The organism is Nocardioides solisilvae (assembly GCF_003194625.1).
Lineage (GTDB): Bacteria > Actinomycetota > Actinomycetes > Propionibacteriales > Nocardioidaceae > Nocardioides > Nocardioides solisilvae.
In genome coordinates this window covers 168,569-223,937 of sequence record NZ_QHKX01000004.1, presented here as the reverse complement: position 1 = coordinate 223,937, position 55,369 = coordinate 168,569, and the positions used below count along the sequence as shown (strand labels likewise).

Annotated in this window: 59 protein-coding genes (2 of these 59 cut by a window edge); 23 read left to right on the top strand and 36 right to left on the bottom strand. The window is 73.5% G+C overall.

Annotated elements, in window-relative coordinates:
- Together DNK53_RS16350 and DNK53_RS16345 are read left to right on the top strand one after the other, a co-directional pair.
- Positions 1-463, top strand: the 3' portion of a protein-coding gene (locus tag DNK53_RS16350) for a YbhB/YbcL family Raf kinase inhibitor-like protein (RefSeq protein WP_110183383.1). The gene continues 59 nt to the left of window position 1, outside the view; 463 of the gene's 522 nt are visible here — the last part of the coding sequence; the start codon falls outside the window, past its left edge; it ends in the stop codon at positions 461-463.
- A 35-nt stretch (positions 464-498) separates the two neighbouring features.
- Positions 499-1,479, top strand: coding sequence for an alpha/beta hydrolase (locus DNK53_RS16345; RefSeq protein WP_110183382.1), 981 nt, complete (start codon positions 499-501; stop codon positions 1,477-1,479).
- A gap of 16 nt (positions 1,480-1,495) precedes the next feature.
- Here DNK53_RS16345 and DNK53_RS16340 read toward each other — a convergent pair whose 3' ends face one another.
- The 3 genes from DNK53_RS16340 to DNK53_RS16330 are packed head-to-tail and all read right to left on the bottom strand — an operon-like array spanning position 1,496 to position 3,891.
- Positions 1,496-2,260 (bottom strand): sulfite exporter TauE/SafE family protein, encoded by a 765-nt coding sequence (locus DNK53_RS16340; protein WP_110183381.1) that lies wholly within the window; start codon positions 2,258-2,260, stop codon positions 1,496-1,498.
- Entirely contained in the window at positions 2,257-3,393 is a 1,137-nt protein-coding gene (locus tag DNK53_RS16335) for an SPFH domain-containing protein (RefSeq protein ID WP_110183380.1), read from the bottom strand. Before DNK53_RS16335 ends, DNK53_RS16340 begins: the two co-directional genes overlap by 4 nt.
- A 36-nt stretch (positions 3,394-3,429) precedes the next feature.
- Positions 3,430-3,891, bottom strand: a complete 462-nt coding sequence (locus DNK53_RS16330; RefSeq protein ID WP_110183379.1) for an NfeD family protein — start codon at positions 3,889-3,891, stop codon at positions 3,430-3,432.
- 90 nt (positions 3,892-3,981) lie between these two features.
- On the opposite strand from DNK53_RS16330, the gene DNK53_RS16325 reads away from it, so the two are divergent.
- Positions 3,982-4,929 carry a Gmad2 immunoglobulin-like domain-containing protein gene (locus DNK53_RS16325; protein ID WP_162599988.1) on the top strand — a complete coding sequence of 316 codons (948 nt, stop codon included), beginning with the start codon at positions 3,982-3,984 and terminating at the stop codon, positions 4,927-4,929.
- A gap of 240 nt (positions 4,930-5,169) precedes the next feature.
- On the opposite strand, the gene DNK53_RS16315 is transcribed toward DNK53_RS16325, so the two are convergent.
- Entirely contained in the window at positions 5,170-5,970 is an 801-nt protein-coding gene (locus DNK53_RS16315; protein WP_110183583.1) for an ABC transporter ATP-binding protein, read from the bottom strand.
- Between the two features lie 53 nt (positions 5,971-6,023).
- Here DNK53_RS16315 and DNK53_RS16310 point away from each other — a divergent pair, with 53 nt between their 5' ends.
- Together DNK53_RS16310 and serB are read left to right on the top strand one after the other, a co-directional pair.
- The gene (locus tag DNK53_RS16310) at positions 6,024-6,800 is read left to right on the top strand and encodes a hypothetical protein (protein ID WP_110183377.1); all 777 of its coding nucleotides are present in this window, start codon (positions 6,024-6,026) and stop codon (positions 6,798-6,800) included.
- Between the two features lie 47 nt (positions 6,801-6,847).
- Positions 6,848-8,062, top strand: coding sequence for a phosphoserine phosphatase SerB (gene serB, locus DNK53_RS16305; protein WP_110183581.1), 1,215 nt, complete (start codon positions 6,848-6,850; stop codon positions 8,060-8,062).
- Here the strand turns inward: serB and DNK53_RS16300 are convergent.
- The 5 genes from DNK53_RS16300 to DNK53_RS16280 all read right to left on the bottom strand — a co-directional run bounded on the left by DNK53_RS16300 (position 8,040) and on the right by DNK53_RS16280 (position 11,194).
- Positions 8,040-8,843 (bottom strand): putative protein N(5)-glutamine methyltransferase, encoded by an 804-nt coding sequence (locus tag DNK53_RS16300; protein WP_204163983.1) that lies wholly within the window; start codon positions 8,841-8,843, stop codon positions 8,040-8,042. The two genes, serB and DNK53_RS16300, sit on opposite strands and share 23 nt — an antisense overlap.
- On the bottom strand, positions 8,827-9,342 hold the full coding sequence (locus tag DNK53_RS16295; RefSeq protein WP_110183376.1) for a SixA phosphatase family protein: 516 nt from the start codon (positions 9,340-9,342) through the stop codon (positions 8,827-8,829). The genes DNK53_RS16300 and DNK53_RS16295 overlap by 17 nt, the downstream gene beginning before the upstream one ends.
- 62 nt (positions 9,343-9,404) lie before the next feature.
- A complete protein-coding gene (fabI, locus tag DNK53_RS16290; protein WP_110183580.1) occupies positions 9,405-10,175 on the bottom strand; it encodes an enoyl-ACP reductase FabI in 771 nt (256 codons plus the stop codon).
- Between the two features lie 40 nt (positions 10,176-10,215).
- Positions 10,216-10,938: a 3-oxoacyl-ACP reductase FabG gene (fabG, locus tag DNK53_RS16285; RefSeq protein WP_204163982.1), complete on the bottom strand. Its 723-nt coding sequence runs from the start codon at positions 10,936-10,938 to the stop codon at positions 10,216-10,218.
- A 43-nt stretch (positions 10,939-10,981) separates the two neighbouring features.
- Entirely contained in the window at positions 10,982-11,194 is a 213-nt protein-coding gene (locus DNK53_RS16280) for a dodecin (RefSeq protein WP_110183374.1), read from the bottom strand.
- Between the two features lie 75 nt (positions 11,195-11,269).
- Between DNK53_RS16280 and DNK53_RS16275 the strand changes: the two genes are divergently transcribed.
- The gene (locus DNK53_RS16275; RefSeq protein WP_110183579.1) at positions 11,270-11,641 is read left to right on the top strand and encodes a DUF3099 domain-containing protein; all 372 of its coding nucleotides are present in this window, start codon (positions 11,270-11,272) and stop codon (positions 11,639-11,641) included.
- The gene (locus tag DNK53_RS16270) at positions 11,638-11,862 is read left to right on the top strand and encodes a hypothetical protein (protein WP_110183373.1); all 225 of its coding nucleotides are present in this window, start codon (positions 11,638-11,640) and stop codon (positions 11,860-11,862) included. Before DNK53_RS16275 ends, DNK53_RS16270 begins: the two co-directional genes overlap by 4 nt.
- 1 nt (position 11,863) lies before the next feature.
- Here the strand turns inward: DNK53_RS16270 and moaA are convergent, their stop codons facing one another.
- Positions 11,864-12,856: a GTP 3',8-cyclase MoaA gene (gene moaA / locus DNK53_RS16265; protein WP_204163981.1), complete on the bottom strand. Its 993-nt coding sequence runs from the start codon at positions 12,854-12,856 to the stop codon at positions 11,864-11,866.
- A 56-nt stretch (positions 12,857-12,912) separates the two neighbouring features.
- Between moaA and DNK53_RS16260 the strand changes: the two genes are divergently transcribed.
- Positions 12,913-13,680, top strand: coding sequence for an SURF1 family cytochrome oxidase biogenesis protein (locus DNK53_RS16260; RefSeq protein WP_110183372.1), 768 nt, complete (start codon positions 12,913-12,915; stop codon positions 13,678-13,680).
- Here DNK53_RS16260 and DNK53_RS16255 read toward each other — a convergent pair.
- Genes DNK53_RS16255 through DNK53_RS16245 form a run of 3 tightly spaced genes read right to left on the bottom strand, consistent with a single transcriptional unit; the run spans position 13,647 to position 17,994 of the window.
- Positions 13,647-15,527 carry an ABC transporter ATP-binding protein gene (locus DNK53_RS16255; protein WP_338041057.1) on the bottom strand — a complete coding sequence of 627 codons (1,881 nt, stop codon included), beginning with the start codon at positions 15,525-15,527 and terminating at the stop codon, positions 13,647-13,649. The two genes, DNK53_RS16260 and DNK53_RS16255, sit on opposite strands and share 34 nt — an antisense overlap.
- Before the next feature lie 40 nt (positions 15,528-15,567).
- Positions 15,568-16,353: an enoyl-CoA hydratase/isomerase family protein gene (locus DNK53_RS16250; protein ID WP_239456601.1), complete on the bottom strand. Its 786-nt coding sequence runs from the start codon at positions 16,351-16,353 to the stop codon at positions 15,568-15,570.
- 42 nt (positions 16,354-16,395) lie between these two features.
- Positions 16,396-17,994, bottom strand: coding sequence for an ABC-F family ATP-binding cassette domain-containing protein (locus DNK53_RS16245; protein ID WP_110183369.1), 1,599 nt, complete (start codon positions 17,992-17,994; stop codon positions 16,396-16,398).
- Positions 17,995-18,040: 46 nt separating this feature from the next.
- Here DNK53_RS16245 and ypfJ point away from each other — a divergent pair, with 46 nt between their 5' ends.
- Positions 18,041-19,024 carry a KPN_02809 family neutral zinc metallopeptidase gene (gene ypfJ / locus DNK53_RS16240; protein ID WP_239456600.1) on the top strand — a complete coding sequence of 328 codons (984 nt, stop codon included), beginning with the start codon at positions 18,041-18,043 and terminating at the stop codon, positions 19,022-19,024.
- Positions 19,025-19,062: 38 nt separating this feature from the next.
- On the opposite strand, the gene DNK53_RS16235 is transcribed toward ypfJ, so the two are convergent.
- Positions 19,063-19,974: a phosphotransferase gene (locus DNK53_RS16235; protein ID WP_110183577.1), complete on the bottom strand. Its 912-nt coding sequence runs from the start codon at positions 19,972-19,974 to the stop codon at positions 19,063-19,065.
- A 32-nt stretch (positions 19,975-20,006) separates the two neighbouring features.
- Positions 20,007-20,609, bottom strand: coding sequence for an acVLRF1 family peptidyl-tRNA hydrolase (locus DNK53_RS16230; RefSeq protein ID WP_110183367.1), 603 nt, complete (start codon positions 20,607-20,609; stop codon positions 20,007-20,009).
- A 100-nt stretch (positions 20,610-20,709) separates the two neighbouring features.
- Here DNK53_RS16230 and DNK53_RS16225 point away from each other — a divergent pair, with 100 nt between their 5' ends.
- Positions 20,710-22,971, top strand: coding sequence for a spermidine synthase (locus tag DNK53_RS16225; protein ID WP_110183366.1), 2,262 nt, complete (start codon positions 20,710-20,712; stop codon positions 22,969-22,971).
- 33 nt (positions 22,972-23,004) lie between these two features.
- Here the strand turns inward: DNK53_RS16225 and DNK53_RS16220 are convergent, their stop codons facing one another.
- From DNK53_RS16220 to DNK53_RS16180, 9 genes are read right to left on the bottom strand one after another with little or no spacing between them, the layout of a single operon-like run.
- Positions 23,005-23,397: an ASCH domain-containing protein gene (locus tag DNK53_RS16220; RefSeq protein WP_110183365.1), complete on the bottom strand. Its 393-nt coding sequence runs from the start codon at positions 23,395-23,397 to the stop codon at positions 23,005-23,007.
- 7 nt (positions 23,398-23,404) lie between these two features.
- Positions 23,405-23,782: a metal-sulfur cluster assembly factor gene (locus tag DNK53_RS16215; protein WP_110183576.1), complete on the bottom strand. Its 378-nt coding sequence runs from the start codon at positions 23,780-23,782 to the stop codon at positions 23,405-23,407.
- Positions 23,783-23,787: 5 nt separating this feature from the next.
- Positions 23,788-24,252, bottom strand: a complete 465-nt coding sequence (gene sufU, locus DNK53_RS16210; RefSeq protein WP_110183364.1) for a Fe-S cluster assembly sulfur transfer protein SufU — start codon at positions 24,250-24,252, stop codon at positions 23,788-23,790.
- A 5-nt stretch (positions 24,253-24,257) separates the two neighbouring features.
- A complete protein-coding gene (locus DNK53_RS16205) occupies positions 24,258-25,520 on the bottom strand; it encodes a cysteine desulfurase (RefSeq protein ID WP_110183363.1) in 1,263 nt (420 codons plus the stop codon).
- Between the two features lie 2 nt (positions 25,521-25,522).
- On the bottom strand, positions 25,523-26,281 hold the full coding sequence (gene sufC, locus DNK53_RS16200) for a Fe-S cluster assembly ATPase SufC (RefSeq protein WP_110183362.1): 759 nt from the start codon (positions 26,279-26,281) through the stop codon (positions 25,523-25,525).
- 36 nt (positions 26,282-26,317) lie between these two features.
- On the bottom strand, positions 26,318-26,653 hold the full coding sequence (locus tag DNK53_RS16195; protein ID WP_110183361.1) for a non-heme iron oxygenase ferredoxin subunit: 336 nt from the start codon (positions 26,651-26,653) through the stop codon (positions 26,318-26,320).
- The gene (gene sufD, locus DNK53_RS16190; RefSeq protein ID WP_239456599.1) at positions 26,653-27,837 is read right to left on the bottom strand and encodes a Fe-S cluster assembly protein SufD; all 1,185 of its coding nucleotides are present in this window, start codon (positions 27,835-27,837) and stop codon (positions 26,653-26,655) included. The genes DNK53_RS16195 and sufD overlap by 1 nt, the downstream gene beginning before the upstream one ends.
- 53 nt (positions 27,838-27,890) lie before the next feature.
- The gene (sufB, locus tag DNK53_RS16185; protein WP_110183360.1) at positions 27,891-29,309 is read right to left on the bottom strand and encodes a Fe-S cluster assembly protein SufB; all 1,419 of its coding nucleotides are present in this window, start codon (positions 29,307-29,309) and stop codon (positions 27,891-27,893) included.
- A gap of 4 nt (positions 29,310-29,313) precedes the next feature.
- Positions 29,314-30,000, bottom strand: a complete 687-nt coding sequence (locus DNK53_RS16180; protein WP_110183359.1) for a helix-turn-helix transcriptional regulator — start codon at positions 29,998-30,000, stop codon at positions 29,314-29,316.
- A gap of 198 nt (positions 30,001-30,198) precedes the next feature.
- On the opposite strand from DNK53_RS16180, the gene DNK53_RS16175 reads away from it, so the two are divergent.
- The 6 genes from DNK53_RS16175 (at position 30,199) to DNK53_RS16150 (ending at position 35,305) form a co-directional block, all read left to right on the top strand.
- Positions 30,199-31,110, top strand: coding sequence for a lysylphosphatidylglycerol synthase domain-containing protein (locus DNK53_RS16175; protein WP_162599987.1), 912 nt, complete (start codon positions 30,199-30,201; stop codon positions 31,108-31,110).
- 139 nt (positions 31,111-31,249) lie between these two features.
- Complete coding sequence (locus DNK53_RS16170; protein WP_239456597.1) at positions 31,250-31,984, top strand: phosphatase PAP2 family protein; 735 nt, start codon at positions 31,250-31,252, stop codon at positions 31,982-31,984.
- The gene (locus DNK53_RS16165) at positions 31,981-32,628 is read left to right on the top strand and encodes a glycerophosphodiester phosphodiesterase (protein WP_110183357.1); all 648 of its coding nucleotides are present in this window, start codon (positions 31,981-31,983) and stop codon (positions 32,626-32,628) included. The genes DNK53_RS16170 and DNK53_RS16165 overlap by 4 nt, the downstream gene beginning before the upstream one ends.
- Positions 32,629-32,671: 43 nt before the next feature.
- Positions 32,672-33,610 (top strand): ABC transporter ATP-binding protein, encoded by a 939-nt coding sequence (locus DNK53_RS16160; RefSeq protein WP_239456596.1) that lies wholly within the window; start codon positions 32,672-32,674, stop codon positions 33,608-33,610.
- The gene (locus DNK53_RS16155) at positions 33,607-34,377 is read left to right on the top strand and encodes an ABC transporter permease (protein WP_110183356.1); all 771 of its coding nucleotides are present in this window, start codon (positions 33,607-33,609) and stop codon (positions 34,375-34,377) included. Before DNK53_RS16160 ends, DNK53_RS16155 begins: the two co-directional genes overlap by 4 nt.
- Before the next feature lie 4 nt (positions 34,378-34,381).
- Positions 34,382-35,305, top strand: a complete 924-nt coding sequence (locus DNK53_RS16150) for a COX15/CtaA family protein (RefSeq protein ID WP_110183355.1) — start codon at positions 34,382-34,384, stop codon at positions 35,303-35,305.
- 12 nt (positions 35,306-35,317) lie between these two features.
- Here DNK53_RS16150 and DNK53_RS16145 read toward each other — a convergent pair whose 3' ends face one another.
- Positions 35,318-36,205: a heme o synthase gene (locus tag DNK53_RS16145; protein ID WP_110183572.1), complete on the bottom strand. Its 888-nt coding sequence runs from the start codon at positions 36,203-36,205 to the stop codon at positions 35,318-35,320.
- A gap of 253 nt (positions 36,206-36,458) precedes the next feature.
- Between DNK53_RS16145 and tkt the strand changes: the two genes are divergently transcribed.
- The 6 genes from tkt to pgl are packed head-to-tail and all read left to right on the top strand — an operon-like array spanning position 36,459 to position 44,523.
- A complete protein-coding gene (gene tkt, locus DNK53_RS16140; protein WP_275425764.1) occupies positions 36,459-38,594 on the top strand; it encodes a transketolase in 2,136 nt (711 codons plus the stop codon).
- A gap of 47 nt (positions 38,595-38,641) precedes the next feature.
- Positions 38,642-39,748 carry a transaldolase gene (gene tal / locus DNK53_RS16135; RefSeq protein ID WP_110183353.1) on the top strand — a complete coding sequence of 369 codons (1,107 nt, stop codon included), beginning with the start codon at positions 38,642-38,644 and terminating at the stop codon, positions 39,746-39,748.
- Positions 39,745-41,373, top strand: a complete 1,629-nt coding sequence (locus tag DNK53_RS16130; RefSeq protein ID WP_239456595.1) for a glucose-6-phosphate isomerase — start codon at positions 39,745-39,747, stop codon at positions 41,371-41,373. The genes tal and DNK53_RS16130 overlap by 4 nt, the downstream gene beginning before the upstream one ends.
- Positions 41,370-42,896, top strand: a complete 1,527-nt coding sequence (gene zwf / locus DNK53_RS16125; RefSeq protein WP_110183352.1) for a glucose-6-phosphate dehydrogenase — start codon at positions 41,370-41,372, stop codon at positions 42,894-42,896. Before DNK53_RS16130 ends, zwf begins: the two co-directional genes overlap by 4 nt.
- Positions 42,893-43,804, top strand: a complete 912-nt coding sequence (locus tag DNK53_RS16120) for a glucose-6-phosphate dehydrogenase assembly protein OpcA (RefSeq protein WP_110183351.1) — start codon at positions 42,893-42,895, stop codon at positions 43,802-43,804. The genes zwf and DNK53_RS16120 overlap by 4 nt, the downstream gene beginning before the upstream one ends.
- Positions 43,801-44,523, top strand: coding sequence for a 6-phosphogluconolactonase (gene pgl, locus DNK53_RS16115; protein ID WP_110183350.1), 723 nt, complete (start codon positions 43,801-43,803; stop codon positions 44,521-44,523). The genes DNK53_RS16120 and pgl overlap by 4 nt, the downstream gene beginning before the upstream one ends.
- Positions 44,524-44,547: 24 nt before the next feature.
- Here the strand turns inward: pgl and DNK53_RS16110 are convergent, their stop codons facing one another.
- The 10 genes from DNK53_RS16110 to DNK53_RS16065 form a co-directional block, all read right to left on the bottom strand.
- The gene (locus DNK53_RS16110) at positions 44,548-44,907 is read right to left on the bottom strand and encodes an RNA polymerase-binding protein RbpA (RefSeq protein WP_110183349.1); all 360 of its coding nucleotides are present in this window, start codon (positions 44,905-44,907) and stop codon (positions 44,548-44,550) included.
- A 40-nt stretch (positions 44,908-44,947) separates the two neighbouring features.
- On the bottom strand, positions 44,948-45,184 hold the full coding sequence (secG, locus tag DNK53_RS16105; protein WP_110183348.1) for a preprotein translocase subunit SecG: 237 nt from the start codon (positions 45,182-45,184) through the stop codon (positions 44,948-44,950).
- Between the two features lie 29 nt (positions 45,185-45,213).
- Entirely contained in the window at positions 45,214-46,008 is a 795-nt protein-coding gene (tpiA, locus tag DNK53_RS16100; RefSeq protein WP_110183347.1) for a triose-phosphate isomerase, read from the bottom strand.
- Positions 46,009-46,048: 40 nt separating this feature from the next.
- Positions 46,049-47,248 carry a phosphoglycerate kinase gene (locus DNK53_RS16095; protein ID WP_110183346.1) on the bottom strand — a complete coding sequence of 400 codons (1,200 nt, stop codon included), beginning with the start codon at positions 47,246-47,248 and terminating at the stop codon, positions 46,049-46,051.
- 1 nt (position 47,249) lies between these two features.
- Positions 47,250-48,245: a type I glyceraldehyde-3-phosphate dehydrogenase gene (gene gap, locus DNK53_RS16090; protein WP_110183345.1), complete on the bottom strand. Its 996-nt coding sequence runs from the start codon at positions 48,243-48,245 to the stop codon at positions 47,250-47,252.
- A 108-nt stretch (positions 48,246-48,353) separates the two neighbouring features.
- A complete protein-coding gene (whiA, locus tag DNK53_RS16085) occupies positions 48,354-49,340 on the bottom strand; it encodes a DNA-binding protein WhiA (RefSeq protein WP_110183344.1) in 987 nt (328 codons plus the stop codon).
- A 22-nt stretch (positions 49,341-49,362) separates the two neighbouring features.
- Entirely contained in the window at positions 49,363-50,322 is a 960-nt protein-coding gene (locus DNK53_RS16080; RefSeq protein WP_110183343.1) for a gluconeogenesis factor YvcK family protein, read from the bottom strand.
- 1 nt (position 50,323) lies between these two features.
- On the bottom strand, positions 50,324-51,187 hold the full coding sequence (gene rapZ / locus DNK53_RS16075; protein WP_110183342.1) for an RNase adapter RapZ: 864 nt from the start codon (positions 51,185-51,187) through the stop codon (positions 50,324-50,326).
- Positions 51,187-53,151 (bottom strand): excinuclease ABC subunit UvrC, encoded by a 1,965-nt coding sequence (uvrC, locus tag DNK53_RS16070; protein WP_110183341.1) that lies wholly within the window; start codon positions 53,149-53,151, stop codon positions 51,187-51,189. Before uvrC ends, rapZ begins: the two co-directional genes overlap by 1 nt.
- A gap of 15 nt (positions 53,152-53,166) precedes the next feature.
- Complete coding sequence (locus DNK53_RS16065; RefSeq protein ID WP_239456594.1) at positions 53,167-53,592, bottom strand: Rieske (2Fe-2S) protein; 426 nt, start codon at positions 53,590-53,592, stop codon at positions 53,167-53,169.
- 133 nt (positions 53,593-53,725) lie between these two features.
- Between DNK53_RS16065 and DNK53_RS16060 the strand changes: the two genes are divergently transcribed.
- Positions 53,726-55,015, top strand: coding sequence for a tetratricopeptide repeat protein (locus tag DNK53_RS16060; RefSeq protein WP_110183340.1), 1,290 nt, complete (start codon positions 53,726-53,728; stop codon positions 55,013-55,015).
- Between the two features lie 15 nt (positions 55,016-55,030).
- On the opposite strand, the gene uvrA is transcribed toward DNK53_RS16060, so the two are convergent.
- On the bottom strand, positions 55,031-55,369 hold the 3' portion of the coding sequence (uvrA, locus tag DNK53_RS16055) for an excinuclease ABC subunit UvrA (RefSeq protein ID WP_110183339.1). Its footprint extends 2,517 nt past the window's final position; 339 of the gene's 2,856 nt are visible here — the last part of the coding sequence; its start codon lies off the right edge, out of view — the gene reads right to left on this strand; its stop codon occupies positions 55,031-55,033.

The following is a 55,369-nucleotide window of genomic DNA, read 5'->3' as shown; positions in this document are numbered from 1 at the left end:
GTTCACGGTGACCAGCGAGGACGTCACCGACGGCCAGCCGCTGCGGGACGACCAGGTGGCCCACCTGGGCAACACCTCCCCCCAGCTGAGCTGGGAGGGCGCCCCCGAGGGGACGCGCTCCTACGTGGTCACCTGCTTCGACCCCGACGCCCCGACGCCCTCGGGCTTCTGGCACTGGGCGCTGGTCGACCTGCCCGCCGACGTCACGTCCCTGGAGGCTGGGGCCGCCGACGGCGAGCTGCCCGGCCAGTCGTTCCAGCTGCGCAACGACGGGGGCCAGGTCGGCTTCATGGGCGCGGCGCCGCCCGAGGGCGACCAGCCGCACCGCTACTTCTACGTGGTGCACGCGGTGGGCGAGGACCAGCTCGGCATCGACGCCGACGCCTCGCCTGCGGTGATGAGCTTCAACCTTGCCTTCAAGACGCTCGGCCGCGCGATCCTGCACGGCACCTACCAGCACTGAGCCCGCGCGCCGGGTCCGGGTGGAAGACTGCCGCCATGCACGCCGTACCGCCCGGTCCCGCCGTCGACGTCCTGGGTGAGCCCTACGAGGTCGAGACCCTCGAGCTCGGCCACGACGAGGAGGGCCCGGTCGTCGCCACCCTGGTGCGGCGGCCGACCCACGGGCCCACCAACTGCGCGGTCCTGCACCTGCACGGCTTCGCCGACTACTTCTTCCAGACCGAGTACGCCGAGTGGTGGACCGACCGCGGGTACACCTTCTACGCCCTCGACCTGCGCAAGTACGGCAGGTCGCTGCGCGGCCACCAGACGCCGAACTACGTCGACGACCTCCGGCAGTACTTCCCCGAGATCGACGAGGCATTCGCCCGGATCACCCAGCGGGACGGCCACGAGGCGGTCGTCGGCTCGGCGCACTCCACCGGCGGCCTGACCCTCCCCCTGTGGGCGGACGCCCGCCGGCCCGGGCTCGCGGGGATGGTCCTCAACTCCCCGTGGCTCGACCTGCAGGGCCCGTGGTGGATGCGCACCGTGGGGACCGAGGTCGTCAAGCGCGTGGGCGAGGTGGCGCCCCGGGTGGTGGTGCCACGCACCGTCAGCGGGCTCTACGCACGCTCGCTGCACCTCGACCACGACGGCGACTGGTCCTTCGACCTGGCCTGGAAGCCGCTGGAGTCCTGGCCGGTGCGGACAGGCTGGCTGCGCGCGATCCGCGAGGGCCACGCCGCGCTGCACCGCGGCCTCGAGGTCGGGTGCCCCGCGCTGGTGCTCTCCTCCGCGCGGACCGGCCGCGCCGTGGAGATGGGCGACGAGGTGCACAGCACCGACATCGTGCTCGACGTCGAGCAGATCCGCCGCTGGGCGCCGCGCCTGGGCGCGCACGTCACGAGCGTCGCGGTCGAGGGGGCCCGGCACGACGTCGTCCTGTCCCGCCCCGGACCCCGGGCCGAGGTCTACGCGACCCTGGACCGGTGGCTGGGCGCCTGGGTCGAGGAGGAGCAGCACCCCGAGGGGTGACCTCGACGGGGTGACCTCAGCGCGTCATGAACACGGCCAGCGCCACCAGACCGACGACGACGATGGTCGCCCGCAGCCACACGTCGGGGAGGCGGCGGCCGATCCCGGCGCCGAGCTGTCCGCCCACCACCGCACCGACGGCGATCAGCCCCACGACCTGCCAGTCGACGTCGGCAACCACCGCGAACAGCAGCCCGGAGATCCCGTTGACCACCGCCCCCAGGATGTTCTTGATCCCGTTGAGCCGCTGGAGCGCCTCGTCCATGCCGATCCCCAGGATCGCCATGAGCAGGATGCCCTGCGCGGCACCGAAGTAGCCGCCGTAGACACCGGCCAGCATGATCGCCGGCCACACCCACCACGCGCCGTGGTGGGGCAGACCCCCTGTCTCCGCGTGCCGCGCCGCGACCCGGCGGGAGATCCGCGGGCCCAGCACCACGAGCACGAGGCCCAGCACCACCAGGACCGGGACGATGGCCTCGAAGGCGCCCTCGGGCAGCACCAGGAGCAGCACGGCGCCGAGGACGCCGCCGATCACGGAGGCCGACGCGAGCCGGAGCACCCGGGACCGCTGCCCGACCAGCTCGCGGCGGTAGCCGACGGCGCCGGAGACCGAGCCCGGCACCAGGCCGATGGTGTTGGAGACGTTCGCCGTGACCGGCGGGACCCCGAACGCCAGGAGGGTCGGGAACGTGATGAGCGTTCCCGACCCCACCAGGGTGTTGATCGTGCCGGCGCAGACGCCGGCGACGGCGACCAGCGCCGCCTCGAGGAGCGTCACCGGACCGGCGGCTCCTGCGACGGACCGGCGCCGCCGGGACCCGTCTCGCCGGAGGCGCCCGGAGCGGCGGGCGGCGGGGTGGCGGACGCCTGCTGGGCAGCCGCGATCGCCTCCTCCACCGCGCGGTTCGAGGCTCCCGAGCCGGACTGCGACGAGCCCACCTGCGGCAGCTGCGGCTCGCTCGGACCCATGTCGACGCGCTTCGTGGGCGTGGCCTCCTTGGGGATGCCCGCCATCTCGCTCATGGTCGACCCCAGGCCCTCCAGCGCCTTGCCGATCTCGGACGGGACGATCCACACCTTGTTGGCGTCCCCCTCGGCGATCTTGGGCATCATCTGGAGGTACTGGTAGGCCAGCAGGGACTGGTCGGGGCGGCCGTCGTGGATCGCCTGGAAGACCGTCTGGATCGCCTGCCCCTCACCCTGGGCACGCAGGATCGCGGCCTCCCGGTCGGCCTGCGCGCGCAGGATCTGCGACTCACGGTCGCCCTCGGCGGAGAGGATGGCCGCCTGCTTGGAACCCTCGGCCGTGAGGATCGCCGACTGGCGCTCGCCCTCGGCGGTGAGGATCGCGGCCCGCTTGTCGCGGTCGGCACGCATCTGCTTCTCCATCGAGTCCTTGATGGACGGCGGGGGGTCGATGCCCTTGATCTCGACGCGGCCCACGCGGATGCCCCAGCGGCCGGTGGCCTCGTCGAGCACCCCGCGCAGCCCGGAGTTGATCTGCTCGCGGCTGGTCAGCGTCTCCTCGAGGTCCATGCCGCCGACGATGTTGCGCAGCGTCGTCATCGTGAGCTGCTCGACCGCCTGGATGTAGTTGGCGATCTCGTAGGTGGCCGCGACCGGGTCGGTGACCTGGAAGTAGATCACCGTGTCGATGGAGACGACCAGGTTGTCCTCGGTGATGACGGGCTGCGGCGGGAAGCTCACGACCTGCTCGCGCAGGTCGATGAGGTAGCGGACCCGGTCGATGAACGGCACCACCACGTTGAGGCCGGCCGGCAGGGTCTGCTTGTACTTGCCGAACCGCTCCACGATGCCGGCGCGTGCCTGCGGGACGATCCGGACCGTCTTGGCCAGCACCACCACCACGAAGACGAGCAGCAGTGCAAGCAGGACGAGGAAGAACTCCATCGGCCCTCCGTTCCGAAGTAGGAGTTGCGGGTTGTGTCAGCTGTTGAGTCGGGGCACCGGGTGGACGTAGGCGGTGGCGCCCCGGATCTCGAGCACCTCCACCGTCTCCCCGGCGGCGATGACGAGCGTCTCGTCGTAGGGCGAGGCGGACCAGATCTCGCCGTCCAGCCGGATCCTGCCGGTCCGCAGGCCGCTGATCTCCTGCGTGACCTCGGCCTGGCGCCCCACGAGCTTGCCGTGGCCCAGCTGGAGCTCTGGACCTCCGTGGACCCGCGCCACCAGCGAGGGACGCAGCAGCAGGATCGCGGCCAGCGACGTCGCGGCGGCGGCGATCACCTGCACCGCGAACGGCAGCCCGAGGACAGCGGCGAGCATGCCGACCAGGGCGCCGCTCGCCAGCATGACCAGGACCAGGTCGAGGCTGAACATCTCGGCCACGCCGAGCAGCACGGCGACGCCCAGCCACGTCTCCCATGCATGGTCGCGCAGCCAGTCCATGCCGTGAGCCTATCGGTAGGAGGGGTGCCGTCGTGGCCGACCGGCGGTCAATGCGGTCCCGGGAGGGTCCCGGGTGGCAGCATCGCTCCCATGACCGCTCCCCTGCGCCGCTCCTCCCGCCCCGTCCCCCGCCACCGCCCGGCGACGCGCGCCACCGGGCTGGCCGTGGCCGCGCTGGCCACCAGCCTCCTCCTGGCCGGCTGCGGGGACGACGACGGCGAGGAGACCGCCCGGGACACGGCGACGTCCTCGAGCCCGGCCGCCACGCCGTCGCCCTCGGCGTCGCCGTCCGACGAGCCCGCGGAACCCACCGGCACCGCCGACGGCAGTCCCGCCGACCAGGCCGCGGTCTACTTCGTCGTCGACACCCGCGCGGGCCTGCGCCTGGCACGCGAGAGCCAGCCGGTCTCCGGCGACCCCGCGGTCGGCGCGCTCGAGGCGATGGTCGCCGGTCCGGTGGACCCCGACCTCACGACGAGCTGGGACCCCGCCACCCGGGTGCTCTCCGCCGAGCTCGGGTCCGACGGCGTCGTCACCGTGGACCTGTCCGCCGAGGCGCGACAGGCCGACGTCGGCTCCCCCGGCGCCGCCGCGATGGTCCAGCAGCTGGTCTGGACCGTCACCGAGGCGCTGGACCCCGACGCCTCCGTGCGGCTCCTGGTCGAGGGCGAGCCCGCCGGCGAGCTCTGGGGCGCGGTGAGCTGGGACGAGCCCGTCACGCGCGCCGCCGCCGAGGAGGTCCGCGCCCCCGTCACCGTCGACATCCCGTCCGAGGGCGCCACGGTCGCCTCCCCCGTCTCGGTGAACGGCGAGGCCAGCGCGTTCGAGGCGAACGTCCCCTGGCGGGTCCTGGACGACCGGGGTCGCGAGGTCGACTCGGGCTTCACCACCGCCGAGGAGGCGATGACCTTCGCCCCCTTCTACTTCGACGTGCGCCTCGAGCCCGGCACCTACGTCATCGAGGTCCTCGAGGACGACCCGTCGGGCGGCGAGGGCGGGGAGCCGTACGTCGAGTCGCGGACCGTCACAGTCGAGTAGGGCCTACCCCCTCAGAGCAGGTCGGCGGTCCGGACCACCTCGGCGAACTCGCCGTGCAGGCTCGTGGCCGTCGCCCGGGCCAGCTCGGCGGCGCGCAGGACGGTCCCGTCGGGGCCGGTCCGGTCGAAGCCCGTCGAGCCCCTCGGCCCGGAGCCAGGCGTCCAGGTCGGGGGTGCCCAGGAACGAGCTGTTCACCGTCGCCCCCCGGGGACCGCCACCACGGACGGGGGCGTGTCGCGCTCACGCGAAGCGGCGGGCCGGACGACGCCGCGCGGCGTACCGCCCGTCCTCCTCGGAGAGCACCAGCGGCATGCCGTAGGTCTCCGAGAGCGCCTCGGCCGTGACCACGCGGTCCAGCGGGCCCTGGGCGACCACGCGACCCGCGCGCAGCATCAGCGCGTGGGTGAAGCCGGGCGGGATCTCCTCGACGTGGTGGGAGACGAGGACGGTGGCCGGGGAGTCCGGGTCCATCGCCAGCGAGGACAGCGTGGAGACGAGGTCCTCCCGGCCCCCCAGGTCGAGCCCGGCCGCGGGCTCGTCGAAGAGCAGCAGCTCGGGGTCCGTCATCAGGGCGCGGGCGACCTGGACCCGCTTGCGCTCCCCCTCGCTCAGCGTCCCGAAGGTCCGCTCGGCGAGGTGCAGGGCGCCGACCTCGTTGAGCAGCATCGCGGCCCGCTCGTGGTCGAGCTCCTCGTAGGCCTCGCGCCAGCGGCCGAGCACGCCGTACGAGGCGGAGACCACGACGTCGCGGACCAGCTCCTGCCGCGGGATCCGGTCGGCCAGGGCGGCGCTCGTCAGCCCGATCCGCGTCCGCAGCTCGAAGACGTCGACGGTGCCGAGCACCTCCTCCAGGATGCCGGCGACGCCGCTGGTCGGGTGCATCTGCGCGGCCGCCACCTGCAGCAGCGTGGTCTTGCCGGCGCCGTTCGGGCCCAGCACGACCCACCGCTCGTCGTCCTCCACGGTCCACGTCACCGCGTCGAGGAGGAGGGTGCCGCCGCGACGCACCGAGACGTCGGCGAACTCGAGGACGGCAACCATGCCGGTCACCCTATCCGTGGCCGGGGCGGTCGCCGGAGGTAGCCTCGTTCCCCGTGACCACCCCGCTTCCCGAGGCTGCTGCGCTCGCGTGGTGGGGCACGGCCTGGCTGCGCGGCGAGGCGGTGACGGACCTGGTCCTCGACGCCCTCGCGGCCGACGGGACGCTGCACGCCGTCGCCCCCGGGGACGGGCGCGACGGGCAGGGCACGCACGACGGCGCAGGGACGCTCCTCGACCTCCTGGTGCAGCTGCGCCGCCGCGGGGCGACGTCGCTGGGGCTGGCTCTCCCCGCCGACGGCGACCCGCTCGGTCTGGGTGGTCCCCCGTCGTTCAACCTCGCGGCCCTGGAGGCCGGGCAGGCCGTCGTGGCCGCCGACGCGGGCCTGGGCGCCGTCCCGCAGGTCGTCGGGGAGTCGGTCACCTGGCAGCTCTTCCCCGCGGCCCGCCGCTCGGTGCCCGACGTCGGGGAGGCGGACCGCGAGCTGCGCGGGACGGTCCTCGCGGTCGCCGACGACCTCGCCGAGCTGGACGTCGCCCGGTGGCGACCCGAGCTCGCCGACGCGGTGATGGAGCTGCGACGCCTCCCCGCCCTCGACCCGCCACCCGGCGTGCCCGAGCGCTGCGTCTCCCTGGCCGCGCGCGCGGTGCAGGCCCTGGCGGTGGTCGAGCTGGCCGGCGAGGACCACGGCAGCCCCGTCTCCGCCTCCGAGATGGCGCGCCGCGAGGGCGCCCTCGCTCCCCTCGACCGGGCCGCCCGCCGCGCGCTGGTGGCCGCCTGCTCCCCCGAGGTGTGGCCCGACCCGCCGCGGGAGCGCCCGACCGCGGGGTGATCCCGGGCGCCCGCGCCGCCGGTGCGCGCAGTAACCTCGGCGGTGCCATGGACTCCGACGCCGCGCAGACCCTGCTGATCACCCTCACCGGCAAGGACCGGCCCGGCGTGACCGCGGCGGTCTTCTCGCGGCTCGCCGCCGCCGGGGTCGAGGTCCTCGACGTGGAGCAGATCGTGCTGCGGCGCCGGTTGGTCCTGGGCATCCTGGTCACCGCGCCGCGGGACTGGCGCCGGGTGGCCGAGCAGGTCCACCGGCTCGGCGACGAGCTCGGCGTCCAGGTCGAGGTCGAGCGCGGCACCGGCGACAACCGGGGCCGGGCCGCCGGGCGCAGCCACGTCACGGTGATCGGGTCGCCCCTGCGGGCCGGCGCGATGGCGGCCATCACCGGCCGGATCGCCGACAGCGGGGCCAACATCGACCGGATCGAGCGCATGGCGCGCTACCCCGTGACGGCGATCGACCTGCACGTCTCCGGCGTCTCGCCGGAGCGGCTCCGGACCCTGCTGGCCCCCGAGGCCGCCGGCCAGGGCGTCGACGTCGCGGTCCAGCCCGCCAACCTGCTGCGCCGCAGCATGCGTCTCATCGTGATGGACGTGGACTCCACGCTCGTGCAGGGCGAGGTGATCGAGATGCTCGCCGCCCACGCCGGCGTCGAGGAGGAGGTCGCCCGCGTCACCGAGGCCGCCATGCGGGGCGAGCTCGACTTCGCCGAGTCGCTCCACCACCGGGTCGCCCTGCTGAAGGGCGTCCCGGCCGGCGCCCTGGACGAGGTCTACCGCGACCTCGTGCTGGCCCCGGGGGCCCGCACGATGGTGCGCACGCTCAAGCGGCTGGGCTACCGCTTCGCGATCGTCTCGGGCGGGTTCAGCCAGGTCACCGACCGGCTGGCCGCCGACCTCGGCATCGACTTCGCCCGGGCCAACGAGCTGGAGGTCGTCGACGGGCACCTCACCGGGCGCATCGTCGGCCCCGTGGTCGACCGGGCGGGCAAGGCGGCCGCCCTGCGGGAGTTCGCCGCCGAGTGCGGGGTCCCCGAGGCGGCCGTGATCGCGATCGGCGACGGCGCCAACGACCTGGACATGCTCAACGCCGCCGGCCTCGGCATCGCCTACAACGCCAAGCCGATGGTCCGGGACGCGGCCGACACGGCGGTCAACGTGCCCTACCTCGACGCCATCGTCTACCTGCTGGGCATCTCCCGGGAGGAGGTCGAGGCGGCCGACGCCGAGGCCGGGATCGTCACGCCTGCTCCTCCCGTGTAGCCCGGCGCCCCACCACGCAGGTGGCGTCGAGGTCGTCGTCGACGACGACCTCCGGGGTGAAGCCGCGCCACAACAGGCGGGCGGCCGTCTGCTCGGCCTCGGCCCGGCTGGCCTCCACCACCACCACCCCGGTCGGGGCGAGCAGCGACACCGCCGCCGCGCCCACCCGGTCCTGCACCCGGGTCCCGTCGGGTCCGCCGTCGAGCGCCCGCAGCGGCTCGTGCAGCCGGGCCTCCGAGGGCATGAGGGCGAGCTGCGCGGTCGGCACGTACGGCGCGTTGGCCGCCACGACGTCGACCTGCCCGAGCAGCTGGTCGGGGACCCCGGTGGCGATGTCGCCCCGCACCACCTGGCCGCCGTAGCGCTCGAGGTTCTCCCGGGCACAGGCGACGGCCAGCGGGTCGACGTCGGAGGCGAGGACCGAGACGTCAGCCCGCCCCGCCGCCACCGCGGTCGAGACCGCGGCCGTCCCGCAGCACAGCTCGACCAGGAGGCCGTGCCGTGGGAGGTGCGCCAGCACCTGCTCGAGCAGCAGCTGGGTGCGCCGCCGGGGCACGAAGACGCCCGGGTGCACCGCGATCCGCAGACCGGCGAAGTCGGCCCACCCGAGGATCTGCTCGAGCGGCTCCCCCGCCATCCGGTCCATGACCGCGGCCTCGAGGTCCTGGCCCGAGAGCTCGCCCACCAGCAGGTCGGCCTCCTCCTCGGCGAAGACCGAGCCGGAGCTGCGGAGCCGGGCCGCGACCTCGTCGCGGCCCGCCAGGTCAGGCGCGTCCGACACGGAAGCCCACCACCCGCGCGGCGGCCACGTCGAGGTCGGCCCAGTCCCCCTCCACGGCCAGGAGCGTCGCCGTGGCCGGCGGGTACCCCCGGGCCATCTCGGCCACGAGGCCCGGCTCCCCCGTGCCGTCCTGCAGGAGCTGGGCGAGGTAGGCGATGGTCGGGTTGTGCCCGAGCACCAGCAGCGTCCGGGTCTCCTCGGGCACCGCCCGGACCAGGTCGAGCGCGGCGTCCGGCCCGGCGGCGTACAGCGCGTCGTCGACCTCGGGCACCAGCGTCCACCCCGCCGCGGCGCCGGCCTCCTCCCAGGTCTGCCTCGTCCGCACCGCGCCCGAGACGAGGGCGTGCTGCGGGTACACCCGCTGCTCGGCGAGCCACCGGCCGGCGGCGGCGGCCTCGGCCCGCCCGCGGGGGGTCAGCGTCCGTGCGGCGTCGGTCGGCGCGGTCGACTCGGCGGAGGCGTGCCGGAGCAGCACCAGCAGCCGGGGATCACTCGTCACCCGCCCACCCTGTCAGGCCGGGCGGGGCGACGCCAGCACCGGCGTGGGGGCCAGCGGGTCGGTCACAGCCCCATCGCGTGGAACCCGCCGTCCACGTGGACGATCTCGCCCGTGGTGGCGGGGAAGAAGTCGGAGAGCAGGGCCACGACCGCACGGGCGGTGGGCGTGTGGTCGGACTCGTCCCAGCCCAGGGGCGCGCGGTCCTTCCAGGCCGACTCGAGGCCCTCGAACCCGGGGATCGCCTTGGCCGCGAGCGTCTTGAGGGGTCCGGCCGCCACGAGGTTGCAGCGGATCCCCTCGGGTCCGAGGTCGCGGGCGAGGTAGCGGGAGGTCGACTCCAGGCCTGCCTTGGCGACGCCCATCCAGTCGTAGGCGGGCCATGCGGTCGTGGCGTCGAAGGTGAGGCCGACCAGGGAGGACCCTGGCCCCATCAACGGGCGGCAGGCGACCGCGAGCGACTTCAACGAGTACGCCGAGACCTGCACCGCCTGCGCGACGTCCTCCCAGGGCCCCTCGAGGAAGCGTCCGCCGAGGAGGGTCTGGGGGTTGCCGTAGGCGATCGAGTGCACGACGCCGTCCAGGCCGTCCACGTGCTCCCGCACCTGGTCGGCGAGGCCGGCGAGGTGGTCGGGGTCGGTGACGTCGAGCTCGAGCACGGGCGGCGTCGTGGGCAGGCGCCCGGCGATCCGCCGGGTGATGCCCAGCGCGCGGCCGAAGTTCGAGATGAGCACCGTGGCGCCCTGCTCCTGCGCCACCCGGGCCGTCGCGAAGCCGATCGAGCTCTCCATGGTCACGCCCGCCACCAGGATGCGCTTGCCGTCCAGGATCCCCATCACTGCTCCCTCGTCCCTCGTCCGTCCATCTCCGTAGCCCTCAGTGGCCCATGCCCAGGCCGCCGTCGACCGGGATCACCGCTCCGGTGACGTAGGCCGCCCCCGGGGAGGCCAGCCACGTCACGGCAGCCGCGACCTCGTCGACCGTGGCGTACCGACCCAGCGGGACCTGGGTGCGGATCGCGTCCTTCTGCTCCTCGCTGAGCACGGCGGTCATGTCGGTCTCGACGAAGCCGGGCGCGACCACGTTGGTGGTGATCCCCCGGCTCCCGAGCTCGCGGGCCAGCGAACGGGCGAGCCCGACCAGGCCGGCCTTGGAGGCGGCGTAGTTCGCCTGCCCGGCGGAGCCGAGCAGCCCCACGACCGAGGAGACGAGCACGATCCGACCGCGTCGCATCCGCAGCATGCCCTTCGCGGCCCGCTTGGCCAGCCGGAAGGAGCCGGTGAGGTTGGTCTCGACCACTGACGACCAGTCGTCCTCGCTCATCCGCAGCAGCAGGGTGTCGGCGGTGATGCCGGCGTTGGCGACCAGCACCTCGACGGGGCCGTGCGCCTCCTCCACGGCGGCGAAGGCGGCCTCGACCGCGGCGGGGTCGGTGACGTCGCAGCGGACGTCGAGGGCACCTTCGGGGGCGCCGCCGCTGCGCGTGGTCACCGCGACCTTGTCGCCCGCGGCGAGGAAGGCCTCCGCGACGGCGCGACCGATGCCGCGGTTGCCGCCGGTCACGAGGACGGAACGGGGTTCGAGGGGCTCGTGGCTCACGTCCCCCGACGCTAGTGATTACCCCGGGGTACGCGAAAAGACGTCACTCGTCCTCGAGGCGGAACCCGATCTTCAGGCCGACCTGGAAGTGCTCGACCTGGCCGTCCTTGGCCTGGCCGCGGACCTGCGTGACCTCGAACCAGTCGATGTGGCGCAGGGTCTTCCCGGCCCGCTCGATGCCGTTGCGGATGGCGGCGTCGATGCCCTCGGGGGAGGTGCCGACGATCTCGGTGACGCGGTAGGTGCGATTCGACATGGCCCGACTGTAGCCCCACCTCCCGACCGTGCTCCCCCGGCGGAGGACGACCTCGTGCGACGTACGATGGAGCCCATGGCCACCCGCAAGGGGTCCGCCGGCCAGGACGCCGTCCGGATCACCACCGCCGCCGCCAGTCGCGAGGCCGACATCGCGGCACGCCAGCGACGCTACGTCGTCTCCATGGCGATCCGGGTGGCCTGCTTCGTGGCCGCTGTCGCCGTGGGCCCGGGGTGGCTCCGCTGGGTCCTCGTGGCAGGCGCGGTCCTTCTCCCCTACGTCGCGGTGGTGCTGGCCAACGCCACCGACACCCGCGAGGACCCGTTCGTCCTCGACGCCAACCGGCCCCGGCACGAGCTGGCTCCCGGCACCGCCGGGGGCGAGCTCGGCGGCACGACCGGCGACGCCGCCGCCCCGCCGCCCACCGGCGAGGAGCGGGCCTCGTGACCGACGTCGACCTCTGCTCGGCCAAGGGCTGCAGCGTCCCCGCGGCCTGGGCACTGCTGTGGAACAACCCCAAGCTGCACACCCCGGAGCGTCGCAAGACCTGGCTGGCGTGCGAGGAGCACCGCGAGCACCTGGCCGGCTTCCTGGGCGCCCGGTCCTTCCTGCGCGACGTGGTGCCGCACACCTCGGGAGGCCCCGGGGCCCCGGACCCGGTCGGCTGAGTCAGCCGCCGATCGCCGACATGGGGCGGTCGGGCTGGAGGAAGGTCGGGTCGTCGATCCCGTGGCCGGCCCGCTTGCCGCGCACCGCCGCCACCCAGCGCGTGGCGATCTCGTGGTCGTCGGCGCCGCCGCGCAGCGCGGCGCGCAGGTCGGACTCCTCCCGGGCGAAGAGGCAGTTGCGGACCTGCCCGTCGGCGGTGAGCCTGACCCGGTCGCAGTCTCCGCAGAACGGCCTCGTCACCGACGCGATCACCCCGACGGTGCCGGGGCCCCCGTCGACCGTGAACAGCTCGGCGGGCGCGCTCCCCCGCGGCTCCTCGGCCGGCCGGAGGGTGAACTCCGCCTCGAGCGCGGCCAGGATCTCGTCGGCGGTCACCATGGCGTCGCGGTGCCAGCCGTGCTGCGCGTCGAGGGGCATCTGCTCGATGAAGCGCAGCGCGTACCCCTGGTCGAGGCACCAGCGCAGCAGCTCGGGTGCCTGGTCGTCGTTGATCCCGCGCAGCAGCACCGCGTTGACCTTGACCGGCTCCAGCCCGGCGACCCGGGCGGCGGTGAGACCGGCGAGGACGTCGTCGAGCCGGTCCCGCCGGGTGATCGCGCGGAACGACTCGGGCCGCACCGTGTCGAGGCTGACGTTGACCCTGTCCAGCCCGGCCTCCGCCAGCGCCCCCGCCACGCGCTGCAGCCCGAGGCCGTTGGTCGTCAGCGAGGTCTCCACGCCCCCCAGCTCGTGGGTGCGTCGGACGATGTCGACCAGGCCGCGCCGGATCAGGGGCTCGCCGCCGGTGAACCGCACCTCGCGGATCCCGAGGTGCCGCACGCCGATGGTGACCAGACGGACGACCTCGTCGTCGGTCAGCGTCTCCTCGGCCGGCATCCAGTCGAGGCCCTCGGCGGGCATGCAGTAGGTGCAGCGCAGGTTGCACCTGTCGGTCAACGAGACGCGCAGGTCTGTCGCCACGCGGCCGAAGCGGTCCTCGAGCATCTGCACCATCACCCCAGCATAGGGGGCGTCCCGGCGGGCAGCCCGGCGCCGGATAGCCTCGGGGGGTGAGTCGTTGGGGTTTCCTGGCCAGCAGGCGCTGGGCCTTCTTCCTCCTGGCCGTGGTGCTCCTGACGTGGCTCGCGTGGCAGCTCGGCCAGTGGCAGTTCCACCGCCTCGACGACCGGCGCGAGCGCAACGAGATCATCCAGCGCAACGAGGCGCTGCCGCCGGCGCCGGTGGCCGAGGTGATGGCGGTGGACCGCCCGCCGGCCGACGACGACCAGTGGCGGGTCGTGGAGGCCTCGGGCCGGTACGCCGTCGAGGAGACCGTCGTGGTCCGCTACCGGACCCGGGACGGCGCGCCCGGCGTCAACGCGGTCGTGCCCCTCGTGCTCGACGACGGCTCGGCCCTCCTGGTGGACCGCGGCTGGTGGCCGACGGCCAACCGCGGCGAGGTCCCCGACGACCTCCCAGCACCCCCCGACGGCGAGGTCACCGTGACCGGCTGGGTGCGCCAGGACGCGACCGGGGACAGCGCGGAGGTCACCGACCAGCGGACCCGGGCGATCAGCAGTGCCGCCATCGGCGAGGCGCTGGACCGGGAGCTCCTCTCGGGCTTCGTCGCCCTCGCCTCGGAGACCCCCGCCCCCGAGGTCCCCCTCGAGCCCGCCGAGCTGCCCGAGCTGGACGAGGGCCCGCACTTCTTCTACGGGCTCCAGTGGTGGTTCTTCGGCGCCATGGCCGTCTTCGGCTTCCTCTACCTGCTGTACGACGAGTGGCGCGACCGGCGACGGGAGGCTCAGGAGGCGGCGGAGCGCTCCGAGAAGTACTGAGTCCGGTAGAGGTCCGCGTACAGGCCCCCCGCCGCCAGCAGCTCCTCGTGGCTCCCCGAGGCGACGACCCGGCCCGCCTCGACCACCAGGATCCGGTCGGCCTCGCGCACGGTGGAAAGGCGGTGGGCGATCACGAGGGAGGTGCGGCCCTCGAGGGCGACCTTGAGCGCGCGCTGGACGGCGGCCTCCGACTCGCTGTCGAGGTGGGCGGTCGCCTCGTCGAGGACCACCACCGACGGCGCCTTGAGCAGCAGCCGGGCGATCGCCAGCCGCTGCCGCTCACCGCCCGACAGGCGGTAGCCACGGTCGCCCACGACCGTGTCGAGACCCTCCGGCAGGTTGCGGACCAGGCCGTCGACCTGGGCCGCCGCCAGGGCGTCCCAGAGCTCCCGGTCGTCGGCGCCCGGCCTGGCGTAGCGCAGGTTGGCCCGGATGGTGTCGTGGAACATGTGGGAGTCCTGGGTGACGTAGCCGACCACGTCCTCCAGCGACTCCAGGGTGACGTCCCGGACGTCGTGGCCGTCCACGCGGACCGCACCCGAGGTCACGTCGTACAGCCGGGCGACCAGGTGGGTGATCGTCGTCTTGCCCGCCCCCGACGGGCCCACGAGGGCGATCATCTGGCCGGGCTCGGCGACGAACGAGACCCCGTCGAGGACCAGCTCGCCCTGCGGACCCTCGGTGCGCGTGACAGCCTCGAGCGACGCCAGTGAGACCTCCTCGGCCCGCGGGTAGCGGAACCGGACGTCGTCGAACTCGACCCGGGCCGCCGTCGCGGGGAGGGCGACCGCGCCGGGCTTCTCCTGGATCGTCGACGGCAGGTCGAGCACCTCCAGCACCCGGTCGAAGGAGACCAGGGCGGTCATCACGTCGACGCGCACGTTGGAGAGGCTCTGGAGGGGGCCGAGGAGCCGGAGCAGCAGGGTGGCCAGCGCCAGCACCGTGCCGATGCTCAGCGTCCCCTCGATCGCGAGCCGGCCGCCGACGCCGTAGACCAGCGCGGTGGCCAGGGCCGGCACGAGCAGCATGACGGCGACGAAGACGCGGGTGACCAGCGAGATCCGCACCCCCAGGTCGCGGACGACCCCCGCCTTGGCGGCGAAGAGCCGGTCCTCCTCGGCGCGCCGGCCGAACAGCTTGAGCAGCATGGCGCCGCCCACGTTGAACCGCTCGGTCATGGCGTTGCCGAGGTCGGCGTTGCCCTCCATCTGCTCCCGGGTCAGCCCCGCGAGCCGGTTGCCGACCCAGCGCGAGGCTCCGAGCAGCAGGGGGAAGAGCAGGAGGCAGAGCAACGTGACCTGCCAGCTCAACGCCAGCATGGCCACGCTCACCACCACCACCGAGACGAGGCTGGAGACCGTCGTGGAGAGGGTGGAGGTGAAGGCGCGCTGGGCGCCGATCACGTCGTTGTTGAGCCGGGAGACGAGGGCACCCGTCTGGGTCCGGGTGAAGAAGGCCAGCGACTGGCGCTGGACGTGCCCGAAGACCTGGGTGCGCAGGTCGTAGATGAGGCCCTCGCCGATGCGCGAGGAGAGGTAGCCGCCGACGACGGAGAGGACGGCGCCGAGCACCGCCACGCCCGCCATCGCCGCGGCCAGCCAGGCCACGAGGCCCGCGTCGCCGGCCGTGATGCCGTCGTCGACCAGCTTCTTGACCAGCAGCGGGGTCGCGACGACGAGCGCCGCGTCCACCGAGGTGACGGCGAGGAAGAGCGCGATCGCGCGGACGTGCGGTCGGGCGAAGCCGAGGATCCGACGGAAGGTCTCCCGCTCGACCCGTTGGCGCGCCATGCTCCGGTCGCTGCGCATGTGGCGCCACGCCGGGCCCATGCCCATCTGCAAGGACACGTGGTTCCCCTCTCTGCCCGGCGCCGTGGCGCCCCCGGGATCAGGCGCCGCCGGCGACCTCGCGGAAGCGCCTGACCTGCGCCTCCCGCTCGAGCCGGCGCTGGTCCTCCAGGGAGCGGCCAGCCGCACCCTGCAGGAGCGCCTTGGTCTCCCGCACGGCCCCGACCATCGGTGCCGTCAGCGCCCCCGCCAGCTGTTCCACGGCGGCGTCCAGCTGGTCACCCGGGACCACGGCCTGGGCCAGGCCGATCCGGGCGGCCTCCTGGGCGCCCACCATCCGTGCCGTGGCGCAGATCTCGAGGGCCCTGGCGTATCCAACCGCCTCGACCAGGGGCTTTGTTCCCGTCAGGTCGGGCACGAGGCCCAGCGCCGACTCCTTCATGCAGAACTGCGCGTCCTCGGCGGCGACCACCAGGTCGCAGGAGAGCGCCAGCTGGAAGCCCGCGCCCACGGCGTACCCCCGGACCTTGGCGACCGAGACGAAGCGCGGGTCGCGCAGGAAGGTGAAGCCCTCCTGGTAGGCGTCGATCGTGTCGGCCACCTCTTGGTCGGACATCGCCAGCAGGCCGGCGACCGTCTCCTGGCCGTCGCCCCCCGAGCGGGGGTCGAGCATCGCCCGGTCCAGGCCGGCGGAGAAGGTCTCCCCCGCACCCGTGACCACCACGACGCGGACGTCGTCGGAGAGCCCGCGGCCCAGCTCGGCGAGGGCGCGCCACATGGCCGGAGTCTGCGCGTTGCGCACCTCCGGCCGGTCCAGCGTGATGGTGGCGACGGGACCCGCCACCTCGAACCTCAGGCCCACGGCGCCCAGCTCTTCAGGAGTCATGGTCGCCATCCTAGGTTACCTGTCGGTAATGAGCGAGCACCCTCAGGCGAGCGCGACGAGGTCGGCGTACTCCTCGTTCCACAGGTCCTCGTCGCCGTCGGGGAGCAGCAGCACCCGGTCGGGCTCCAGCGCGCGGACCGCGCCCTCGTCGTGGGTGACGAGGACGATCGCGCCCTCGTAGGTGCGGATCGCGGCCAGCACCTCCTCGCGGGAGGCCGGGTCGAGGTTGTTGGTCGGCTCGTCGAGCAGCAGCACGTTGGCGCTGGAGACGACGAGGCTGGCCAGGGCGAGACGGGTCTTCTCCCCGCCCGAGAGCACCTTGGCGGGCTTGTGCGCGTCGTCCCCGGAGAAGAGGAACGAGCCCAGCACCGAGCGGGCCTCGACGTCGGTGAGCTGGGGTGCGGCCGACTGCATGTTCTCCAGCACCGTGCGCTCGGTGTCGAGCGTCTCGTGCTCCTGCGCGTAGTAGCCGATCTTGAGACCGTGGCCGGGCAGGATCTCGCCGGTGTCGGACCGGTCGACGCCCGCGAGGATGCGCAGCATCGTCGTCTTGCCCGCGCCGTTGAGGCCGAGGATCACCACGCGGGAGCCCTTGTCGATGGCCAGGTCGACGTCGGTGAAGACCTCGAGCGACCCGTAGGACTTCGACAGCTCGCGCGCCATGAGCGGGGTCTTGCCGCAGGCCGCGGGGGCGGGGAACTTGATCCGCGCCACCTTGTCGCTCTGCCGCTCCCCCTCGAGCCCGGAGACCATCTTCTCGGCCCGCTTGAGCATCGACTGGGCGGCGCTCGCCTTGCTGGCCTTGGCCCGCATCCGGTTGGCCTGGTCGGTGAGCATCTTGGCCTTCGACTCGGCGTTGGCGCGCTCGCGCTTGCGCCGGCGCTCGTCGGTCTCGCGCTGGGTCAGGTAGGCCTTCCAGCCCATGTTGTAGACGTCGATGGTCGCCCGGTTGGCGTCGAGGTGGAGCACCTTGTTGACACACGCCTCGAGCAGGTCGTTGTCGTGGCTGATCACGATCAGCCCGCCCTTGTGCGCCTTGAGGAACTCGCGGAGCCACACGATGGAGTCGGCGTCGAGGTGGTTGGTCGGCTCGTCGAGCAGCAGGGTCTCGGCGCCGGAGAAGAGGATCCGGGCCAGCTCGACGCGGCGACGCTGGCCGCCGCTGAGGGTCTTGAGCGGCTGGGCGAGGATCCGCTCCTCGATCCCGAGGCTGCTGGCGATGGTCGCCGCCTCCGACTCCGCGGCGTACCCCCCGCCGGCGTGGAGCTCGGCGTCGGCGCGCGCGTAGCGGCGCATCGCACGGTCACGCACCGCGTCGTCGTCGCTGCCCATCTGCTCCTCGGCCACCCGCAGCCGCCGGACGACGTCGTCGAGGCCGCGCGCGGAGAGGATCCGGTCGCGGGCCAGCACCTCGGGGTCCCCGATCCGCGGGTCCTGGGGCAGGTAGCCCACCTCGCCGCTGGAGTGGACGGCCCCGGAGGCGGGCAGCGCCTCGCCGGCGAGGATCTTGGTCAGCGTGGTCTTGCCGGCGCCGTTGCGGCCGACGAGTCCCACCTTGTCGCCGGCCGCGACCCGGAAGGTGACGTCCTCCATGAGGAGGCGGGCGCCGGCGCGCACCTCGAGGTGTTGGGCGGTGATCATCAGGGTAGAGAGTGTACGGAGCCCGGCCGGATTCCCGTGAGTCGGCGTGAGCGGGCTGCTCGCAGGAAGGACCACCATGCGCTTCAACCCCAAGGCCGACATCAGCGGCGGCAACGTCCGGGACGCCGGAGGACGCCGCGGCGGCGGCGCCCCGATGCGCTTCCCGGTCCCCGGGGGCGCGAAGGCGGGGGGCGGGATCGGCGGCCTCCTGCTCGTCGTGCTCTTCCTCGTGCTGACCCAGTGCGTCGGCGGCGGCCAGGGCGGCACCGGTGGGGCCGGCTCGATGTTCGACACCGGGACGGGCCAGATGCCGGCAGGGCTGGAGGCCGACGGCGACCGCTACGCCGACTGCCGCACGGGAGCGGACGCCAACGAGGACCCCGACTGCGCCCGCAAGGCGGTGGTCCTGTCGCTGGAGCAGTTCTGGGCGCGGACGCTCCCGGAGCAGGGACGCACCGAGCTCGCCCCGGCACCGGTCAACACCTTCACCGGCGGGGTGCAGACCGCCTGCGGCCAGGCGTCCTCCCAGGTCGGCCCGTTCTACTGCCCCGCCGACCAGCAGATCTACCTCGACACCTCCTTCTTCGCCGACGTCCTCGAGGGCCAGCTGGGCGGCCAGGGCGGCGACTTCGTGGAGCCCTACGTGCTGGCGCACGAGTACGGCCACCACGTCCAGAACCTGCTCGGGACGATGGGCCGGGTGCGGACCCAGCAGGGCCCGCGCAGCGACGCCGTCCGCCTGGAGCTCCAGGCCGACTGCTACGCCGGCATGTGGACCCGGGCGGCCGAGGGCACCGCCGACGACGACGGCGTGGCCATCTTCAGCGAGGTCGACGAGTCCGACATCTCGGAGGCGCTCGACTCCGCCAAGGCGGTCGGCGACGACCGCATCCAGCAGCGCTCCGGTGGCCGGGTCGACCCCGAGGGCTGGACCCACGGCTCGTCGGAACAGCGCCAGGCCTGGTTCCGCACCGGCTACGAGGAGGGCACCCTCGAGGCCTGCGACACCTGGGCGACCGACGCCCTCTGACGTCCTCGGGCGCCCTCGGGCACCGGACCCTGCCCGGCTCAGCCCGCCTGTCCGACGAGCGCCTCGAGCTGGACCAGCTGGCGCTGCATCGCGCGCAGGTAGGGGGCGACGCTGGGGTGACGGAACTTGCCGGCCAGCGCCCCCTCCCCGCCGGCGACCCGGGCCAACGCCCAGTCCGCCCGCGTGAGCACGGTGTAGACCGAGGTCACCCGGGCCCCCAGCAGCACCTGCTCCCGGCTCGCCAGCCCGGTCGGGAGCCCCGCCAGGTAGGCCTCCAGCAGGGGTTCGAACGCCTCGCGGGTCGACAGCGAGAGGTAGCCGAGGTCACCCCCCACGGGACCCAGCCCGAGGGTCGACCAGTCGACGCCCACGACGTGGTCCTCCACGTGGCCGGGGAGGTTGGACGGGACCGGGTCCCCGTGCTGCAGGACGTGGGGCAGGTCGTCGACCCGGGCGAGGAGCACCTCGCGGCGGCGCCACAGGTGGTCGGCGACGTCGGCCACCGGCGTCCTCGCCAGGGTCGTCCAGCCACCCCGCCGGGCGACCTCCGCCAGCCGGGCCGCGAGCTGGCCGCGCACCAGCCACGGCAGCTCGACCGCGGGCGCGGCGGCGAAGCGACCCAGGCTGCGCGCCAGGTAGAGGCCGGAGGTGCCGGCGTCCTCGACCCGGGCGTGGACCAGGGTGACCCCCTCGGCGTCCTCCTCGACCCGCACCACCGCCGGCTCCCGCAGCCCCGGGGTCTCCTGGACGACGCCGGACCGCGCCACCTCGACCGCGCGCCGCCAGTACGCCGGGTGGCCGGGCTCGCGGTAGGCCGAGGGGTCGTGCGGCGTGGGCGCGACGAGTCGCTTCACCACGACGTCCAGCCCACCCTCGCGCGCGGCCCACACCCCCTGGGTCGAGGGGCCGGCCCCCGGCAGGCGGTGCCACCCGGGCTCCGGTTGCCACATGCCCGCCATCCTGACAGAGCGCGGGCTCCCGCTCAGGCGTTCTCGACCACCACGCGCGCCGCGCCCGCGTCGAGGACGGCCTGGTCGAGGACCGACCGGCGGGGGTCGGGCACGGCGAGCCACTCCCCGACGACGCGGCACCCGCCCAGCCGGCGGTCCGCCAGGACCTGGTCGACGGCCTCGCGGTCGCCGCCCACGACGAGCGGGCCCGGCTGCAGGATCCGCGCCGCGTGGTCGGCGGCCGCGGCGTAGGCGACCCTCGCCTGGTTGTCGCGACGGCGGGCGAACCGCTGCTGGCTCTGCCCGCCGGCCTTCGTCCGGCCCTGGACGTGACGCTGGCCCACCTTGTGCTCGACCAGCTGCTCCCCCGCCATCCGCGCGACCGCGAAGCCTCCCTTGCGGACCAGCAGGACGCCCCAGACGGGCGGCGGAGCGGTGCCGCGGACGAAGTCGTCCACGGCGGCCGCACCGACGTGCTCCCGGGAGAACGGCAGGGCGGCCTCGAACGTGGACCCGTCGCCGGCGGTGCCGGCGAGGCGGCCGTCGCGCGTCCGGAGGACGACCCCGTCGTGCCGCTGCGCGAAGTTGTCGACCCACCGCGGCAGTCGCGCGGGCGGGACCGTGACGACAGGCACGGCGCCACCCTAGCCGGGCGAGTTCCGTCGTTCCCGGGACCGGCGGCCGCGACCGCCGCTAGCGTCCGTCCACGACGCCCCGCGACCGGCACGAGGACCCATGAGCCAGCAGACCACGCCCCTGCCCGCCGTGGTGCAGCCCCCCGCGCTCCCGGTCGGAGGCCGGGGGCGGGGGCGGGCCACGACCGTCCTCTTCGCCCTCACCTCGTTCACCGGCGCGGCCCTGCTCTTCGTGGTGCAGCCCATGGTCGCCCGCCTGGTGCTGCCCAGCTTCGGCGGGTCGGCCGCGGTCTGGAGCACGAGCAGCCTCTTCTTCCAGCTGCTGCTCCTCGTGGGCTACCTCTACGTCCACGTCTCGACCCGGCGTCTGGGCCCACGCCGTCAGCCCCTGCTCCACCTGGGCGTCCTCCTGCTCCCGCTCGTGGCGCTCCCGGTCGCCCTCCCTCCCGGTGCGGCGCCGTCCGGGGACGTCACCCCGGCCCTGTGGCTGCTCTGGGTCCTGGCCCTGGTGGTGGGGCTCCCCTTCGCCGTGCTCTCGACCACCGGCCCCCTGCTGCAGCGCTGGTACTCCTGGACGGGCACCGCCCGCGCCGAGGACCCCTACTTCCTCTTCGCCACCAGCAACCTCGGAAGCTTCGGCGGCCTGCTGGCCTACCCCTTCGTGGTGGAGCCGCTGCTCTCCCTCCGCGAGCAGCGGCTGGGGTGGTCCGCAGGCTTCCTCCTGCTCCTGCTGCTCGTGGCGGCCTGCGCCGTGACGGCCAGGCGGGGGCAGGGCCGCACCCGCCACCCGGACGACGGCCCCACGGCGCCGACCGCAGAGGAGCCCGCCGCGGAGCCACCGGCCGGCCCCGACGCCCTGACGCCGCGCCTGGTGCTGGGATGGCTCGCTCTGGCGTTCCTGCCCTCGACCCTCATGCTCGGCGTCACCGCGCACGTCTCGACGGACGTCGCGGCGATCCCGCTCCTGTGGGTGGTCCCGCTGGCGATCTACCTGGCCACCTTCGTGGTCGCGTTCGCCCGGGCGGGGCGACAGGCGCCCGGCACCACGCTGCGCCTGGCCGCGGGCCTGGCCACCGTCGCCCTCCTCGTGCAGCTGGCCGGCGCCACGCGCCTGCCGATGGCGGCGGCGATCGGCCTCGACCTCGCCGTGCTCGCCAGCGCCGCCTACGCCGCACACCGGGCCCTGGCGGTCCGGCGTCCCACCCCGCACCTGCTCACCGCCTTCTACCTGGTCGTGGCCGCCGGGGGCGCGCTGGGCGGGCTGCTCAACGGGCTGCTGGCGCCGCTGGTGCTCACGGACGTCTGGGAGTACCCGCTGGCGCTGCTCGGCGTGGTCCTCCTCGGCACCCTGCTCCCCCAGCCGTTCCCGGCACGCCTGGCGCGCTTCCACCCCGGCGTCCTGCGGGCGGCCGAGGTCGCGCTCGTCCTGGTCGTGCTCCTCGCGGGCGCCGCATGGACCTCCGAGCAGGACGGCGGCGGGCTGCTCGTCGTCGTCGGCGTCGTCGCCGTGCCGGCCGGGCTCGCCGTGCTCGGCTCCCGTCGTCCGACCGCCACGGTGCTGGCGCTCTCCCTCGCCCTGGCCGGATCGGTCGTGCTCACGCCCGACCCCCTGTACCGGGACCGCACCTTCTACGGGACCTACCGCGTGGCTGCCGACGGCGACCAGCACGTCTTCAGCCACGGCACGACGATCCACGGCACCCAGCTCACCGGCGAGCGGCGGCGGGAGCCCACGTCGTACTACGCGCGGCAGGGCCCCGTGGGGGACGTCTTCGCCCTCGGCACCCCGGCCCACACGGGCGTAGTGGGCCTCGGGGTCGGGACGATGGCCGCGCACGTCGGGGCGGGGCAGCGGCTCACCTTCGTCGAGATCGACGAGGAGGTCGTCCGGGTCGCCTCCGACCCGCGCCTGTTCACCTACCTCGCCGACACCGCTGCCGAGGTCGAGGTCGTGGTCGACGACGGCCGGCTCGCGCTGTCGCGGGCGGAGCCCGGCACGTACGACGTCCTGGTGCTCGACGCGTTCTCCTCCGACGCCATCCCCGTCCACCTCCTCACCGAGGAGGCGTTCGCCGTCTACGACCGGGCCCTGGCCGACGACGGCATCCTGCTGGTGCACGTCTCCAACCGGGTCTTCGACCTCGAGCCGGTCGTGGCCCACCACGCCGAGCGGCTGGGCTGGGCGGCCGCCGTGGGGACGGGCCGGACCGACGGCGTCGGCGTCGAGTCGCTCTGGGTGGCCCTCTCGCCGGACCCCGACCACGTGGCCCGGCTGCTCGAGCGGCCGCAGTGGCGGGAGCCGGGGACCGCGCGTGAGGCGTGGACCGACGACTTCTCCTCGGTGCTCTCCGTGCTCAAGTGACGCGTCCCGGCCTCGGCCGGCGCGTTCCCCGCCTCAGGAGTGCAGGACCGTGAGTTCCTCGACGACCTCGTCGTCGACGACCTCGACGGCGGACGTCACCACGAGCACCCGGGGCCGGCCCTGCCCGTCGGTGACGATCGCCAGCGCGCCCGGCTCGGGCAACGGCTCCCCCGCGGACTCGTACTCCGCCGTCGGCGTCCGCAGCGTCGTGCCGGACCCGTCGAGCAGCCCGGCCACCGCGGCGTCGGCCTCCTGGGGCGTCGCACCGAGGCTCCACACGGGCGGCGGCACCGAGGCCAGCACCGTGGGACCGAAGTAGCCCGGGAGCTGGGTCAGCTTGCCGTGGAACCGCGCGACGTTCCAGAAGTCCTCGATGGCGGCGTCCCGCTCCTGGGGCGACCGGTCGTCCCGGTCCTGCTCCGTCACGTCGGTCTCAGACGTTGAAGCCCAGCGCGCGCAGCTGCTCGCGACCGTCGTCGGTGATCTTGTCGGGGCCCCACGGCGGCATCCAGACCCAGTTGATCGCCACGTCGTTGACGAGGCCCTCCAGCGCGGAGCGCGTCTGGTCCTGGATCACGTCGGTCAGGGGGCAGGCCGCGGAGGTCAGCGTCATGTCGAGCACGACGTTGCTGCCCTCGTCGACGTGGACGTCGTAGACGAGGCCGAGGTCGACCACGTTGATCCCCAGCTCGGGGTCGACGACGTCCTTCATCGCCTCGGTGACGTCCTCGACGGTCGCCGTGGTGCTGCCGGACGCCGCAGCCAGGTCGACCTCGGGGAGGTCGGCGTGGGGGGTCGCGGTCTGGTCCATGTCGTTCATGCTGTCTCCTGCGGGTTGTCGTTGCGGAGGACCTGCGAGGTGGCGTCCTTCCAGGCCATCCATCCGAGCAGGGCGCACTTCACGCGCGCGGGGAACTTGGCGACGCCGGCGAAGGCGATGCCGTCCTCGAGGACGTCCTCGTCGGGCTCCACGGTGCCCTTGCCCTGCATGAGGGCGAGGAACTCCTCGTGCACGGCCAGCGCCTCCTCGACCCGGCGGCCGATGACCAGGTCGGTCATCACCGAGGCCGAGGCCTGCGAGATCGAGCAGCCGAGGGCGTCGTAGGACACGTCGACGACGCGGTCGCCGTCCAGGTGCACCCGGAGGGTGACCTCGTCCCCGCACGTGGGGTTCACGTGGTGCACCTCGGCCTCGTAGGGCTCCCGGAGCCCCGCGTGGTGGGGGTTCTTGTAGTGGTCCAGGATGATCTCCTGGTAGAGCGCGTCGAGCTCGGCGGACACGTGGCTCACCCCACCTTGAAGTACGAACGGGTGTAGTGGAGGCCCTCCACCAGGGCGTCGATCTCGGCCGGGGTCGTGTAGAGGTACGACGACATCCGGGTCGAGCTCTGCACCCCGAAGCGGGCGTGCGCCGGCTTGGCGCAGTGGTGGCCGGCGCGCACGGCGATGCCGCGGGTGTCCAGCACCTGCGCCACGTCGTGCGGGTGGACCCCCGCCAGCTCGAACGCGACGGCACCGCCCCGCGAGGCGGCGTCCTGGGGGCCCAGCACCGTGAGGCCCGGGACCGAGAGGAGCCCCTCGAGGGCGTAGCCGGTGATCGCCTGCTCGTGGGCGTGGATCGCCTCCATGCCCACGGCGTCGAGGTAGTCGACCGCCGCGCCGAGGCCGACGGCCTCCACGATCGGCGGCGTCCCGGCCTCGAACTTGTGCGGGATCCCCGCCCAGGTGGAGCGTTCCATGCTGACGGTGGCGATCATCTCGCCGCCCCCGAGGAACGGCGGCAGCGCCTCCAGCACCTCGCGGCGGCCCCAGAGGACCCCGATGCCGGTGGGCCCGACGACCTTGTGGCCGGTGAAGGCGACGAAGTCGGCGCCGGAGGCCACCACGTCGACGGGCAGCTGCGGCGCGGCCTGGGAGGCGTCGACCACCACGAGGGCGCCGACCTCCCTGGCCCGGGCGGCGATGTCGGCCACGGGGTTGATCGTGCCGAGCATGTTGGAGACCCAGGTCAGCGACACGACCTTGGTGCGCTCGGTGATCAGGTCGTCGACTCCCGAGAGGTCGAGCCGGCCGTCGTCGGTCAGCCCGAACCAGCGCAGCGTGGCGCCCGTCCGCTCGGCCAGCAGCTGCCACGGCACGATGTTGGAGTGGTGCTCCATCTCGGTGATGACGATCTCGTCGCCCTCGCCGACGGCCAGCGGGCCCTTCGCCCAGGCCAGCGTGTTGGCGACCAGGTTGAGGGCCTCGGAGGCGTTCTTGGTGAAGACCACCTCGTCCCGCGAGGGCGCCTTCACGAAGGCGGCGACCCGGTCGCGGGCCCCCTCGAACGCCTCCGTGGCCTCGGCGCCCAGCGCGTGCATGGCGCGCGAGATGTTCGCGTTGTGCCGCTCGAGGTGGTCGACCATCGAGTCGATCACGCACTGCGGCTTCTGCGAGGTGTTGGCGCTGTCGAGGTAGACCAGCGGCTGCCCACCCGCGACCGTGCGCTCGAGGATCGGGAAGTCCTTCCTGATCACCTCGAGCTCGGGGAGCAGTCCGGGGATCGTCATGCTCAGACCGCGGCCTTCGTGTACTTGTCGTAGCCCTCGGCCTCGAGCTGGTCGGCCAGCTCGGGGCCGCCCTGCTCGGCGATCCGGCCCGCCACGAAGACGTGCACGAAGTCGGGCTTGATGTAGCGCAGGATCCGCGTGTAGTGGGTGATCAGCAGGACACCCTTGTCGCCCTGGGCGGTGAACCGGTTGACGCCCTCGGAGACGACCTTGAGCGCGTCGATGTCGAGGCCGGAGTCGGTCTCGTCGAGGATCGCCACCTTGGGGGCGAGCAGCTCGAGCTGGGCGATCTCGTGACGCTTCTTCTCGCCGCCGGAGAAGCCCTCGTTGACGGAGCGGCTGGAGAAGGTGGGGTCGAGGTCGACCCTCTCGAGCGCGGCGTTGACGTCCTTGACCCAGGTGCGCAGCTTGGGCGCCTCGCCGTCGATCGCCGTCTTTGCGGTGCGGAGGAAGTTGGCGACGGAGACGCCGGGCACCTCGACGGGGTACTGCATGGCGAGGAAGAGGCCCGCGCGCGCCCGCTCGTCGACGGACATGGCCAGCACGTCCTCGCCGTCCAGCAGCACGCTGCCGCTGGTGACGGTGTACTTCGGGTGACCGGCCACCGAGTAGGCGAGGGTGGACTTGCCCGAGCCGTTGGGGCCCATGATCGCGTGGGTCTCGCCGTCCTTGATGGTCAGCGTGACGCCCTTGAGGATCTCCTTGGGACCGTCCTCGGTGTCCACCGAGACGTGCAGGTCCTTGATCTCCAGCGTGCTCATCAGTTCAGTCTCTCTATCTCTGGGGGGAAGTCGTGGTCAGGACGGCGTGACGCCGTTGAGGGGCGTGGCCACGTCGACGTACACCTCGTCGCCGCGGACCTCCACCGGGAAGGTCGAGACCGGCTCGGTGGCCGGCAGGACCGTGGGCTTGCCGGTGCGGAGGTCGAAGGTCGACCCGTGCAGCCAGCACTCGATCGTGCAGTCGGCGACCTCGCCCTCCGAGAGCGCGACGTGCGCGTGGCTGCAGAGGTCCTGGACGGCGTAGTAGTCCTCGCCGTCGCGGGCCACCGCCACGTCGATGCCGTCGAGGTTGACGGAGGTGGCCTGGTCGTCGCGCACCTCGGAGGTGGCGCACGCGCGCTGGAACGCCATCAGAAGGCCTTCAGGACGTTCTTCTCGAGCTCGGCCTCGACCGTCTCGGTGAGCTTGGCCTCGATCTCGGGGACGTCGATCTTGCGGATCAGCTCGTGGAAGAAGCCGTGCACCACGAGACGACGCGCCTCGTCCTCCTCCACCCCGCGCGAGCGGAGGTAGAAGAGCTGGTTGTCGTCGAAGCGGCCGATCGCGGACGCGTGGCCGGCGCCCTCGATCTCGCCCGTCTCGATCTCCAGGTTGGGGACCGAGTCGGCCTGGCAGCCGTCGGTGAGGACGAGGTTGCGGTTCTCCTCGTAGGTCTCGATCCCCTCGGCCACCTTGCGGATCAGCACGTTGCCGATCCACACCGCGTGCGCCCCCTCGCCCTGCAGCGCGCCCTTGTAGACGACGTTGCTGCGGGTGTGCGGCGCGGTGTGGTCGACGAAGAGCCGGTGCTCGATGTGCTGCCCCGCGTCGGCGAAGTAGAGGCCGAGCATCTCCACGGAGCCGCCGGGGCCGGCGTACTCGGCGGTGGCGTCGTGGCGCACCACGTCGCCGCCGAACGAGACCGAGACGTGCTTGAGGCTCGCGTCGCGGCCCACCCGGGCGTGCTGGGTGGAGTGGTGGACGGCGTCGTCGGCCCAGTCCTGCAGGGAGACGACCGTCAGCTCGGCGCCGTCCTCGACGACGATCTCGACGTTGTCGGCCAGCACCGCGGAGCCCTCGAAGCGCAGCACCACGGTGCTCTTGGAGAACTTCTCCGCGACGATCACCGCGTGCCCCGCGGTGGCGCCGTCGACGCCCTGCCCGCGGTGGGTGACGACGGTGGCGCCCGGGACCACGGCCTCGGCGGGGACGCGCACGACCGTCGCCTGCCCGGCGGCGTGCCAGGCGCGGGCCGAGACCCGGTCGGTGGGGACCAGACCGGAGGAGCCGCGCACCGGGGAGTCGGCGGGCACCTGCTCGACCTGCACCCCGGCGGCCGCGTCCACCTGGACCTCCAGCCCGGTCGGGCCGAGCGGCGCGTCCTGGTGGAGGCCGCGGAGGCGCTTGAGCGGGGTGAACCGCCAGATCTCCTCGCGCCCGGTGGGCACGGGGTGGTCGGCCAGGTCGAACGAGCCCTCGGGGTGGAGGTGGCTCTCCACCTTGTCCATCTCCAGGGCGGACGCCACGCTGTCGAGCGCGGGATCGGTCACGGTCACTTGGGTCTCTTCCTTGCTACGGGGTGCGGGTCGGGCGGAGCGGGGCGGGGCGGTCAGCCGACCGCGCCCTCCATCTGCAGCTCGATCAGGCGGTTCAGCTCCAGGGCGTACTCCATGGGGAGCTCCTTGGCGATCGGCTCGACGAAGCCGCGCACGATCATCGCCATGGCCTCGTCCTCCTCCATCCCGCGGGACATGAGGTAGAAGAGCTGGTCGTCGGAGACCTTCGAGACGCTGGCCTCGTGGCCCATCGACACGTCGTCCTCGCGGATGTCGACGTAGGGGTAGGTGTCCGAGCGCGAGATCTGGTCGACCAGCAGGGCGTCGCAGAGCACGTTGGACTTCGAGCCGTGGGCGCCCTCGTTGACCTGGATCAGGCCGCGGTACGACGTCCGCCCGCCGCCGCGGGCCACCGACTTGCTCAGGATCGAGCTCGAGGTGTTCGGCGCGGCGTGCACCATCTTGGCGCCCGCGTCCTGGTGCTGGCCCTCGCCCGCGAAGGCGATCGACAGGGTCTCGCCCTTCGCGTGCTCGCCCATCAGGTAGACGGCGGGGTACTTCATCGTCACCTTGGAGCCGATGTTGCCGTCGACCCACTCCATCGTGGCGCCGGCCTCGCAGGTGGCCCGCTTCGTCACGAGGTTGTAGACGTTGTTGGACCAGTTCTGGATGGTCGTGTAGCGCACGCGGGCGCCCTTCTTCACGACGATCTCGACGACGGCCGAGTGCAGCGAGTCGGAGCTGTAGATCGGCGCCGTGCAGCCCTCGACGTAGTGCACGTAGGAGTCCTCGTCGGCGATGATCAGCGTCCGCTCGAACTGGCCCATGTTCTCGGTGTTGATCCGGAAGTAGGCCTGCAGCGGGATGTCGACGTGGACGCCCTTCGGCACGTAGATGAACGAGCCGCCGGACCACACGGAGGTGTTGAGGGCGGCGAACTTGTTGTCGCCGACCGGGATGACGGTGCCGAAGTACTCCTTGAAGAGCTCCTCGTGCTCCTTCAGCGCGGTGTCGGTGTCGACGAAGATGACGCCCTGCTGCTCGAGGTCCTCGCGGATCGAGTGGTAGACGACCTCGGACTCGTACTGCGCGGCGACGCCGGCGACGAGGCGCTGCTTCTCCGCCTCGGGGATGCCGAGCTTGTCGTAGGTGTTCTTGATGTCCTCCGGCAGGTCCTCCCAGGAGGTGGCCTGCTTCTCGCTGGAGCGGACGAAGTACTTGATGTTGTCGAAGTCGATCGTCGACAGGTCGGAGCCCCAGGTCGGCATGGGCTTGCGGTGGAAGAGCTTGAGGCCCTTCATCCGGAGGTCGAGCATCCACTGCGGCTCGGACTTCTTCTCCGAGATGTCGCGCACGACGTCCTCGTTGAGCCCTCGCTTGGCGACCGAACCGGCCTCGTCGCGGTCGGCCCAGCCGAACTCGTACCGCCCGATGCCCTTCAGCTCGGGGTTGAGCTCCTCGATGGAGGTCATTGATTCAGCCTTCCTTGCTCTTCGGGATGCAGGTCGTGCAGACACCGTCGCCGTGCGCGATGGTGGCAAGCCTCTGGACGTGGGTGCCGAGGACCTGGCTGATCGCCTCGGTCTCGGCCTCGCACAGCTGGGGGAACTCGTGGGCCACGTGGGCCACCGGGCAGTGCTGCTGGCAGAGCTGGTCGACCGCCCCGGCCACCGGCAGCTCCCGCACGTTGGCGGCGTACCCCTCGGCCGAGAAGACCCGGGCGAGCGCCTCCGCCGGGCTCAGGTCGGGCTCGGCGGTGACCACCGCCTCGTAGTCCCGCCCGATGAAGGCGGCGCGACGACGGGCGAAGTCGAGGACCGCCTCGTCCCCCCCGGTCTCCGCGAGGTAGCGGAGCGCCTGGGCGGCGAGGTCGTCGTACTGCTGGTCGAACTGGTCGCGGCCACCCGGGGTCAACACGAAGACGCGCGCAGGTCTTCCCCGCCCGCGCCGGTCGGCCGACCTCGGCAGCCTGGACTCCACGACACCCTCCGCGACCAGGTGGTCGAGGTGGCGCCGCACGGCGGCCGCCGTGAGCCCGAGCCGGTCGGCGAGCGCTGCCGCCGTGGACGGGCCGTTCTCCAGGATCGACCTCGCCACGCGCCCCCGGGTGGGGGCGTCCGCCACGCCGGCAGGCGCGGGGGCAGGAGCGGGGGCGAATTCCACAACGCAATTGTTACTTTAATGCACGACCGCTTTCAATGAAGGTCACCCTAAGTGACGGCCACCACGCCGTTGCCGCGCTCCGATTCGTGATGAGGCACACGCGCGTGGCACTCTTGTTGACCCAGGCGCAACGCCCGGCCGTCGACGGCGACGGCCGCCGCCCGCGCCCGCCCCGCGCCCTTGGAGGAACGTCCACCCGTGCCCCCCGTGCCGCTGCGCCCCCGCCGGCGCCCCCGGCTGCCTGCCCGTGACTCGCTGCGCCGCGCCGCCCACAGCCGGACCGCGCTGGTCCTCGGCGTCGTCGCCGCCGTGACGGTGCCGCTGCTCACGCTCCCCTCGCTCCCTCGTGTCGCCCTCTGGCCCGTCCTGGTCGGCCTCGTCCCGTGGGTGGTCGGCAAGTACGTGCTCTGCCCGCTGCGCTGGCACGCCCTCACCGACGCGCGCCTCGGGCGCTGGTGGCACCTGCGGGCCTACGCCGAGTCCGAGCTGGTCGGCCTGCTCACCCCGGGGCACGTCGGCGCGGACCTGTGGCGCCTCAAACGCCTCACCGGCAGCGGCCTCGACCGGAGCGCCGCGGTGGTCAGCGTCACGGCGGACCGCATGGTCGGCGCCCTCGGCCTCGCACTCTTCGTGGGTTTCGCCGGCACCACGCTGCCCCTCGACCTGCTGATCCCCGCCGCCGGTCTCGGTGCCGCGGCGCTGCTGGGCCTGCTGGTCGTGCGGCGGCTCCGCCCCGACTGGCTGCCCGGGCGCCCCGCGCTGCCGGCCCCCCGGCGACTGGTACAGGGCCTGGCCCTGTCGGCCGGCTACCAGCTCTCCATCGCCGCCCTGCTGCTGGGCACGCTCGCCGCGACGGGGCACGTCCTGGACCCGCTCACCGTCCTGGGGGCCTTCGGCGCCAGCCAGGTGGCCGGGGCCCTGCCCGGTCCGCACGGCGCCAGCCCGCGGGACGCCGCCCTCGTCGTGGCCCTCGTCGCCCTCGGGATCCCGCTGCTCGCGGCAGCGGCGGCCGTGGCGATGAAGGCCGCCGTGGCGTGGCTGCCCGCGCTGCTGCTCGGCGGCTCCAGCCTGTTCCGCACCCGACGCGAGCACCGCGCCGCGCTGGCCTGAGCCGCCCCGGGCCCGGACCGGGGAGACCTCAGGGTCGTCCGGGGTGGCCCTCGGCCGCCGCTTCCTCCACCATGGCAGGAGGCAGCGGGGAGACGAGCATGGCCGAGCACCTGACGGCACCGTGCGGGCGGAACGGCCCGTGACGCGCTCCTCGATGCTCTGGGTGGCCCGGCAGGCCGGCTGGGTGACCCTCGGCGTCCTCGTCTACTTCTCGGTCCGGGGCCTCACCGAGGGCTCGGCCGAGGCGGCCAGGGCGAACGCCCACGACCTCGTCGCCCTCGAGCGCGCGCTGGGGCTGCACGTCGAGGGCGCGCTGCAGGACCTCCTCGCCCCCTCGGACTCGCTGCGGACCGTCGCCAACTGGATCTACATCTGGGGCCACTGGCCGGTCATCGCCGCGACCATGGTCTGGCTCGCCGTCGAGCACCGGCACGTCTTCCTCCGCCTGCGCGACGGGATGCTGGTCTCCGGCGCCGTGGGGATGGTGGTCTTCGCGCTGCACCCGGTCGCTCCCCCGCGTCTGCTCGACCTGGGGATGGTCGACACCGTCACCGAGGAGTCCCGGTCCTACCGGGTCCTGCAGCCGCCCGCCTTCACCAACCAGTACGCCGCGATGCCGAGCCTGCACTCGGGCTGGGACCTGCTGGTGGGGATCGCCATCGTCACCGCGGCCTCGGCGCTGTGGCTGCGGGTGGTCGGCTTCGCCATGCCGGTGCTGATGGGCTTCGCGGTCGTCGCCACCGCCAACCACTTCGTCCTCGACGTCGTCGCCGGGGTCGCCCTGTCCCTCGTCGGGCACGCCGTGGCCCTGCGGCTCGACCGTCGCCGCCGACGACGGGCCGCGGTCGCCCACCCCCCGGAGGTGCTCGCATGAGGCCGCTGGCGGTGGCACACCGGGCAGGCAACTCGCTGGCCGGTCTCCGCGCCGCCCACGAGCTCGGCGTCGACGTGGTCGAGTGCGACGTGCACCACCACCGCGGGCGGCTGGAGGTCAGGCACCTCAAGACCGCGGGACCGCTGCCCTTCCTGTGGGACCGGTGGGAGCTGGCCTCGGCCCGGGCACCCCGCCTGGGCCTCGCCGAGCTCCTGGACGCGGGACGCCACGGCACCACGTTCATGCTGGACCTCAAGGGTCGCCGCACCGGGGCCGGCGTGGCCGTGGCGCGGCTGCTCCACGAGGTCGCTCCCGGGTCTCCGGTGCTGGCCTGCGGACGGCACTGGCCGTCGGTGGCGGCTGCGGCGACGCTGCCGTGGGTGCGGCCCGTGCTGTCGGCGCGCAACCGCGCCGAGCTCGCACTCCTGCACCGCCGCCTGGAGGACGGCCCGGCCGTGCACGGCGTGTCGGTCCACCGCGACCTGCTGGACCCGGCCACGGTCACGCGCCTCGCGGCCCGCACCGAGGTGGTGATGACCTGGCCGGTCAACGACCTCGCGTCGCTCGACACGATGCAGGCGCGCGGGGTCACCGGCATCATCAGCGACGAGCCCGAGGTGCTCGCCGAGCTGCTGCGCCGGTGACCCGCGGGTCACCGGGCGCGCGGACGGTTCCTAGACTGTGCGGGTGCCCACCTCCTCCCCCGCCGTCGAGGTCGACGGACTGGTCATGAGGTACGGCGACAAGGTCGCGGTCGACGGTCTCTCCCTGCGGGTCGAGCGCGGCTCGGTCACGGCGGTCCTCGGACCCAACGGAGCAGGCAAGACGACCACCCTCGAGACCTGCGAGGGCTACCGCCGCCCGCAGGCGGGGCGGGTGCGGGTCCTCGGCCTGGACCCGGTCCGCGAACGGCGGGAGCTGCTGCCCCGGATCGGCGTGATGCTGCAGGCGGGGGGTGCCTGGTCGGGCGTCCGCGCGATGGAGATGCTGCGGCACGTCGCGACCCTGCACGCCGACCCCCTCGACGTCGACGCCCTGGCCGAGCGCGTCGGGCTCGGCGACTGCGGCCGGACCCCGTACCGCAGGCTCTCGGGCGGCCAGCAGCAGCGGCTCGGCCTCGCCATGGCGTTCGTCGGCCGGCCCGAGCTCGTCTTCGTCGACGAGCCCACCGCCGGGATGGACCCGCAGGCGCGCCGGAGCACCTGGGAGCTGCTCGACGAGCTGCGCTCCCAGGGGGTCACCGTCGTGCTCACCACCCACTACATGGAGGAGGCGGAGCGGCTCGCCGACCAGGTGCACATCGTCGACCGGGGCCGGCTGCTGACCTCCGGCAGCCCGCTGGAGCTCACCCGGGGCGGCGGCCGCACCACGATCCGGCTCGTGGTGACGCGCCCGTTCCCCGACGGCGCCCCCGAGTCCCTCCAGGCCGAGCTGGGCCCCGCCACCGAGGTGCGGCAGCTGGACGCCGTGAGCATGCTCGTCTCCGGGACCGCCGACTCCTCGACCCTCGGCGTGGTCTCGCGCTGGTGCGAGGCCCACGGGGTGCTGCCGGAGTCGCTGGCGCTCGGGCGTCGCACCCTCGAGGACGTCTTCCTCGAGCTCACCGGCCACGGGCTGGGCGGATGAACGCCCTCGACCTGCGCCCGTCGCCGGGCGCCGCGCCGCTCTGGCGCCAGGTGGTCGCCCAGGCCCGCATGGAGTCCCGCCTCATGCTGCGCAACGGCGAGCAGCTCCTGCTCGCCCTCGTGGTCCCCGTCCTCGTCCTGGTCGGCGGTGTCCGGGCCGCGGACCGGTTCGACCTCGGCTTCGACCGCCCCGTCATCGACGTCCTCGCGCCGGGCGTGCTGGCCCTCGCGGTGATGTCGACGTCCTTCACCTCGGTCGCGATCGCCACCGGCTTCGAGCGGCGCTACGGCCTGATCAAGCGGCTGGGCGCCTCCCCGCTGCCGCGGCACGGCCTCCTCCTGGGCAAGGTCGGTGCGGTCCTGCTGGTCCAGGCCGTGCAGCTCGTGGTGCTGACCGGCGTGGCGCTGACGGCCGGCTGGGAGCCCGACACCTCGCGCTGGTGGGCCGCGCTGCTCTGCCTGCTGCTGGGCTCGGCCGCCTTCACCGCCCTGGGGCTCGTGGTCGCGGGCACCCTGCGGGCCGAGGCGACGCTGGCGGTGGCCAACCTCGTCTACCTCCTCCTGATGACGGGCGGGGCCGTGCTGCTGCCCGCCTCCACGTACGGCGGCTTCGGCACCGCGGCCGCCTGGCTCCCCTCCGGGGCGCTGGGCGAGGGCGTCCGCGCCGCCCTCCTCGACGGCCGCGTGGACGCCTCCGCCATGCTGGTCCTGGTGGCCTGGACGGCCGTCGGCGCCGTCACCACCGCACGCACCTTCAAGTGGGAGTGAGCAGATGACCCTCGGCCGTCTCGCGCGGTGGCTGTGGCCCCTGGCGATCGCCAACCTGCTGGCCAACATCGGCATCGTCGTCACCGGCGCCGCCGTCCGGCTGACCGGCTCGGGGCTCGGCTGCCCCACCTGGCCGCGCTGCACCGACGAGTCCTACGTGGCCCACGGCGAGCTCGGCATGCACGGGGCGATCGAGTTCGGCAACCGGCTGCTCACCTTCGTCCTGGCCGCCGTGGCCGTGCTGACCTTCCTGGCCGCCCTGGGCGCCGGGCAGCGCCGGGCGACCCGGCTCGCCTTCGTCGTCGGCCTGTCGATCCCGCTGCAGGCGGTGCTCGGCGGGATCACGGTGCTCACCGACCTCAACCCCTGGGTCGTCTCCGGGCACTTCCTGCTGTCGATGCTCATCATCATGGTCTGCGTCGCGCTGCTCGACGAGCTGCGCAGCCCCGACCGCCCCGCGGCCCCGCGCCGCCAGCGGATCCTCGCCCTCGCCACGCTGGCCTCCGGCTGGGTGGTGCTCTACCTCGGCACCGTCGTCACCGGCGCCGGGCCGCACGCCGGCGACGACCACGCCCGGCGCAACGGCCTCGACCCCGCCACGGCCTCGCAGGTGCACGCCGTGTCGGTCTACGTGCTGGTCGCGCTGACCGTCGCGCTGCTGGTCGTCGCGTGGCGGGACGGCAACCGGTGGCTGACACTGGTCACCGGGCTGGTCCTCGCGATCGAGCTCGCGCAGGGCGTCCTGGGCTGGGTGCAGTACTGGCTGGACCTGCCGATCGCGCTGGTCGCCCTGCACATGCTGGGCGCCGGCCTCCTCGCCGCTGGCCTCGCCCGCGTGACCCTCGCGGTGCTGCCGCACCGCAGCGCGGCCGAGCCGGACCCCGACGCCGGCCCGCAGTCGGAGCCGGCCACCCGCCTGGGGGCCTGACTCCCCCGCCCGTCAGCCGAGCAGCGGGTCGAGCGCCACCGCGACGAAGAGCAGCGACAGGTAGAGGTTCGAGTTGTGGAACAGGCGCATCGGCGCGATGTCCACCAACCGGTCCGACGCCTTGGCCCGGCCCCACATGCGGTGCGCCTCGACCAGGAAGACCGCGCCGAGGACCACGGCGACCACGGGGTAGACCGGGCCCGTCCCGGCGACGGGCCACAGGAGCAGCGAGGTGGCGACCATGACCCAGCTGTAGAGCACGATCTGGCGGCCCACCTCGGCGGCCGGCTTGACCACCGGGAGCATCGGGACGTCGACCTGCGCGTAGTCCTCGCGGTAGCGCAGCGCCAGGGCCCAGGTGTGCGGCGGGGTCCAGAAGAAGACGACCATGAAGAGCACCACCGGGGCCCACGCCAGCTCGCCCGTCACCGCCGTCCAGCCGATCATCGTCGGGAAGCAGCCGGCGATGCCGCCCCACACGATGTTCTGGGTGGTCCGGCGCTTGAGCACCATCGTGTAGACGAACACGTAGAAAGCGTTGGCGAGCAGCGAGAGACCGGCCGAGAGCCAGTTGACCCACGTGGCGAGCACGACGGTGGACAGCACGGCCAGGACGGTGGCGAAGACCAGCGCCGCCCGGGGCGTCACCACGTGCCGCGGCAGCGCCCGTCGCCGCGTGCGCCGCATCTGCTCGTCGATGTCGCGGTCGTAGACGCAGTTGTAGGTCGACGCGGAGCCGGCGCTGAGAGCCCCGCCGACGACGGTGGCCAGGACCAGGCCGAGCGGCGGCACCCCGCGGGCGGCGAAGAACATCACCGGCACCGTGGTCAGCAGCAGCAGCTCGATGACGCGGGGCTTGGTCAGCTGGACGTAGGCCGCGACGACGTCCTTCCAGCCCACCTGCTCGGTCTCCGCCGGTGCACCCGGGTCCGGGCGGGCGGCGGGGTCCCCGGAGCCGTCGGCGGCAGCACCGCCGGCGGTGACGCCGTCGGTCGCTGGGGGTCCGGACTGCTCGGCGGAGGCCGAGTGGCCGACGTACGTCACGGAGATGAACCTCGGAGGAGTGGGGTACGGGCGACGTCGAGTCTATCCCGCCCGCTGAGTAGGCTCGTCCTCGGCTGTCGACGCAGAACGAGCTCGTGAAGGGATGCACGTGACCACACCGACCAAGGGGTCCTCCGCGCTGGAGTGGACCGAGACCGACCGGAGGGCCGTGGACACGGTCCGGGTGCTCGCGATGGACGCGGTGCAGAAGGTGGGCAACGGACACCCGGGCACCGCGATGAGCCTGGCCCCGGTGGCCTACCTGCTCTTCCAGAAGGTGATGCGGCACGACCCGGCCGACCCCGACTGGATCGCCCGCGACCGCTTCATCCTCTCCTGCGGGCACACCAGCCTCACCCTCTACATCCAGCTCTACCTGGCCGGCTTCGGCCTCGAGCTCGACGACATCAAGGCGCTGCGCACCTGGGGCTCCAAGACCCCCGGCCACCCCGAGTTCGGGCACACCGCGGGCGTCGAGACCACCACCGGCCCCCTGGGCCAGGGGGTCGCCAACGCGGTCGGCATGGCGATGGCCGCCCGCCGCCAGCGCGGGATGCTGGACCCCGACGCCGCCCCGGGCGAGTCCCTCTTCGACCACCACGTCTACTGCCTGGCCTCCGACGGCGACCTGCAGGAGGGCGTCTCGGCCGAGGCGTCCTCGATCGCCGGCCACCAGCAGCTGGGCAACCTGACCCTGATCTGGGACGACAACCAGATCTCGATCGAGGACGACACCGACGTCGCCTTCACCGAGGACGTCGCCGCACGCTACGAGGCCTACGGCTGGCACGTCCAGACCGTCGACTGGGCGGGCGACCGGAGCGACCCCGACTCCTACACCGAGGACGTCGAGGCGCTGCACGCCGCCCTGGCCGCCGCCCGCGCGGTCACCGACCGCCCCTCGTTCATCCGGCTGCGCACCGAGATCGCCTGGCCCGCCCCCCACGCCCGCGGCACCGGCGCCTCGCACGGCTCCGCGCTGGGCGCGGACGAGGTCGCGGCGACCAAGGAGATCCTGGGCTTCGACCCGGCGAGGACCTTCGAGGTCCCCGACGAGGTGATCGCCCACACGCGTCAGGCGCTCGAGCGCGGCAAGGCCGCCGGTGAGGCATGGGACGCCCGGTACGCCGAGTGGGCCGAGGCCAACCCCGAGCGCGCGGCCCTGCTGCACCGGGTGAAGGCGCGGGCGCTGCCCGACGGGTGGGCCGACAGCCTCCCGACCTGGGAGGCCGACGCCAAGGGCGTCGCGACCCGCAAGGCGTCCGGCGAGGTGATCAACGCGATCGCCGACGTCCTCCCCGAGCTCTGGGGCGGCTCGGCCGACCTCGCGGAGTCCAACAACACCACGATCAAGGGCGCCGAGTCGTTCATCCCGGTCGAGCACAGCACCAGCACCTGGACCGGGAACCCCTACGGGCGGGTGCTCCACTTCGGGATCCGCGAGCACGCCATGGGCGCCATCATGAACGGGATCACCCTGCACGGGGGCACCCGCGTCTTCGGCGGGACCTTCCTGCAGTTCTCCGACTACATGCGTCCCTCGGTGCGCCTGGCGGCGCTCATGCAGGCCCCGACCATCTACGTCTGGACCCACGACTCGATCGGCCTGGGCGAGGACGGCCCGACCCACCAGCCGGTCGAGCACCTCGCCGCCCTGCGGGCGATCCCGGGTCTCGACGTGGTGCGGCCCGCCGACGCCAACGAGACCGCCGCAGCGTGGAAGGCCGTGCTCGAGCACACCGACCGCCCGGCCGGCCTGTGCCTGTCGCGGCAGAACGTCCCGACGTTCCCCCGCGGGGAGGACGCGGAGACCGGCGAGCGCTGGGCCGGCACCGACGACGTCGCCAAGGGCGGCTACGTCCTGCTGGACGCCGAGGGCGGCCAGCCCGACGTCGTCCTCGTCGGCACCGGCTCGGAGGTCCAGCTCGCCGTCGAGGCGCGCACCCGCCTCGCCGAGCAGGGCGTCCGGGCCCGCGTGGTCTCGATGCCGTGCGTGGAGTGGTTCAACGCCCAGACGCAGGCCTACCGCGACCAGGTCATCCCCCCGATCGTCAAGGCGCGGGTGAGCGTCGAGGCGGGGATCGGGCTGGGCTGGCGCGACGTGGTCGGCGACGCCGGCCGCGTCGTCTCGGTCGAGGAGTACGGCGCCAGCGCCGACCACGCGCGCATGTTCGAGGAGTACGGCATCACCGCGCAGGCCGTCGTGACGGCCGCGCTCGACAGCATCGCCGCCGCGGGAGCCTGACCCGCGACACCCCGGCACCGACCAGCGACCACACCGGAGGCAACCACATGTCCGAACGTCTGAAGTCCCTGGCCGAGGCCGGGGTGTCGATCTGGCTCGACGACCTCTCCCGGGAGCGTCTCGAGACCGGCAACCTCGCCGACCTGGTCAAGGAGTCCTCCGTCACGGGGGTGACCACCAACCCGTCCATCTTCGCCGCCGCCCTGGCCGACGGCGAGCGCTACGACGACGCCGTGCGGCGGCTCGCCGCCGACGGCACCGACGTGGAGCGCACCGTCTTCGCGCTCACCACCGCCGACGTGCGCGACGCGTGCGACGTGCTGCGGCCGGTCTGGGAGGCCACCGACGGCGTCGACGGGCGGGTCTCCATCGAGGTCTCCCCCACCCTGGCGTTCGACACCGACGCCACGGTGGCCTCCGCGAAGGAGCTGTGGCACGAGATCGACCGGGACAACCTGCTGGTCAAGATCCCCGCGACCACCGAGGGCGGGCCGGCGATCTCCGCGGTCCTGGCGGAGGGCATCAGCGTCAACGTCACCCTCATCTTCGGCCTGCAGCGCTACCGCGAGGTGATGGAGGCCTACGTCTCCGGCCTGGAGGGGGCGCGGGAGAACGGCCACGACCTCTCGCGGATCCACTCGGTGGCCTCGTTCTTCGTCTCCCGGGTCGACACCGAGGTCGACGCCCGGCTGGACGAGGCGGGCGCCGACGCCTCGCTCAAGGGGCGGGCCGGGGTCGCCAACGCCCGGCTGGCGTTCAAGGCGTACGAGGAGTTCTTCTCCGGGGACCGTTGGTCCGCGCTCGAGGCCGCCGGGGCGCGGAAGCAGCGGCCGTTGTGGGCCTCCACCGGCGTCAAGAACCCCGACTACCGCGACACGATGTACGTGACCGACCTCGTGGCGCCGGGCACGGTCAACACGATGCCCGAGAAGACCATGCAGGCCTTCGCGGACCACGGCGCGGTCGACGGGGACCAGGTCACCACCCGCTACGACGACGCGGAGGCCACGATGGCGGCGCTCGCGGCGGCCGGGATCGACTACGACGACGTGATCGCGACCCTCGAGCGCGAGGGCGTCGACAAGTTCGTCGCCTCCTGGGAGGAGCTGCTCGACACGGTGCGGGGCCAGCTCGACGCGGCGGGCCGCGCGTGACCGGGCCGGGGGCGCAGGCACCTGTCACCGTCGACCTCGTCCTGGACCACCCCGAGGCGTTCGACGCCGTCGTCGGCGACCTGGTCGCCGGCCGGGTCGCGAGCCGCCTGGCCGCGCGGGACCACACGCTGTGGGGCGAGGCCGCGGAGGAGGAGGCCGCCAAGCGGCTGGCCTGGGTGGACCTGTCCGAGACGTCCCGGCCCCTCGTCGCGGAGGTCGAGGCCCTGCGGGCCGACCTGGGCGGGCGCGGCCTGGACCGCGTGGTCCTCTGCGGGATGGGCGGCTCCTCGCTGGCCCCCGAGGTGATCTGCGCCGCGGCCGGTGTCGAGCTGGTCGTCGTGGACTCCTCCGACCCAGACTTCGTCCGCCGGGCGGTGGAGACCGACCTGGCGCGCACGGTGGTGGTGGTGAGCTCCAAGTCGGGTGGGACCGTGGAGACCGACAGCCAGCGCCGCGCCTTCGAGAAGGCGTTCACCGACGCGGGCGTCGACCCGGCCGAGCGCATCGTCGTGGTCACCGACCCCGGCTCCCCCCTGGACGACGACGCCACCGGAGCGGGCTACCGGGTCTTCCGCGCCGACCCCGACGTGGGCGGCCGGTTCTCCGCCCTCACCGCCTTCGGGCTGGTGCCGAGCGGGCTCGCGGGCGCCGACGTGGGCGCCCTGCTCGACGAGGCCGCCGCCCTGCGTCCGGCCCTCGCCGCCGACGACCCGGCCAACCCGGCGCTGCGCCTGGGCGGACTGCTCGGGCTGACCGCGACCCGGGACGTCGACAAGCTCGTGCTGGCCGACGCCGGCTCCCCCTACCCGGGGCTCGGGGACTGGGCCGAGCAGCTGGTGGCGGAGTCCACCGGCAAGCAGGGTCTGGGCATCCTCCCGGTGGTGGTGGGCGACGGCGAGCCCAACCTCGTGCCGTCCACGGCCGACTCGGTCGTGGTCACCTACGGTCCCGGTACCGCGCCGGAGGCCGCCTCGGGGTGGTCGGCGCGCGTCGACGGCACCCTGGGGGCGCAGCTGCTGCTGTGGGAGTTCGCGACCGCCGTGGCAGGCGGCGTCATCGGGATCAACCCCTTCGACCAGCCCGACGTGGAGAGCGCCAAGGCCGCCGCGCGGGAGATGCTCGACGGCTCCGACGACTCGCCCGCCCCCGCCTTCACCGACGGCGCGGTGACCGTCCTGGCCTCCCCCGGGTGGCTGCCCGACGGGGTCTCGACCGTGCCGGAGGCGGTGGCCGCCCTGCTCGGACGGCTGGACCCCGACCACGGCTACGTCGCCGTCCAGGCCTACCTGGACCGGCACCGCGACGTCGCGCTGCTGCCGGTGCGCGGCGCCCTCGCGCGGCGCACGGGCCGCCCGGTGACGTTCGGCTGGGGTCCGCGCTTCCTGCACTCGACCGGGCAGTACCACAAGGGCGGCCCCGCCACGGGAGTCTACCTCCAGGTGACCTGCCAGCCCGAGGCCGACCTGGCCGTGCCGGGACGGCCCTTCACCTTCCACGAGTTCCTCACCGCCCAGGCCGTCGGTGACGGCCGCGTGCTGGCCGACGCGGGCCGGCCGGTGCTCCGCCTCCACCTCTCCTCGCCGGCCGACCTCCCCGCCCTCGTCGACCTCCTGGCGGCACCGTGAGCGAGGGGCCGGTCAACCCGCTGCGCGACCCACGGGACCGGCGCCTGCCCCGGATCGCAGGGCCCTGCAGCATGGTCCTCTTCGGCGTCACAGGCGACCTGTCGCGCAAGAAGATCATGCCGGCGGTCTACGACCTGGCGAACCGCGGGCTGCTGCCCCCGGGGTTCAGCCTGGTCGGGTTCGCGCGTCGCGAGTGGGAGGACCAGGACTTCGCGCAGATCGTCCGGGACGCCGTCAAGGAGTTCGCCCGGACCGAGTTCCGGCAGGAGGTCTGGGACCAGCTGGCAGACGGCTTCCGCTTCGTGCCCGGCGAGTTCGACGACGACGTCGCCTTCGACCTGCTGCGCAGCACGCTCCAGCAGCTCGACCAGGAACGCGGCACGGGCGGCAACCACGCCTTCTACCTCGCCATCCCGCCCGGGCTCTTCGGGAGCGTCGTCTCCCAGCTGCAGGAGCACGGGCTGGCCGAGAGCGACACCGCCTGGCGCCGGGTCGTGGTCGAGAAGCCCTTCGGGCACGACCTGGAGTCGGCGCGGGAGCTCAACGACGTGCTCGCCGGGGTCTTCCCCTCCGGATCGGTCTTCCGGATCGACCACTACCTCGGCAAGGAGACCGTGCAGAACGTCCTGGCGATGCGCTTCGCCAACACGATGTTCGAGCCGCTGTGGAACAGCCACTTCGTCGACCACGTGCAGATCACCATGGCCGAGGACATCGGGATCGGCGGCCGCGCCGGCTACTACGACGGCATCGGCGCGGCCCGGGACGTCATCCAGAACCACCTGCTGCAGCTGATGGCGCTCGTCGCCATGGAGGAGCCCCGTTCCTTCGACGCCGACTCGCTGCGCCGCGAGAAGGAGAAGCTCCTCGCCTCGGTGGTGCTCCCCCGCTCGCTGGCCCGCTCCACCGCCCGGGGCCAGTACGCCGCCGGCTGGGCCGGGGGCGAGAAAGTGCAGGGCTTCCTGGAGGAGGAGGGCATCGCGCAGGACTCCACGACCGAGACCTACGCCGCCGTCACCCTGCACGTGGAGAACCGGCGCTGGGCGGGGGTGCCCTTCTACCTGCGGGCCGGCAAGCGGCTCGGTCGCCGGGTCACCGAGGTCGCGGTCGTCTTCAAGCCCGCACCCCACCTGCCCTTCTCCGACCACTCGACCGAGGAGCTCACGCAGAACGCCCTGGTGATCCGGGTGCAGCCCGACGAGGGCCTGACCGTCCGGTTCGGCTCGAAGGTCCCCGGCACCTCGATGGAGATCCGGGACGTCTCGATGGACTTCGCCTACGGGGGCTCGTTCACCGAGTCCTCCCCCGAAGCCTACGAGCGGCTGATCCTCGACGTCCTGCTCGGCGACCCCCCGCTCTTCCCGCGCCACGAGGAGGTCGAGCTCTCCTGGAAGATCCTCGACCCGGTGCTGGAGCACTGGGCCCGCAAGGGGGCTCCGGAGCCCTACGAGTCCGGCACCTGGGGCCCGCCCTCGGCCGACGAGATGCTGGCCCGCGAGGGCCGGAGCTGGAGGCGACCGTGATCGAGCTCGAGCAGACCACCTCCGCGGCCATCTCGGCCGAGCTCATGCGCCAGCGGGCGCTCTCGGGGAGCCCGGCCATGGGCATGGTGATGACGCTCATCGTCGTCACCCCCGAGGACCACGCGGAGCAGGCGATGAAGGATGCCAAGCGCGCCTGCCAGGAGCACCCCGCCCGGGTGCTGGGCGTCATCCTGGGCAGCGCCCGGGGCCGGCCCCGGGTCGACGCCCGGGTCGGCATCGGGGGTGGCTGGAGCGGTGAGACCGCGCTGATCAGGCTCACGGGCGAGGTGGTCCACCACGACGAGTCGGTCGTGCTTCCCCTCCTCCTCCCCGACTCCCCCGTGGCGGTGTGGTGGCCGGTCGACCCGCCGGCCGACCCCGCGGCCGACCGGCTGGGGGCCCTGGCCCAGCGCCGGATCACCGACGCGGCGGCCGTGAGCCGCGGCCGGCAGCGCGCCCTGGCCGACCAGTGTGCCGCCTACACCCGGGGCAACACCGACCTCGCGTGGACCCGGCTCACCCCGTGGCGCGCGCTGCTGGCCGCGAGCCTCGACCAGTTCCCGGCGAAGGTCACGGCGGCGTCGGTGACCGCGGAGCGGATCAGCCCGTCGGCCGACCTCATGGCGGCGTGGCTCGGCGACCGCCTGCGCGTCGACGTCGCCCGGCACGGGTCCCAGGGGCCCGGCATCACCGAGGTCGTGCTGGAGACGCGCCAGGGAGCGATCCGGATCGTCCGCCCCGACGGCCGGCACGCCACCGTCTCCTCGCCGGGCGCCCCCGACCGCCCGGTCGCCCTGCCGCTGCGGCCCGTGCACGAGCTGCTGGCCGAGGAGCTGCGCCGGCTCGACGAGGACGACGTGTACGCCGAGACCGTGGCCCACCTGACGAAGCACGGAGGAGCAGCATGAGCGACCCCCAGACCGTCGTCGTGGAGGACGCCGCGATGCTCGCCGGCGAGGTGGCCAGCCGCCTCCTCGCCCGGATCGAGGAGCTGCAGGCCGACGGGCGCGACCCCCACCTCGTCCTCACCGGCGGCGGGATCGCCGACCTGGTCCACCGCGAGGTCGCCCGACGCACCGACACCGGGGTCGACTGGGCCCGGGTGCACGTGTGGTGGGGCGACGAGCGGTTCGTCGCCGCGGGCTCCGACGAGCGCAACGCCCGTCAGGCGTCCACCGCCCTGCTCGACCACGTTCCGGTCGACCCCGCCCGGGTCCACGTCGTGCCGTCGGCCGACGACGTGGCCGATGCCGAGGCCGCCGCCTCGGCCTACGCGGACGAGCTCCGCGACCACGGCCCCGAGGTCTTCGACCTGGTCATGCTCGGCCTCGGTCCGGACGGGCATGTCGCCTCGCTCTTCCCCGGCCGACCCGCCCTCCGCGTGACGGGGGTGGAGACGGTCGCGGTCCACGACTCGCCCAAGCCGCCGCCGGACCGCGTCTCCCTGACCTTCGAGGCGCTGAACCGGGCCGAGGCCGTCTGGTTCCTGGTCGACGGCGACGCCAAGGCCGCAGCGGTCGCGGCCGCCCGGACGCCGGGGCCGCTCGAGGAGTGCCCCGCCCGGGGCGTGCACGGGCGGCGCGAGACGCTCTGGCTGCTCGACGAGGCCGCCGCCGCTGGGGACTGAACCCGGCGGCGCCGACCGCGTGCGTCAGAAGATGAGGTCGCCCGACTTGCGGCGGCTGCGCAGCAGCTGGACGGCCTCGTTGAGGATGTCGGCGGCCTCCGCGTCGGAGCGCCGCTCCTTCACGTAGGCCAGGTGCGTCTTGTACGGCTCGATCTTCGGAGCCGGAGGCGGGTTCTCCCTGTCCATGCTCGCGGGCAGCCCGCACTTCGGACAGTCCCACGCCTCGGGGGCGACCGCCTCGACCGCGAACGTCACCACCGAGCGGTGCCCGTGCGAGCAGAAGTAGGTCACCGCCTGGCGCGGCGCAGCCTCGCCCCGCTCGGCCTCCCCCATCGGTCCTGCCCCGACCCGACTACCCCGGATCGCGCTTCCTCCACCAGCCATCTCAGTCCCTCCCAGAAGTGAGAAATGCGAACTTACATCGTCACGATCCGTACGCCATCAGCAGTCCCAGCGCGACGATGCAGGCGAACCAGACCACGCCGACACCGACGGTGAACCGGTCCAGGTTCCGCTCGGCGACCGAGGAGCCGCCGAGGGTGCTGGACATGCCGCCGCCGAACATGTCGGAGAGGCCGCCCCCACGCCCCTTGTGCAGCAGCACGAGGAGGATGAGGATCAGGCTCGTCAGGACGAGCAGGGACTGGAAGAGCAGAATCACGGGGGCAGCCTACGTCACGTCGGGGGCGGTCAGAGGGTGGGCATGTCGTGGAAGCGGCAGATTCCACCGAACTCGTCGGCCTGCAGGCTCGCGCCGCCGACCAGCGCGCCGTCGACGTCGGGCTTCTCCATGATGCCCGCGACGTTGGACGCCTTCACCGAGCCGCCGTACAGGATCCGGCAGCCGTCGGCCGCCTCGTCGCCGTGCAGCTCGCGCAGCCGCTCGCGGATCGCGCCGCAGACCTCCTGCGCATCCTCGGGGGTCGCCACCTCCCCGGTGCCGATCGCCCACACCGGCTCGTAGGCGATCACGAGGCCGGCCACCTGCTCGGCGGTGAAGCCCGCGAGGGAGCCCTCCACCTGCGCGAGGGTGTGCGGCACGTGCTCGCCGGCCTGGCGGACCTCGAGGCCCTCGCCCACGCAGACGATCGGGGTCATGCCGGCGGCCAGCGCGCGGTGCGCCTTGGCGTTGACGACCTCGTCGCCCTCGTGGTGGTCCTGCCGGCGCTCGGAGTGGCCGACCACGACGTAGGAGCAGCCGAGCTTGGCCAGCATGCCGGCCGAGACCTCACCGGTGTGCGCCCCGCTCTCGTGCACGCTGACGTCCTGGGCGGCGTACCTGATCCGGAGCCGGTCCCCGTCCACCAGGGTCTGCACGGAGCGCAGGTCGGTGAACGGCGGCACCACGACGACCTCGACCCGGTCGAAGTCGTGCTTCTTGTCCGAGAGCGTCCACGCGAGCTTCTGGACCAGCACCACCGCTTCCTGGTGGTTCAGGTTCATCTTCCAGTTGCCCGCCATCAGGGGGGTGCGAGTGGCAGCCATCAGTGCGGATTCCTCCTCAGGTCCAGCGGGTGGGGTCGGCTCAACGCTCGAGCACGGAGATGCCGGGCAGGTCCTTGCCCTCGAGGTACTCGAGGCTGGCGCCCCCGCCGGTGGAGATGTGGCCGAAGGCCTTCTCGTCGAAGCCGAGCGCGCGCACGGCCGCGGCCGAGTCCCCGCCCCCGACGACGGAGAGCCCGTCGACCTGGGTGAGCGCCTGCGCGACGGCCCGCGTGCCCTCGGCGAAGGCTGCGACCTCGAAGACTCCCATCGGACCGTTCCAGAAGACGGTGCGGGCGTCCGCCAGCGCCGCGGCGAAGGCGGCCGCGGAGTCGGGCCCGATGTCGAGGCCGAGCGAGTCCGCCGGGATCCCGGAGGCCGGGACCACGGACGGCTGCGGCTCGCGGTCACCGGAGGGGAACGCCGTGTCGACCACGATGTCGGTCGGGAGCAGCAGCTCGACGCCCTTCTCCTCGGCCTCCGCGAGGTAGCGCCGGCAGGTCTCGAGCTGGTCCTCCTCGAGCAGGCTCTTGCCGACCTCGTGGCCCTGGGCCTTGAGGAAGGTGAAGACCATGCCGCCACCGATCAGCAGCTTGTCGGCCTTGCCGAGCAGGTTGTCGATGACGCCGAGCTTGTCGGAGACCTTCGAGCCGCCGAGCACGACCACGTACGGCCGCTCGGGCTCGACCGTGAGCCGGCGCAGCACGTCGATCTCCGCCGCCACCAGGCCGCCCATCGCGCTGGGGAGGCGGGTCGCGACGTCGTAGACGCTCGCCTGCTTGCGGTGGACGACGCCGAACCCGTCGGAGACGAAGGCGTCGGCCAGGGAGGCCAGCTCGTCCGCGAACGCGCCGCGCTCCGCGTCGTCCTTGCTGGTCTCCCCCGGGTTGAACCGGATGTTCTCCAGCAGCGCCACGTCGCCGTCGCCCAGGGAGGCGACCACGCGGCGGGCCTCCGGGCCCACGGTGTCCGCCGCGAAGGAGACCGGGCGGCCCAGCAGCTCGCCGAGCCGCTCGGCGACCGGAGCCAGGGAGTACGCCGGGTCCGGCGCACCCTTCGGCCGGCCGAGGTGGGCGGTCACGACCACCCGGGCACCGGCGTCGGCGAGCCGACGGATGGTCGGCACGCTCGCACGGATCCGGCCGTCGTCGGTGATCCTGCCGGCGTCCAGCGGGACGTTCAGGTCCGAGCGGACCAGCACCCGGCGGCCGCGCAGGTCTCCCAGCGTCTCCAGCTCCGCCACGTCAGAGGGTGCTGCCGACGTGACCGATGAGGTCGACGAGGCGGTTGGAGTAGCCCCACTCGTTGTCGTACCAGCCGACGACCTTGACCTGGTTGCCGATGACCTTGGTCAGCGGGGCGTCGAAGATGCACGAGGCCGGGTCGGTGGTGATGTCGGTCGACACGATCGGGTCGGTCGAGTAGCGCAGGAACCGGCCGTCGGCGGCCTTCTCGATCGCGGCGTTGACCTCCTCGACGCTGGTCTCGCGGCCTGCCTCGAAGGTGAGGTCGGTGGCGGAGCCGGTCGGGGTCGGCACGCGCAGGGCGAAGCCGTCCAGCTTGCCCTTGAGCTCGGGCAGCACGAGGCCGATCGCCTTCGCCGCACCCGTGGAGGTGGGGACGATGTTGAGGGCGGCGGCGCGGGCGCGGCGCAGGTCCTTGTGGATGTTGTCCTGCAGGTTCTGGTCGGCGGTGTAGGCGTGGATGGTGGTCATCAGGCCCTTGACGATGCCGAACTCGTCGTTGAGCGCCTTCGCCATCGGCGCCAGGCAGTTGGTGGTGCACGACGCGTTGGAGATCACGTGGTGCTGGTCGGCGTCGTACAGGTCGTGGTTGACGCCCATCACGATGGTGATGTCCTCGTTCGACGCGGGCGCCGAGATGATGACCTTCTTGGCGCCGCCGTCGAGGTGCGCCTTGGCCTTGGTGGCGTCGGTGAAGAAGCCGGTGGACTCGACGACGACGTCGACGCCCAGGTCGCCCCACTTGAGGTCGGCGGGGTTGCGCTCGGCGAACGCCGCGATCTCCTGGTCGCCCACCTGGATCGCGGAGTCGGACGACGAGACGTCGGCGTCCAGGCGACCGAGGATGGAGTCGTACTTGAGCAGGTGCGCGAGCGAGGCGTTGTCGGTCAGGTCGTTGACCCCGACGATCTCGATGTCGGCACCCGAGGCGCGCACGGCGCGGAAGAAGTTGCGGCCGATGCGGCCGAAGCCGTTGATTCCCACACGGACAGTCACGATGACTCCTGGAGTAGCGATGGTCGACGAGCGTCCCGACCATATCGCGCGGCGGCGCGGCACCGTGAGGGGCCGCCCCCGGTGGGACCGCAGACGGGGTCGCCGGGCTCAGCCCTCCTCGGCGAGCATCTCCGGGGTGAGCGAGGCCTCGGTGTCGGGGATGCCCAGCTCCTCCGCCCGCTTGTCGGCCATCGCCAGGAGGCGGCGGATCCGGCCCGCGATCGCGTCCTTGGTGAGCACCGGCTCGTGGAGCTGCCCCAGCTCCTCGAGGGAGGCCTGCTTGTGCTCCAGACGCAGGTGGCCCGCGAGCTTGAGGTGGTCGGGCACCTCGTCGGCCAGGATCTCCAGCGCCCGCTCCACGCGGGCCCCCGCGGCGACGGCCGCGCGGGCCGAGCGCCGGAGGTTGGCGTCGTCGAAGTTGGCCAGGCGGTTGGCGGTGGCCCGGACCTCGCGCCGCATCCGCCGCTCCTCCCAGGCCATCAGGGTCTCGTGGGCGCCGAGCCGGGTCAGCAGCGCGCCGATGGCGTCGCCGTCCCGGATCACGACGCGGTCCACGCCGCGCACCTCGCGGGCCTTGGCCGAGATGCCGAGACGTCGCGCCACGCCCACCAGGGCCAGCGCGGCCTCGGGGCCGGGGCAGGTGACCTCCAGGGACGAGGAGCGTCCGGGCTCGGTCAGCGAGCCGTGCGCGAGGAAGGCGCCCCGCCACGCGGCGACGGCGTCGCAGCCGCCGCCGGAGACGACGGCCGGCGGGAGCCCGCGCACCGGTCGGCCACGGGGGTCGAGGAGTCCGGTCTGGCGCGCCAGCGCCTCGCCGTCCTTCACCACCCGCACGAGGTAGCGGCTGCCCTTGCGCAGGCCGTTGCCCTGGACCATGACGACGTCGGACTGGTGGCCGTAGACCTCCGCGACGTCCTTGCGGAGCCGTCGGGCGGCGGCGCCGGTGTCCAGCTCGGCCTCGACCACCACCTTGCCGCTGACCAGGTGGAGCCCGCCGGCGAAGCGGAGCATCGAGGCCACCTCGGCCTTGCGGCAGCAGGTCTTGGTGATCGCGGTGCTGGCCAGCTCTGCCTTCACCTGTGCCGTCATCGCCATGGGGGTGATCCTGCCACGCGGGTCAACGCGGCGTGACCGACTCCCCCACACCGGCCAGGACCGGACGCAGCGCGTCGGCGAGCCGCACGGGGTCGTGGGCGCTGCTCCCGGGACCCGTGGCCACGTCGGCCACCACGAGGCGCCCGCCCAGGCGGTGCACGGCCTCGAGGAGCTCGGGCCCGGAGGCCTCCACCGCGGTGGCGTCCGCCAGGACGACGCCCACCCGCAGCTCGGGGGCAAGGTCGTGGAGCACGGCGAGGTGGTCGGCGGGGGTGAAGCCGCCGGTCTCCCCGGCCTGCGCCTCGAGGTTGAGCACCACGACCAGCCGCTCGCCGCGAGCCACTAGCGCCCGGCGCAGCTCCGGGAGCAGCAGGTGCGGGATGACCGAGGTGAACCAGGAGCCCGGACCGAGCACGACCCAGTCGGCGTCCTCCACGGCGCGCAGCGCCTCGGGGCAGGCGGGCGGCTCGGCCGGGGCGAGGGCGACCGAGACGATCCGGCCGCGGGCCGTCGCCACCTCCACCTGGCCGTGCGCGGTCTCCAGCCCGTCGGGACCCTGCACCTGCGCCGTGATGTCGATGGGGACGGTCGACATCGGCAGCACCCGGCCCCGGGCCCCGAGCAGCCGACCGACCATGTCGAGGCCCGCGACGGCGTCCCCGAGGAGCTCCCAGAGGCCGACGATCAGCATGTTGCCGAGCGCGTGCCCGTGCAGGTCGCCGCTGCCGGCGAAACGGTGCTGCAGGACCCGCATCCAGGTCCGCCCCCAGTCGTCGTCCCCGCAGAGCGCCGAGAGGGCCATCCGCAGGTCGCCGGGCGGCAGCACGTCGAGCTCGCGGCGCAGGCGACCCGAGGAGCCGCCGTCGTCGGCGACGGTGACGACCGCGGTCACCTCCCGGGCGACCTCGCGCAGCGCGCTGAGGCTCGCGTGCAGGCCGTGCCCGCCCCCGAGGGCCACGACGGAGGTGTCGAGGGTCTCCACGTCACTCCCGCCCGAGGTCGCGGTGGACCGCGCGGACGTCGTACCCCGCCGCGGCGAGCCGGGAGACCACCTCCTCCGTCATCGCGACGCTGCGGTGCTTGCCCCCGGTGCAGCCGACCGCCACCGTCATGAAGCGCTTCCCCTCGCGCAGGTAGCCCGTCGCCGCGATCTCGAGCACCGGCAGGTAGCCGGTGAGGAACTCGGCGGCCCCGGGCTGGCTGTGCACGTAGTCGGCGACCCGCACGTCGCGGCCGTTGTGGGGGCGCAGCTCGGGGATCCAGTACGGGTTGGGCAGGAACCGCATGTCGGCGACGAAGTCGGCGTCGACGGGGATGCCGTACTTGAACCCGAACGAGACGACCTGCACCTTGAGCTTGCGGGCCTCGGAGGAGCCGAAGTGCTCGGCGATCCGGTCGGTCAGCTGGTGCACGTTGAGCGCGGTGGTGTCGATGACGAGGTCCGCCCCGCCGCGGATCTCCTCCAGGACGCGGCGCTCCCGCTCCAGGCCGTCGATCAGCCGCCCGCTCCCCTGGAGGGGGTGGGGGCGGCGCACGGCCTCCTGGCGGCGGACCAGCACGTCGTCGCTGGCGTCGAGGTAGACGAGGCTGGTCGGGCGGCCGGTCGCCTGCTGGTGCCGGTTGGCCGCGAGGCCGGTGAAGAACGAGCCCGACCGGACGTCGACCACGACGGCGATCGGCTGGCCGGTGCCGCGGCTGTCGTCGACGAGACGGACCACGTCGCGCACCAGCGTCGGCGGGAGGTTGTCGACGACGAAGTAGCCGAGGTCCTCCAGCTCCTTGGCCGCGGTGCTGCGGCCCGCGCCCGTCATGCCGGTGATGATCACCAGCTCGGCCGGCTGCTCCATCAGTCCTCCTCGATCTCGCCCGTGGCGGTGTTGATCCGGGGTGCCGACCCCCGGGCGGGGGCGGCGGCCACGGCCTCCTTGATGGCCGTCGCGGTGGCCGGGCCGATGCCGGGCACCTGGGCGATCTGCTCGACGTCGGCCAGTCGCAGCTTCTTCAACGACCCGAAGTGTCGCAGCAGCGCCTTGCGCCGCACCTCGCCCAGCCCGGGTACGTCGTCCAGCACGCTCTCCACCATCGTGGCCGACCGACGCGCCCGGTGGTGCGCGATCGCGAACCGGTGGGCCTCGTCGCGCACCCGCTGCAGGAGGTAGAGGCCCTCGCTCGTCCGGGGCAGGATCAGCGGATCCTCCTCGTCGGGCACCCACACCTCCTCGAGCCGCTTGGCGAGCCCGCAGACCGGCACGTCGTCGATCCCGAGCTCCGCCAGCGCCCGACGGGCGGCCGCGACCTGGGGCGGGCCGCCGTCGACCACGACGAGCCCCGGCGCGTAGGCGAACTTGCGGGGTCGGCCGGTGTCGGGGTCGACCAGCATCGGGCCGGCCTCGGTGACCACCTCGGTGGAGCGTGCCTGCTCGTCCAGGAGCCGTTGGAACCGCCGCGTGATCACCTCGTGCATCGACGCGACGTCGTTCTGGCCGTCGACGCCGCGGATGACGAACCTGCGGTACTCGCCCTTGCGCGGCAGCCCGTCCTCGAAGACCACCATGGAGGCCACCACCTCGGTCCCCTGCAGGTTGGAGACGTCGTAGCACTCGATCCGCAGCGGCGCCTCGTCGAGGCCGAGCGTCTTCTGGATCTCCTCGAGCGCCAGGTTGCGGGTGGTGAGGTCGCTGGCCCGCTTGGTCTTGTGCAGCGCCAGGGACTGCGCGGCGTTCCGCGCCACCGTCTCCATCAGGGCCCGCTTGTCCCCGCGCTGCGGGACCCGGACCTGGACGCGTCCGCCGCGCAGGGAGGTGAGCAGCTCCTCCATCGTCGCGGCGTCCTCGGGGAGCTCGGGGACGAGGACCTCGCGGGGGATCGACTCGCGCTCGCCGCCGTAGAGCTGGAGCAGGAACTCCTCGACGAGGTGCGGCGTGCCGCCCTCGGCCATCCGGTCGGCCACCCAGCCGCGCTGGCCGCGGATCCGGCCGCCGCGCACGTGGAAGACCTGCACGGCCACCTCGAGCGGGTCCTCGGCCAGCGCGACCACGTCGGCGTCGGTGCCGTCGCCGAGCACCACGGCCTGCTTCTCCAGCGCCTTGTTGAGCGCCCCGAGGTCGTCGCGGAGGCGGGCCGCCTTCTCGTAGTCCATCGCCTCGGAGGCGGCGTACATCTCCCGCTCCACCCGCTTGACGAAGGCGGTGGTGCTGCCTGCCATGAAGTCGCAGAAGTCGTCGACGATCCGCCGGTGCTCCTCGGCGCTCACCGAGCCGACGCACGGGGCGCTGCACTTGTCGATGTAGCCCAGCAGGCAGGGGCGGCCGATCTGGGCGGACCGCTTGAAGACCCCGTTGCTGCAGGAGCGCATCGGGAAGACCCGCAGCAGCAGGTCGACGGTCTCGCGGATCGCCCAGGCGTGGCCGTAGGGGCCGAAGTAGCGGGTGCCCTTCTTCTTGGCACCGCGCCCCACCATCACCCGGGGGAACTCCTCCCCGACCGTCACGGCCAGCCACGGGTAGGACTTGTCGTCGCGGTACTTGACGTTGAACCGGGGGTCGAACTCCTTGATCCAGGAGTACTCGAGCTGGAGCGCCTCGACCTCGGTCCGCACGACCGTCCAGTCCACGCTCGCGCCCGTCGTCACCATCGAGGCCGTGCGCGGGTGCAGGTTGCCGATGTCCTGGAAGTACGACGAGAGCCGGGCGCGGAGGTTCTTCGCCTTGCCGACGTAGATCACGCGCCCGCGCCGGTCCCGGAAGCGGTAGACCCCGGGCTGCGTCGGGATGGTCCCGGCGGCAGGGCGGTACGACGCGGGCTGGGCCATGCGACAACCCTACGTTCAGACCGCGGTGATGCTGTCCCCGGAGACCTCGATCTCGACCTTCTGCAACGGGGCCGTGGCCGGACCCTCCAGGACCGATCCGTCCTCCAGGGAGAAGCGGCTGCCGTGGCAGGTGCACGGGATGACGCCGTCGCTGCTGGAGGAGACCGCGCAGCCCTGGTGGGTGCAGACCGACGAGAAGCACCGGAACTCCCCCTCCGTCGGCTGGGTGACCACGACCTTCTCGTCGGGGAAGACCGCGCAGCCGCCCACGGGCACCTCGGAGGTGGTGGTGAGCACGTCCCCCGCCTGCGCCTCGGGCGCGGTGTCCACGGGCGCGTCGTCGCCGCCGCAGGCCGCCAGCAGCGGGGCGCCGACGCCCACGGCCACGGCGCCGGAGAGGGCGTGCCGCCTGCTGAGGCCGGTGCTGCCGTCTGTGCTCACGATGACTCCTCCGCTGGTGGTCGCTGCGTGAGGGAGGGTAGCGCGCCCACCCCCGCCCCCACCGCGGCACGGCCGGCGGCGCGACGCGCAGGTGCCGCCGCCACCACCATGTTGAGTGAGTTACTCTTCTTTCATGCCGTGCCGCGACCCCTTCGGACTCCCCCTCACCACGGGACCCGAGGCTGCCGACGCCTGGTCCGACGGGCTGCTGCGCCTGCTGGCCCTGCAGGCCGGGGGCGCGGAGCTCGTCTCCCGGTCGCTCGCGCTCGACCCGACCTTCGCGCTCGGGCACGCCACCCTCGCGCTGCTGGCCCATGAGAGGTGCCTGCCGGTCGACCTGCCCGCCCGGATGCGCGACGCCGAGCTGCACGCTCGCCGCGGCAGCGACCGGGAGCGCTCGCACGTCCACGCGGTGCTGAGCCACGTGCGGGGGGACAGCCGCCCGCTGCTGCGCCACCTGGTCGAGCACCCGACCGACGCCCTGCTGCTGGACATGGCGGTGCCGACCATCGCCTTCGCCGGGGTGACCGAGGTCCCGGAGCAGGCCTGGGCGCTGGTCGAGGGTGCCGCCCCGGCGTACGGCGACCACTGGTGGGCGCAGGGACTGCTCGCCTTCGTGCGCCAGGAGCAGGGCCGCTTCGACGAGGCCATGGACCTCTCCTGCCGCTCGCTGGCCGTCACCCCCGCGGCGGGCCACTCGGCGCACGCCCGCGCGCACGACCACTACGAGACGGGCGACCACGGGGCGGGGCTGCGGTGGATGGACTCCTGGGTGACCGGGGAGGGGCGCGACACCCTCAGCCTCAGCCACTTCAGCTGGCACGCCGCCCTGCACGAGCTGAGCCTCGGCGACACCGACGCCGAGCGCCGACGCCACGACGCCCAGCTGCGACCCGACCGGGCGCTGGGGTGCCGGGCCCTCGTCGACACCGGCTCCCTGCTGCTGCGCTGGGCCCTGACCGCCGACGGGGAGAGGGTGCCGGGGCTGGAGGAGGTCGTCGAGGCGGCCGGTCGCGACGCGCTCACCCGTCCGTCGACCCCGTTCCTCGCCATGCACTCCGCCGTCGTGCTGCTGGCCGTCGGGGACGTCGAGGGGCTCCGCAGCCTGGCCCGGCACAGCGAGCGGCACGACCACCCGGTCCATCGCGAGGTGGTGGCTCCCGTCGTGCACGCCTTCGTCCTGCTCGTCCGGGGGCTGCCCGGCCTGGCCGCCGACTGCCTGGAGGCGGTGGCGCACCGCACGTGGCGGCTCGGCGGCTCCGACGCCCAGCGCGAGGTGCTGGAGGAGGTGAGGATCGCGGCGCTGCTGCGGGCCGGGCGGCTCGCCGAGGCCGCCTCGCTCCTCGACGCCCGCCTCGACCGCCGCGACTCGCCCCGGGACCGTGCCTGGCGCCGGCGCTGCACCGCCGCCCCCGAGGGGTGACGGCAGCGGCTCCGCTCAGCTGCGGAGCACGCCCTCCAGCAGCGGCGCCAGGAAGCGGCCGGTGTGGCTGTCGGGGTGGGCGGCCACCTGCTCCGGCGTGCCCTCGGCGACCACGAGGCCGCCGCGCGACCCGCCCTCGGGGCCCATGTCGACGATCCAGTCGGCGGTCTTGATGACGTCGAGGTTGTGCTCGATCACCAGGACCGTGTTGCCCTGGTCGACCAGCCGGCCCAGCACCAGCAGGAGCTTGCGGATGTCCTCGAAGTGCAGGCCCGTGGTGGGCTCGTCCAGGACGTAGAGCGTGCGCCCGGTGGAGCGCTTCTGCAGCTCGCTGGCGAGCTTGACCCGCTGCGC

Coding starts and splice junctions, on each gene's coding strand:
- DNK53_RS16225 (WP_110183366.1), top strand. CDS start 20,710: ATGAGCCAGCAGACCACGCCCCTGCCCGCCGTGGTGCAGCCCCCCGCG.
- DNK53_RS16215 (WP_110183576.1), bottom strand. CDS start 23,782: ATGGACCAGACCGCGACCCCCCACGCCGACCTCCCCGAGGTCGACCTG.
- sufB (WP_110183360.1), bottom strand. CDS start 29,309: ATGACCTCCATCGAGGAGCTCAACCCCGAGCTGAAGGGCATCGGGCGG.
- DNK53_RS16165 (WP_110183357.1), top strand. CDS start 31,981: ATGAGGCCGCTGGCGGTGGCACACCGGGCAGGCAACTCGCTGGCCGGT.
- DNK53_RS16325 (WP_162599988.1), top strand. CDS start 3,982: ATGACCGCTCCCCTGCGCCGCTCCTCCCGCCCCGTCCCCCGCCACCGC.
- DNK53_RS16275 (WP_110183579.1), top strand. CDS start 11,270: ATGGCCACCCGCAAGGGGTCCGCCGGCCAGGACGCCGTCCGGATCACC.
- DNK53_RS16315 (WP_110183583.1), bottom strand. CDS start 5,970: ATGGTTGCCGTCCTCGAGTTCGCCGACGTCTCGGTGCGTCGCGGCGGC.
- DNK53_RS16110 (WP_110183349.1), bottom strand. CDS start 44,907: ATGGCTGGTGGAGGAAGCGCGATCCGGGGTAGTCGGGTCGGGGCAGGA.
- moaA (WP_204163981.1), bottom strand. CDS start 12,856: ATGGTGCAGATGCTCGAGGACCGCTTCGGCCGCGTGGCGACAGACCTG.
- fabI (WP_110183580.1), bottom strand. CDS start 10,175: ATGGGGATCCTGGACGGCAAGCGCATCCTGGTGGCGGGCGTGACCATG.
- DNK53_RS16245 (WP_110183369.1), bottom strand. CDS start 17,994: ATGATCACCGCCCAACACCTCGAGGTGCGCGCCGGCGCCCGCCTCCTC.
- tal (WP_110183353.1), top strand. CDS start 38,642: ATGTCCGAACGTCTGAAGTCCCTGGCCGAGGCCGGGGTGTCGATCTGG.
- DNK53_RS16195 (WP_110183361.1), bottom strand. CDS start 26,653: ATGGCGTTCCAGCGCGCGTGCGCCACCTCCGAGGTGCGCGACGACCAG.
- pgl (WP_110183350.1), top strand. CDS start 43,801: ATGAGCGACCCCCAGACCGTCGTCGTGGAGGACGCCGCGATGCTCGCC.
- DNK53_RS16150 (WP_110183355.1), top strand. CDS start 34,382: ATGACCCTCGGCCGTCTCGCGCGGTGGCTGTGGCCCCTGGCGATCGCC.
- DNK53_RS16235 (WP_110183577.1), bottom strand. CDS start 19,974: ATGTGGCAACCGGAGCCCGGGTGGCACCGCCTGCCGGGGGCCGGCCCC.
- DNK53_RS16205 (WP_110183363.1), bottom strand. CDS start 25,520: ATGACGATCCCCGGACTGCTCCCCGAGCTCGAGGTGATCAGGAAGGAC.
- DNK53_RS16250 (WP_239456601.1), bottom strand. CDS start 16,353: ATGACTCCTGAAGAGCTGGGCGCCGTGGGCCTGAGGTTCGAGGTGGCG.
- DNK53_RS16330 (WP_110183379.1), bottom strand. CDS start 3,891: ATGGACTGGCTGCGCGACCATGCATGGGAGACGTGGCTGGGCGTCGCC.
- DNK53_RS16335 (WP_110183380.1), bottom strand. CDS start 3,393: ATGGAGTTCTTCCTCGTCCTGCTTGCACTGCTGCTCGTCTTCGTGGTG.
- DNK53_RS16060 (WP_110183340.1), top strand. CDS start 53,726: ATGCCGTGCCGCGACCCCTTCGGACTCCCCCTCACCACGGGACCCGAG.
- DNK53_RS16345 (WP_110183382.1), top strand. CDS start 499: ATGCACGCCGTACCGCCCGGTCCCGCCGTCGACGTCCTGGGTGAGCCC.
- sufC (WP_110183362.1), bottom strand. CDS start 26,281: ATGAGCACGCTGGAGATCAAGGACCTGCACGTCTCGGTGGACACCGAG.
- DNK53_RS16155 (WP_110183356.1), top strand. CDS start 33,607: ATGAACGCCCTCGACCTGCGCCCGTCGCCGGGCGCCGCGCCGCTCTGG.
- DNK53_RS16280 (WP_110183374.1), bottom strand. CDS start 11,194: ATGTCGAATCGCACCTACCGCGTCACCGAGATCGTCGGCACCTCCCCC.
- whiA (WP_110183344.1), bottom strand. CDS start 49,340: ATGGCGATGACGGCACAGGTGAAGGCAGAGCTGGCCAGCACCGCGATC.
- rapZ (WP_110183342.1), bottom strand. CDS start 51,187: ATGGAGCAGCCGGCCGAGCTGGTGATCATCACCGGCATGACGGGCGCG.
- serB (WP_110183581.1), top strand. CDS start 6,848: ATGGACTCCGACGCCGCGCAGACCCTGCTGATCACCCTCACCGGCAAG.
- tpiA (WP_110183347.1), bottom strand. CDS start 46,008: ATGGCTGCCACTCGCACCCCCCTGATGGCGGGCAACTGGAAGATGAAC.
- uvrC (WP_110183341.1), bottom strand. CDS start 53,151: ATGGCCCAGCCCGCGTCGTACCGCCCTGCCGCCGGGACCATCCCGACG.